General features: G+C 46.5%; 48 protein-coding genes and 1 tRNA gene (1 of these 49 running past the window's edge). 23 read left to right on the forward strand and 26 right to left on the reverse strand.

Annotated features, from left to right (window positions below):
• Nucleotides 1-180 precede the first annotated feature (180 nt).
• From umuD to umuC, 3 genes are read left to right on the forward strand one after another with little or no spacing between them, the layout of a single operon-like run.
• Nucleotides 181-630 carry a translesion error-prone DNA polymerase V autoproteolytic subunit gene (umuD, locus tag D104_RS30825; protein ID WP_000116661.1) on the forward strand — a complete coding sequence of 150 codons (450 nt, stop codon included), beginning with the start codon at nucleotides 181-183 and terminating at the stop codon, nucleotides 628-630.
• 7 nt (nucleotides 631-637) lie between these two features.
• Entirely contained in the window at nucleotides 638-886 is a 249-nt protein-coding gene (locus tag D104_RS37725) for a Y-family DNA polymerase (RefSeq protein WP_024024502.1), read from the forward strand.
• 11 nt (nucleotides 887-897) lie between these two features.
• A complete protein-coding gene (gene umuC / locus D104_RS30835; protein ID WP_031215031.1) occupies nucleotides 898-1,908 on the forward strand; it encodes a translesion error-prone DNA polymerase V subunit UmuC in 1,011 nt (336 codons plus the stop codon).
• A 10-nt stretch (nucleotides 1,909-1,918) separates the two neighbouring features.
• Here the strand turns inward: umuC and mobI are convergent, their stop codons facing one another.
• A complete protein-coding gene (mobI, locus tag D104_RS30840; protein ID WP_456043798.1) occupies nucleotides 1,919-2,344 on the reverse strand; it encodes a conjugative transfer protein MobI(A/C) in 426 nt (141 codons plus the stop codon).
• A gap of 482 nt (nucleotides 2,345-2,826) precedes the next feature.
• On the opposite strand from mobI, the gene D104_RS30845 reads away from it, so the two are divergent.
• From D104_RS30845 to D104_RS30855, 3 genes are read left to right on the forward strand one after another with little or no spacing between them, the layout of a single operon-like run.
• Nucleotides 2,827-3,801, forward strand: a complete 975-nt coding sequence (locus D104_RS30845) for a ParM/StbA family protein (protein ID WP_001963822.1) — start codon at nucleotides 2,827-2,829, stop codon at nucleotides 3,799-3,801.
• A gap of 2 nt (nucleotides 3,802-3,803) precedes the next feature.
• Nucleotides 3,804-4,073 carry a hypothetical protein gene (locus tag D104_RS30850; protein WP_024024505.1) on the forward strand — a complete coding sequence of 90 codons (270 nt, stop codon included), beginning with the start codon at nucleotides 3,804-3,806 and terminating at the stop codon, nucleotides 4,071-4,073.
• Nucleotide 4,074: 1 nt separating this feature from the next.
• Complete coding sequence (locus D104_RS30855; protein ID WP_024024506.1) at nucleotides 4,075-5,316, forward strand: tyrosine-type recombinase/integrase; 1,242 nt, start codon at nucleotides 4,075-4,077, stop codon at nucleotides 5,314-5,316.
• Between the two features lie 428 nt (nucleotides 5,317-5,744).
• Here D104_RS30855 and D104_RS30865 read toward each other — a convergent pair whose 3' ends face one another.
• Together D104_RS30865 and D104_RS30870 are read right to left on the reverse strand one after the other, a co-directional pair.
• Nucleotides 5,745-6,959 (reverse strand): type II toxin-antitoxin system HipA family toxin, encoded by a 1,215-nt coding sequence (locus D104_RS30865; protein WP_024024508.1) that lies wholly within the window; start codon nucleotides 6,957-6,959, stop codon nucleotides 5,745-5,747.
• Nucleotides 6,952-7,272 (reverse strand): helix-turn-helix domain-containing protein, encoded by a 321-nt coding sequence (locus tag D104_RS30870; protein WP_022609784.1) that lies wholly within the window; start codon nucleotides 7,270-7,272, stop codon nucleotides 6,952-6,954. Before D104_RS30870 ends, D104_RS30865 begins: the two co-directional genes overlap by 8 nt.
• A gap of 1,267 nt (nucleotides 7,273-8,539) precedes the next feature.
• Between D104_RS30870 and D104_RS30875 the strand changes: the two genes are divergently transcribed.
• The 9 genes from D104_RS30875 (at nucleotide 8,540) to phnE (D104_RS30915) (ending at nucleotide 19,418) form a co-directional block, all read left to right on the forward strand.
• Nucleotides 8,540-9,304: an ABC transporter ATP-binding protein gene (locus D104_RS30875; RefSeq protein ID WP_024024510.1), complete on the forward strand. Its 765-nt coding sequence runs from the start codon at nucleotides 8,540-8,542 to the stop codon at nucleotides 9,302-9,304.
• Between the two features lie 14 nt (nucleotides 9,305-9,318).
• Nucleotides 9,319-10,191: an iron-siderophore ABC transporter substrate-binding protein gene (locus tag D104_RS30880; protein ID WP_024024511.1), complete on the forward strand. Its 873-nt coding sequence runs from the start codon at nucleotides 9,319-9,321 to the stop codon at nucleotides 10,189-10,191.
• Nucleotides 10,191-12,167 (forward strand): Fe(3+)-hydroxamate ABC transporter permease FhuB, encoded by a 1,977-nt coding sequence (gene fhuB / locus D104_RS30885; protein ID WP_024024512.1) that lies wholly within the window; start codon nucleotides 10,191-10,193, stop codon nucleotides 12,165-12,167. The genes D104_RS30880 and fhuB overlap by 1 nt, the downstream gene beginning before the upstream one ends.
• Nucleotides 12,168-12,403: 236 nt before the next feature.
• A complete protein-coding gene (locus D104_RS30890; RefSeq protein ID WP_024024513.1) occupies nucleotides 12,404-14,296 on the forward strand; it encodes an ATP-binding protein in 1,893 nt (630 codons plus the stop codon).
• Nucleotides 14,297-15,664, forward strand: coding sequence for a sigma-54-dependent transcriptional regulator (locus D104_RS30895; RefSeq protein WP_024024514.1), 1,368 nt, complete (start codon nucleotides 14,297-14,299; stop codon nucleotides 15,662-15,664). It begins immediately after the preceding gene.
• A gap of 217 nt (nucleotides 15,665-15,881) precedes the next feature.
• The gene (gene phnD, locus D104_RS30900) at nucleotides 15,882-16,934 is read left to right on the forward strand and encodes a phosphate/phosphite/phosphonate ABC transporter substrate-binding protein (protein ID WP_024024515.1); all 1,053 of its coding nucleotides are present in this window, start codon (nucleotides 15,882-15,884) and stop codon (nucleotides 16,932-16,934) included.
• Nucleotides 16,935-17,031: 97 nt separating this feature from the next.
• On the forward strand, nucleotides 17,032-17,817 hold the full coding sequence (phnC, locus tag D104_RS30905) for a phosphonate ABC transporter ATP-binding protein (RefSeq protein ID WP_024024516.1): 786 nt from the start codon (nucleotides 17,032-17,034) through the stop codon (nucleotides 17,815-17,817).
• Nucleotides 17,805-18,599, forward strand: coding sequence for a phosphonate ABC transporter, permease protein PhnE (phnE, locus tag D104_RS30910; RefSeq protein WP_024024517.1), 795 nt, complete (start codon nucleotides 17,805-17,807; stop codon nucleotides 18,597-18,599). Before phnC ends, phnE (D104_RS30910) begins: the two co-directional genes overlap by 13 nt.
• 21 nt (nucleotides 18,600-18,620) lie before the next feature.
• Nucleotides 18,621-19,418, forward strand: a complete 798-nt coding sequence (phnE, locus tag D104_RS30915) for a phosphonate ABC transporter, permease protein PhnE (RefSeq protein WP_024024518.1) — start codon at nucleotides 18,621-18,623, stop codon at nucleotides 19,416-19,418.
• 93 nt (nucleotides 19,419-19,511) lie between these two features.
• On the opposite strand, the gene D104_RS30920 is transcribed toward phnE (D104_RS30915), so the two are convergent.
• Together D104_RS30920 and D104_RS30925 are read right to left on the reverse strand one after the other, a co-directional pair.
• Nucleotides 19,512-22,640, reverse strand: coding sequence for an efflux RND transporter permease subunit (locus D104_RS30920; protein ID WP_024024519.1), 3,129 nt, complete (start codon nucleotides 22,638-22,640; stop codon nucleotides 19,512-19,514).
• A gap of 3 nt (nucleotides 22,641-22,643) precedes the next feature.
• A complete protein-coding gene (locus tag D104_RS30925) occupies nucleotides 22,644-23,831 on the reverse strand; it encodes an efflux RND transporter periplasmic adaptor subunit (RefSeq protein WP_024024520.1) in 1,188 nt (395 codons plus the stop codon).
• A gap of 93 nt (nucleotides 23,832-23,924) precedes the next feature.
• Between D104_RS30925 and D104_RS30930 the strand changes: the two genes are divergently transcribed.
• Entirely contained in the window at nucleotides 23,925-24,497 is a 573-nt protein-coding gene (locus D104_RS30930) for a TetR/AcrR family transcriptional regulator (RefSeq protein ID WP_024024521.1), read from the forward strand.
• Nucleotides 24,498-24,517: 20 nt separating this feature from the next.
• Here D104_RS30930 and D104_RS30935 read toward each other — a convergent pair whose 3' ends face one another.
• The 3 genes from D104_RS30935 to D104_RS30945 all read right to left on the reverse strand — a co-directional run bounded on the left by D104_RS30935 (nucleotide 24,518) and on the right by D104_RS30945 (nucleotide 28,207).
• Nucleotides 24,518-25,402: a DMT family transporter gene (locus tag D104_RS30935; protein WP_024024522.1), complete on the reverse strand. Its 885-nt coding sequence runs from the start codon at nucleotides 25,400-25,402 to the stop codon at nucleotides 24,518-24,520.
• 108 nt (nucleotides 25,403-25,510) lie between these two features.
• The gene (locus D104_RS30940; protein WP_024024523.1) at nucleotides 25,511-26,824 is read right to left on the reverse strand and encodes a Na+/H+ antiporter NhaC family protein; all 1,314 of its coding nucleotides are present in this window, start codon (nucleotides 26,822-26,824) and stop codon (nucleotides 25,511-25,513) included.
• Between the two features lie 192 nt (nucleotides 26,825-27,016).
• Nucleotides 27,017-28,207 (reverse strand): FAD-dependent monooxygenase, encoded by a 1,191-nt coding sequence (locus D104_RS30945; RefSeq protein WP_024024524.1) that lies wholly within the window; start codon nucleotides 28,205-28,207, stop codon nucleotides 27,017-27,019.
• A 330-nt stretch (nucleotides 28,208-28,537) separates the two neighbouring features.
• Here D104_RS30945 and D104_RS30950 point away from each other — a divergent pair, with 330 nt between their 5' ends.
• The 6 genes from D104_RS30950 (at nucleotide 28,538) to D104_RS30975 (ending at nucleotide 39,374) form a co-directional block, all read left to right on the forward strand.
• Nucleotides 28,538-29,992 carry a circularly permuted type 2 ATP-grasp protein gene (locus tag D104_RS30950; protein ID WP_024024525.1) on the forward strand — a complete coding sequence of 485 codons (1,455 nt, stop codon included), beginning with the start codon at nucleotides 28,538-28,540 and terminating at the stop codon, nucleotides 29,990-29,992.
• Nucleotides 29,993-29,994: 2 nt separating this feature from the next.
• Nucleotides 29,995-30,939, forward strand: a complete 945-nt coding sequence (locus D104_RS30955) for an alpha-E domain-containing protein (protein WP_024024526.1) — start codon at nucleotides 29,995-29,997, stop codon at nucleotides 30,937-30,939.
• Nucleotides 30,936-34,295: a transglutaminase family protein gene (locus D104_RS30960; RefSeq protein ID WP_024024527.1), complete on the forward strand. Its 3,360-nt coding sequence runs from the start codon at nucleotides 30,936-30,938 to the stop codon at nucleotides 34,293-34,295. The genes D104_RS30955 and D104_RS30960 overlap by 4 nt, the downstream gene beginning before the upstream one ends.
• Nucleotides 34,296-34,324: 29 nt before the next feature.
• On the forward strand, nucleotides 34,325-36,904 hold the full coding sequence (locus D104_RS30965) for a circularly permuted type 2 ATP-grasp protein (protein WP_024024528.1): 2,580 nt from the start codon (nucleotides 34,325-34,327) through the stop codon (nucleotides 36,902-36,904).
• Complete coding sequence (locus D104_RS30970) at nucleotides 36,901-37,782, forward strand: transglutaminase family protein (protein WP_024024529.1); 882 nt, start codon at nucleotides 36,901-36,903, stop codon at nucleotides 37,780-37,782. The genes D104_RS30965 and D104_RS30970 overlap by 4 nt, the downstream gene beginning before the upstream one ends.
• Before the next feature lie 197 nt (nucleotides 37,783-37,979).
• A complete protein-coding gene (locus D104_RS30975; protein WP_024024530.1) occupies nucleotides 37,980-39,374 on the forward strand; it encodes a DEAD/DEAH box helicase in 1,395 nt (464 codons plus the stop codon).
• Between the two features lie 167 nt (nucleotides 39,375-39,541).
• Here D104_RS30975 and D104_RS30980 read toward each other — a convergent pair.
• Together D104_RS30980 and D104_RS37050 are read right to left on the reverse strand one after the other, a co-directional pair.
• Nucleotides 39,542-39,618, reverse strand: a tRNA-Ile gene (locus D104_RS30980).
• Between the two features lie 115 nt (nucleotides 39,619-39,733).
• Nucleotides 39,734-40,570 (reverse strand): helix-turn-helix transcriptional regulator, encoded by an 837-nt coding sequence (locus D104_RS37050; protein ID WP_160168778.1) that lies wholly within the window; start codon nucleotides 40,568-40,570, stop codon nucleotides 39,734-39,736.
• A gap of 125 nt (nucleotides 40,571-40,695) precedes the next feature.
• Here D104_RS37050 and D104_RS30990 point away from each other — a divergent pair, with 125 nt between their 5' ends.
• The gene (locus D104_RS30990) at nucleotides 40,696-41,226 is read left to right on the forward strand and encodes a peroxiredoxin-like family protein (protein ID WP_024024532.1); all 531 of its coding nucleotides are present in this window, start codon (nucleotides 40,696-40,698) and stop codon (nucleotides 41,224-41,226) included.
• 148 nt (nucleotides 41,227-41,374) lie between these two features.
• Here the strand turns inward: D104_RS30990 and D104_RS30995 are convergent, their stop codons facing one another.
• From D104_RS30995 to urtA, 16 genes are all read right to left on the reverse strand, one after another.
• Entirely contained in the window at nucleotides 41,375-41,788 is a 414-nt protein-coding gene (locus tag D104_RS30995; RefSeq protein WP_024024533.1) for a GNAT family N-acetyltransferase, read from the reverse strand.
• A gap of 437 nt (nucleotides 41,789-42,225) precedes the next feature.
• A complete protein-coding gene (locus D104_RS31000) occupies nucleotides 42,226-43,140 on the reverse strand; it encodes a response regulator transcription factor (protein ID WP_024024535.1) in 915 nt (304 codons plus the stop codon).
• Nucleotides 43,124-46,615, reverse strand: coding sequence for a hybrid sensor histidine kinase/response regulator (locus D104_RS31005; protein WP_024024536.1), 3,492 nt, complete (start codon nucleotides 46,613-46,615; stop codon nucleotides 43,124-43,126). The genes D104_RS31000 and D104_RS31005 overlap by 17 nt, the downstream gene beginning before the upstream one ends.
• 39 nt (nucleotides 46,616-46,654) lie before the next feature.
• Nucleotides 46,655-47,227, reverse strand: a complete 573-nt coding sequence (locus tag D104_RS31010; RefSeq protein ID WP_024024537.1) for a HupE/UreJ family protein — start codon at nucleotides 47,225-47,227, stop codon at nucleotides 46,655-46,657.
• Between the two features lie 20 nt (nucleotides 47,228-47,247).
• A complete protein-coding gene (ureG, locus tag D104_RS31015) occupies nucleotides 47,248-47,889 on the reverse strand; it encodes an urease accessory protein UreG (RefSeq protein ID WP_024024538.1) in 642 nt (213 codons plus the stop codon).
• A gap of 175 nt (nucleotides 47,890-48,064) precedes the next feature.
• The gene (locus D104_RS31020) at nucleotides 48,065-48,742 is read right to left on the reverse strand and encodes an urease accessory protein UreF (RefSeq protein ID WP_024024539.1); all 678 of its coding nucleotides are present in this window, start codon (nucleotides 48,740-48,742) and stop codon (nucleotides 48,065-48,067) included.
• Entirely contained in the window at nucleotides 48,723-49,196 is a 474-nt protein-coding gene (locus D104_RS31025) for an urease accessory protein UreE (protein WP_024024540.1), read from the reverse strand. The genes D104_RS31020 and D104_RS31025 overlap by 20 nt, the downstream gene beginning before the upstream one ends.
• Nucleotides 49,197-49,241: 45 nt before the next feature.
• The gene (gene ureC, locus D104_RS31030) at nucleotides 49,242-50,948 is read right to left on the reverse strand and encodes an urease subunit alpha (RefSeq protein WP_024024541.1); all 1,707 of its coding nucleotides are present in this window, start codon (nucleotides 50,946-50,948) and stop codon (nucleotides 49,242-49,244) included.
• Nucleotides 50,948-51,265 carry an urease subunit beta gene (locus D104_RS31035; protein ID WP_024024542.1) on the reverse strand — a complete coding sequence of 106 codons (318 nt, stop codon included), beginning with the start codon at nucleotides 51,263-51,265 and terminating at the stop codon, nucleotides 50,948-50,950. The genes ureC and D104_RS31035 overlap by 1 nt, the downstream gene beginning before the upstream one ends.
• A gap of 159 nt (nucleotides 51,266-51,424) precedes the next feature.
• Nucleotides 51,425-51,727, reverse strand: a complete 303-nt coding sequence (locus D104_RS31040; RefSeq protein WP_012068672.1) for an urease subunit gamma — start codon at nucleotides 51,725-51,727, stop codon at nucleotides 51,425-51,427.
• An 86-nt stretch (nucleotides 51,728-51,813) separates the two neighbouring features.
• Nucleotides 51,814-52,740, reverse strand: coding sequence for an urease accessory protein UreD (locus D104_RS31045; RefSeq protein ID WP_024024543.1), 927 nt, complete (start codon nucleotides 52,738-52,740; stop codon nucleotides 51,814-51,816).
• Nucleotides 52,741-52,814: 74 nt separating this feature from the next.
• Nucleotides 52,815-53,522, reverse strand: a complete 708-nt coding sequence (gene urtE, locus D104_RS31050; protein WP_024024544.1) for an urea ABC transporter ATP-binding subunit UrtE — start codon at nucleotides 53,520-53,522, stop codon at nucleotides 52,815-52,817.
• Nucleotides 53,519-54,385 carry an urea ABC transporter ATP-binding protein UrtD gene (gene urtD, locus D104_RS31055; RefSeq protein ID WP_024024545.1) on the reverse strand — a complete coding sequence of 289 codons (867 nt, stop codon included), beginning with the start codon at nucleotides 54,383-54,385 and terminating at the stop codon, nucleotides 53,519-53,521. Before urtD ends, urtE begins: the two co-directional genes overlap by 4 nt.
• Nucleotides 54,382-55,515, reverse strand: a complete 1,134-nt coding sequence (gene urtC, locus D104_RS31060; RefSeq protein ID WP_024024546.1) for an urea ABC transporter permease subunit UrtC — start codon at nucleotides 55,513-55,515, stop codon at nucleotides 54,382-54,384. The genes urtD and urtC overlap by 4 nt, the downstream gene beginning before the upstream one ends.
• The gene (gene urtB, locus D104_RS31065; RefSeq protein ID WP_031215048.1) at nucleotides 55,512-57,134 is read right to left on the reverse strand and encodes an urea ABC transporter permease subunit UrtB; all 1,623 of its coding nucleotides are present in this window, start codon (nucleotides 57,132-57,134) and stop codon (nucleotides 55,512-55,514) included. The genes urtC and urtB overlap by 4 nt, the downstream gene beginning before the upstream one ends.
• A gap of 168 nt (nucleotides 57,135-57,302) precedes the next feature.
• A protein-coding gene (gene urtA / locus D104_RS31070) for an urea ABC transporter substrate-binding protein (protein ID WP_024024548.1) crosses the window boundary here: on the reverse strand, nucleotides 57,303-57,671 show its final stretch. 915 nt of this gene lie beyond the right edge of the window; the window shows 369 of its 1,284 coding nt (coding positions 916-1,284); the start codon falls outside the window, past its right edge; the stop codon is at nucleotides 57,303-57,305.

Raw genomic sequence — 57,671 nt, forward strand, 5'->3', positions numbered from 1 at the left:
TTTAGAGGGGAAAATCCCTAGAACCCCATCAAGCTTTTCAACACAAAAGAGAAGTCACCCACGACACAACGTCTTACTCGAACAACTACAGTTTTACCTACAATTTTACTTGTAGAAATCAGCATAGCATTAGATACTGTATAAACAAACAGTATTGATTCTATTTTTTCGAGGTTCGTCATGAGTGTCTCGCTGATAGGCCGTAGCGGCGCACTTGCCTTCATCAAAGCCAAGCGCCTTCGTATTCCATTGTTCATGGAACGTGTTTCTGCTGGTTTTCCCTCACCAGCGCAGGATTATGTTGAGCAAACGCTCGACCTCAACGAGCTGTGCATCAAGCGACCGGCTGCAACGTTCTTTGTGCGTGTTGAAGGTGATTCAATGATTGATGCTGGGATTCACCCAGATGATATTTTGGTGGTTGATCGCTCTGTTCAAGCAGAACACGGTGACATTGTCATCGCTGGCATCCATGGTGAACTCACGGTAAAGGAGCTTCAACTAAGGCCGTGCGTCAAGCTGATCCCAAGAAACCAGGCGTATGAGCCCATTCATATTCCTGAAGGGGCAGAGTTAGAGATATTTGGTGTGGTCACCAATGTGGTGCGAAACATGCGCCGTAAGTCGTGACTATCCCATGCCTGTATTTGCCTTGGTGGACTGCAACAACTTTTACGCCAGTTGTGAGAAGCTGTTTCGTCCTGATTTAAAAGATACGCCGGTTGTGGTGCTGTCCAACAATGACGGCTGCGTGGTTGCACGCTCGCGTGAAGCTAAGTTACTCGGTATTAAAATGGGCGTACCCGTTTTTCAAATCAAAGCTGAAATGCAGCGCCATGGTATTTTGGCATTCTCGTCCAATTACGCGAACTGTACGCAGATTTGAGCAGTCGAGTGATGCGCACTTTGGAAGAGATGGCACCACGAGTAGAGGTTTACTCCATTGACGAAGCGTTTTTGGACTTAACCGGTATTGAGTCTGCCATATCCCTTGTCGAGTTCGGACAACAAGTGCGAGCGCGCATAGGCCACTGGATTGGGATCACCGTCTGTGTAGGCATTGCACCAACTAAAACACTCGCCAAGCTGGCGAACCATGCCGCCAAGAAATATCCCGCCACTCAGGGCGTTGTAGACCTGACCAATCCAGATCGGCAACGTCGATTGCTCGCATTAGTCCCGGTTGATGATGTTTGGGGCGTTGGTAGACGGCTTTCTAAGCGTTTAAATGCGTTGGGTATCACCACAGCCTTAGACCTAGCCAATGCCTCTCCTAGAGCCATCAGAGACCAGTTTTCAGTGGTTTTAGAGAGAACTGTCAGAGAGCTCAATGGTGAGTCGTGCATTGAACTTGAAGAGATCCCACCAACTAAGAAACAAATCGTCTGTAGCCGTTCATTTGGCGAAAAAGTAACGCAATTTGAATTGTTACGTGAGGCCGTATGTGAATACGCAACCCGCGCCACTGAGAAGCTTCGCAAAGAACAGCAGCAAGCCAAAGTGATGACCGTGTTCATACGTACCAGCCCCTTTAAGGACAACGAGCCGCAATACAGCAGCTCTGCATCAGGTGAGTTGCTGATCCCCAGTTGCGATACACGGGATTTTATCGAGCTGGCCAATCACTTACTCAAGCGGATTTGGAAGGATGGTTTTCGTTATGCCAAAGCGGGCGTCATGCTGTCTGACTTTTACGATCCTGGCATGTTTCAACCAGGACTATTCGATGACGTATCGACCCGCTCTAATAGCCAGCAGTTAATGTCTGTATTGGACACCATTAACCAAAGCGGTGCAGGAAAGGTTTTCTTTGCTGGACAAGGACTCAAGAAAGATTGGTCGATGAAGCGAGAGCATTTGTCTCCCGCCTATACGACACGCTGGGACCAGTTGCCACGAGTGAAGTAGCGCAGTTAACTCAATAGGCATTCACTCTGCGACGCAGCATGTTGAGCTTATCAACCTGGCGTCGAACATCACTGAAGAATTCTTCTTTCTCCATGGCCAGCGCTAACTCCCATTCTTTGGCTAGACCTTGGCAGTCCAAAAATGAGTATCTCAGCTTTGTCTTTGAAATACGCAGTCCCTTACTAAAGACTACGCGCTTGCCTCGTTGACCGTGAAAACTGTTGATGTACCACTCAATGCCAAAGCCATACTTAAAGTCTCTGATACGGACACCAAGCAGCCCCCAGTCTTTAAAGGGCTCATTCTCACGAACCTTGTAATGGGTAACCCAAAAGTCATCAACTTCAGCTCTTGCCAGCGCTTTTAGCCTGTCCGTTTCTTGCTGCAATAAATTTGATACTTCTGATTTCCATTGTTCATTGACGATTTCTACCAAACCAATTTCCCCATCCAATTAACCCCAAAAGCCAAAACCACTATCCGTTTGGCTTTTGGATCGAAACGCCAAACGTAAAACTGCGGTAACAATCACTGTTTGGCGTCTCGATATAAATCAACTCGCGCAACCCCATACCTGACAAGGGATACAGCCCGATTTCACTTAAAAACGCCTAAAAAGACGTATCGTCATGAAGATACAAACCGTTTGGCGAGTTCAGGCCAGAATGCAAACGACATTTGGCGTCTCGATTTTTTTGGCTCAGTTATCCGCCGCCAAACAGAGCCTATTCTCATACTTTTGCGAAAATGCAATAGGCAGATAGATGAAAGGATTTGTCACCTTTCTGCCCACCGCCAGTGCACCGAATCCTGATAATGACATTTGAGTGAACCGCCAGAGCACTTGGAATAGCCCAAGCGTGAACAGCGCGGTTGATTGAAAACCGTTAGAGCACTTTGAGTGCACAGGAGATAAGTATGTTTGTACTAGGCGTAGATATCGGTTACTCGAACCTGAAGCTGGCAATTGGCCAATCAGGCAGTGAACCGAAAACCATTATTCTGCCTGCGGGTGCCGGTCCTGCTGATCGTATGCCAGAGCGTATCGGTGGAGGCGATGATGAAACTTGTTTGTATGTGTCTGTCGATAATGAGCGTTGGGCGGCTGGTGTGCCTGCTGGACGCCTTCAAGGCTGGGAACGAGAGCTTCACCCGGAGTATCCCACCACAAAAACCTATAAGGCGCTTTTTCATGCCGCCTTGTTAATGGCTGAAACAGAATCCATCGATTTGGTTGTCACTGGATTACCGGTTTCCCAGTTTCATGAACCACAACGTAAGTCTGACCTTGTGCAGCGTTTAAAAGGTGTCCATCAAGTGACGCCTAAGCGCAGCATCACTGTTCATGACGTCAAAGTGCTGCCGCAGCCTGCCGGTGCCTATATGGATCTGGTTCAAACAGGTGGTGATTTGGGCTTGATTGAAGAAGGTCGCGTAGTCGTCATAGATCCGGGCTTCTTCTCTGTTGACTGGGTTGCCCTTGAGGCCGGAGAAATTCGCTACAGCTCATCAGGAACCAGTCTTCAGGCAATGTCCGTGCTACTGGAAACGATTGATAAGCTGATTTCAGAAGATCATGGTGCCAAAGTCGGAATGGATCGACTTGAAAAAGCCATGAGAACCGGCGACTTGCAGGTGCTGCTATTTGGAGAAAAAGTCGATATTTCACCTTATCTGAATGCTGCCATGAAAAAGGTAGCGCCTGTTGCTCTTACAGCCATGCGCCAATCCATGCGTGACGAAAGCATCAATGCGGACTTGGTATTGATCGCCGGAGGTGGAGCCATGGCTTATAAGGAAGCGGCCAAGGAGATTTTTTCACGAAGCAAGATCATCGTGCCGGAACAGTCTGTTTTGGCGAACGTCCGAGGCTTCTGGTTTTATGGGGCCTGATTATGAGAGTTGTCGTCAACATTCCCCCAGGGAGCCACCCTGAACTGCTCAAAGAATTAGAAAAGACGCCGCCACGGGAACGCGCTGAGCGTCTGCGGATGCTGGCCACCTTTGGGTTAATTCACATGAGCCAACCCAATCTATCCACGACATCTGTACCGGTGGATGGCCTTGCACCAGATGGTGAAGTTACTTCTATGAGTACAGCGCCAGAACCCAAAGCAGAAACACGTAAACAATCATTAAAATCAAAACTAGGGCTGGGCTTATAACATGGCGTTATCAGTTAGCTGGCTCGATGCCAGGTTAAATAAAGAAGCAAAAGAAACCGTAGTAAAAGCCGACCGAGATGGGCTAAGTGCTCGGGTGTCGCCCAAGGGCAAAATTGTTTTTCAGTTTCGTTATCGGTTCGATGGCAAGCAACAGCGGGTAGACATAGGTACTTACCCCCTTATGAAGCTTGCTGAAGCCAGGAATGAGCTGGATAGGTTAAGGGCAGTACTTGATCAAGGCCGAAACCCCAAGCTCTACCTACAGCAGGAACGGGCTAAGTATTCTGCTAATCAAAGCTTCGAATCGATTTTTCGAGACTGGATAGACTCTGCCGGTAAGCAAGGGCTAAAGGAGAAAACGTGGCACTACCAAAAACGCAGCAGTGAAATATATTTGCTGCCCCGACTTGGCAAGTACCCATTAACTGACATCAATGAATTGTCCTTGCGAAACTGTCTTCGTGAGGTTTCGGAGTCGTCCCCTTCAAACACAGAACGTCTGGTGTCTGTGCTGCACAAGTTTTATGACTGGCTGATTGATGAACAAATCTTGGAAATTAACGCTGCCGCTGGGATCACAGCAAAAAAGGTTGGCGGTAAAAAAGGAAAACGAACTCGGGTGCTAAATGACAACGAGATCAGGATACTTTGGCGCTATTTGCACGAGTCAAAAATCACTGAGAAGAATCGCATCTACATAAAGCTGCTTCTGCTATTGGGCGGTCGCAAGGGCGAACTCATTCAAGCTGAAAAGCGTCACTTTGATTTGCAATCAGCAATGTGGACAGTGCCTATAGAGATCCGCAAACAAGGTGAGAAAATTGGAGCGCCAATCATGCGGCCATTGATTAGGCCTGCTATTGAGCTGATTGAACTGGCGATGCAGATGAGTAAATCAACTTACCTGTTTCCCGCGAACGGACAAGATGATCTTGCCACAAATGGCTTTGATACCACTATTCCTAACAATGTGAAAATCTGGGCTCGCAGATCGCTTGGTATTGAGATGGAGCATTGGTCTATGCATGATCTTCGCAGAACGATGCGAACGCGAATGTCAGCCATCACCACGCAAGAAGTTGCCGAGTTGATGATTGGCCACAGCAAAAAAGGGTTGGATGCTATCTACAACCAATATCAGTACTTGGATGAAATGCGTCATGCTTACGACGTTTGGTATCAACAACTAGAAACCATCATCGAGCCGACAGGCTTTCCATTCAACTGGCGTTTCGGACAGTAAAATAAAAGAAAGAGGCTCAGTCCTCTTTCTTCTCATACTCCTCCAAGTCTTCAATGTGCCACAGCTTATTTCGCGTATTTCGGTTGATACGAGGTTGCGGCAAGCTGCCATCTTTAATTCTTCGCCAGAGCGTCGTATAGCTAATGTGGTAACGAGCCATAACTTCGTAAGATGTTAGAAAAGGGGTTACCTGGTGCGCTACTGCTGTCATCTGCATTCTCCTGAAAATCAATGTAAAGCTATCATCGCCTGATTCATCACTTGTTGATGGTCAGAAAGATGCATGATTTGTTCAGAAGATCAGCCTTATCATGGCACCGGTATCATTGTGCAGTTTACCAAATTTCCAGTTTACGGCGAAAAGCACCGTAAAATCGCGTAAAGTTAAACCCTCTTTAATCGATATGCACGCTCTAGCTACTAGGAATTCAGCGTAGCGGTATACTTCGTAAGTGCATTTCGATGGCTTCAATCACTGACTTAGTGAGGGGTAAATGCGCTTTTTCTTTCGCCCATACCTCATGGAAGCCTGCTACAGTTTGCTTTGCAGTATCTAACACCAATTTTTCTGGCAACATGGCTTTAGCCGCTAAGTGTGATAGCTCATCCAGCGTGAAATCGCTGAATTTCTTGCTACGGCTCACCTTCAGCGATGCACTATCATCGGGGATATAAGGAATGGTTGAAACAAAGTCATAAGCAGGTGCAATAGACGCAGTGCGCTTATCTTTGTAAATCACAGACCAATTCTTCAAATGCATATCGGCATTGCCAATTAGCGTGTTGAACACCAATCGGCGAGTAAATTCTGCAATGTCTTCGTCTTTACCTTCAATGCCGATAACCTGAGCAATATTGCGCATACTGGCTTTTTTGTACTTATCTTGAGGATAAACGCCAAACACTTGCGCAAAGTCCTCAATGTGCACATCTTGACCATCTGCACGGTCAAAACGCTTGATCACAAACGCACTGTCACCATATTTGCCAATGCCTGCTGGAATATTAGCAATCTGGTTAATGGGAAGTAGCTGAGTCTCTGGCACATCCATCCCCAGCAATCGAGCCAGTTCCATCATCGAATATTCATTTTCTGGCACAGCGTCAAATCGAGATGACGGCAACTTCACAATCCAAGAGCCACCTTGACCAGTTGCTGGAATGGTCAAGCCGCCGTTAGCCTGTTGTACGGCTGAAAACTTCAACTGCACACCCGCCAATGAGAAGCGCATCGGCGCTTCAATTTTCGTTTCATCGTCAATGCCTTGATGCACATTAGGCGGCAGCGCTTCACCATCCGCCGGTTCAACCGTGATCGCGCCAGCTAAATCCTGCCCTAGCACCCACAATAGAAAAAATTCCCGCGCTGGGTTCACACCGGCACGCTCTGCCAGGTAATTTCGCATGGTTTCTTCTGGTAAAAGGTTGGAGAAAAACGGGGTTAACTTAGTTTGGGTCGGTTTGAAGCTAGTCAGCAGGCCACCTAGCGAATCTTTAAAGCCAAGTCCTAACACAGGACGCGATTCGTCATGAATGTACGAATCCATAAAGGCAAAAAGCGTTCTGTCATTGCCCACGTTGGTGATTGTGGCAATGGGTTCACCGTACAGCAACACGTTGAGCGTAGAGACATGGTTAGTCATCGTCGTCTTCCTCTAACTGATACGCGGGCGACATTGACTCACCCTCATCGCTAATGCCGTTAATACCTTGGCCACTTCGAATGATCGACTTGATGGCAGGTACAGACTTTTTAGGCGCAACCAATAGCTCTAGGTCTAGTACACGGGCAAGTGCAATCAAACTGGATATTCTTAAATCAACACTGCCAGACTCGATTTTCGAAATATGGCTTTGAGGCACACCCGAACGAGCACTTAACTCTCTCTGGCTAAACCCCTTTCGTACCCGAGCTTCTCGAAGACTTTCTAGTATCTGCTCTGTTACATAGCTCATTTCGATACGCCTTAATGCATCACTTAAGAATAATTATATACAAAAACATATCACAGTAACTCAAATAACACAAATTCGATTAGCCATTACATATCAAAAGCCATTATCTGATACATAATTACATATAAGCAGAAGGAGATTTTTGTCATCGACAAAAGAGCGATACTCTCGCTGATAATCGCGAACTGACGCATCAAACTCCCTAAGTACTTTTGTCGCTCAGCCATTATACAGCAAGGGCTACAGAAGAACTCGCGTCAAATCGCCAGAAGATAAGTGCAACAAAGAGGAAGTTTGTACACAGTTACAGGAAATTTTGTACACACAAGTCGAAAAACAAGTGCAAAATGATGGTGTAAACAGCAACTAAATTTGAAGGTAAGTCTGATATCTCAATTAGAAATAACCGTATTGGTTCGCTTCAAGCATCTTCAAAAACAAACACTGAAGCAAAAATCACACCAACAATAAACTCCCTCATTAAATTTTGTAATTTGGTACAGATGAAAACATTTACCAAAAAAAGTGACTCTTTTTAACGGTAGTACTTTTTACGCCAAACCCAGTAACCACAAGGCCTACAGCCAGGTTTGTGTCATGGAATTTTCGCCAAAGGCCTCTAAAACGGAATTTGTACTCAAGTTTGTACACACTTTCCGAGGTTACGCTTGAACATCATTGAAAAGCAAAGAAACGAGAAAAAGACAAAAATCCTTTAAATTCAGTACGTTGAGATGTGATTGTGGTGTGCAATGAAAGGTGATTTTAAGCGTTGAAAGGCTGGGCGGCATCAGGGTGCGAAATGATCGCGAACGTTCTTCGCGTATTAACTTCGTTTAGAAAAGCGTGGTCTGCCATTAAAAAATTCTTTTAAGTTGTACGTGGGTTTATCGACCTTTCTACCAAAGCCTGCTCAGCATGGCGCTATCGAAAACCCCGTCATGTTAATCGTGATTGTATTGTGGCTATTTTCGCCGATCTAGACTTTATAAACAATCAATGCCTATGGAATAAATCACGATTTAAATTACCTGCTCCGTTGTGCCTCAATCACGCACAAAGAACAACATAGGAAATACCCTTATTTTCTGGCAGACAGAACATGTTAAGTAAAGCGAGAACATTGAGTTACAACATCAAGATAAGCTCCATACCTATATGCAAACAATTTGCATTAGCATTATAAATACTAATAAAATAACGTTTCAGCTTGATCTCGATTCACAAGATCAAGGCTTGTCTTAAGCCCCCAGATTTGGTCTACAACATGATAGAGTCTAAAAAACTGCAATTTAGTGTCGGCGATCGAGCACTACTAGCAGACTTCTCAATGACATTTGAACCAGGGAAAATTTACGCACTCGTCGGTCATAATGGTTCAGGAAAATCCACCCTTCTTAAACTCTTGGCTCAACAGCAAAAGCCAACCGGTGGTGAAATTTTCCTAGAAAACAAATCTATTTCTTCATGGTCGACTAAAAAATTCGCTCAACAAGTGGCGTATTTACCCCAGCAAACGCCTTCTACAGACAGCTTATCGGGAAAAGACTTAGTGAGCTTTGGTCGCTACCCATGGCACGGTTTACTTGGGCGTTTAAACAGCGACGACAAAAAACACATTGATGACGCTATGGTATTAACCGATACAACCGCTTATGCCGACCGGCTTGTTGACACCTTGTCAGGCGGGGAACGACAACGTTTGTGGCTCGCCATGCTCATCGCTCAAAAAACACAATACTTACTGCTGGATGAACCGCTTTCTGCATTGGATGTGGCTCACCAAATAGACATGCTCAATCTCATTAAAAAGCTCAGTCGAGAACTCAACCTTGGTGTCATCATTGTGATTCACGACATCAACATGGCCGCACGTTTTTGTGACCACATCGTGGCATTACACAGTGGCAAGATGATTGCTTCAGATTCAGCCGAAGCCATTTTCTCAGCCGAACAACTCAAAAAAATCTATGGCATCGACATGCACATTAGTCGACATCCCGCAGGCTACCCTGTCGCCATGCCTTACTAATGAGAAAAAATGTCATGACGACTCGATCCTTCTCGCTCTCCATCCTGTGTTTTGCTTATTTAGTAGCAAACATCGCAAGCGCAGCACAAGCCGCTCCCCTTAGAGTAATGTCTATTGACTGGACTCAAACCGAAACCTTGATTGCCCTTGGTGTCACGCCGATCGCCATGGCTCAAAAGTCCAGTTACAACGCATGGGTGAGAGCACCAGCCATTCCAAGCGCGACACAAGACGTAGGGTTGCGGTCACAACCTAATTTAGAAAGACTGTCCGAACTCAAACCAGACAAGATTTTTATTTCCCCCATGTTTAGCTCACTAACACCAAAGCTGTCTCGCATTGCGCCCGTGACTCAAATCACGCTTTATAAACAAGACAACATCACCTGGGATGGTTTGAAAATCTTCACTCGACGACTGGGCGAAGAAACAAACACTCAAGCAGAAGCAGAAACCGTTATTCATACGGCAGAACAAACACTAGCAAAGCTGGCTCAAAAGACCCCACAAAATGAGCCACCGTTATTAATGATGCAGTTTATGGACAGTCGTCACGTTCGTGTCTTTGGTACAAACAGCATGTATAAAATTGCAGCCAATAAACTCGGTTTAAAAAGCGCTTGGAACGGAGAAACAAATCCATGGGGCTATTCATTAGTAGGCATTGATCAATTAATGGGAATAAAAGGCCAAATCATCATTGTAAAACCCATACCTGCAGGCGTCGAAAGAAACTTACAGCAAGATCAATTCTGGCAATATTTGGTTAAAAGTTCTGGACAGCCAGCGTTAAAAGCAGCGCCTTCATGGAGTTTTGGCTCTATCCCTTCTACCGTTCGTTTCGCGGAAGAATTGAGCAACATTCTAAGCAATAAGGACAAACAATAATGCGCGTTTTTCCGATTGGTTTTATCGTCCTATTAACCGCTTCTGTCGCACTCCTAATGAGCTGGCAGCTGTCCATAAATGATAGTTTCACTCATAACGTTAATAGCTTATTTCAAGCTAACTGGCTCTCGAACAATTCCATAAAGCTGCACTTAACGTGGTGGCCGCGTATCTTTACCACCTTGGTTTGTGGTGCTGCTTTGGCTGTCGCCGGCGTACTAATGCAGCAAGTGTTAAGAAACCCACTCGCTTCCCCCACCACATTAGGGGTTGCGAGTGGCGCGAGTTTCAGCTTAATGCTCGCCACGCTTTATGCGCCGTGGCTACTTGATTTTTCGTACAGTTTAGTCGCGATGGCAGGCGGTATAATCACCATGGGGATTGTGTTTGCGCTTTCTTGGCGTCGCGCACTTTCCCCGACAATAGTGGTGATTTCGGGCTTAATTCTTAATCTCTACTTTGGCGCATTCAGTGCTGTTTTACTCATCATGAACCAAGAAAAACTCTCGGGTCTGATGATTTGGGGCGCAGGCTCTTTAGTGCAAACCGGTTGGGGGAATGTGTCATATCTCGCTCCGAGAGTCTTCACGCTCATTGTTGTGGCGTTTCTTTTTGTGAAACCTCTGACGCTTTTGCAGCTGTCTGAATCTGGCGCAAAAAGCCTTGGCGTTTCATTAGCGAAATTACGAATCATTTGTCTAGGTCTTGCGGTATTACTCACTTCATTCGTGGTTGCCACTGTGGGTATCATAGGCTTTATTGGTCTTGCTGCGCCGGCCATCACACGATTAATTGGCGTTCATCGGCTGCTGCCAAAATTTCTAGTGTCAATGTTCATTGGTGCGCTTTTGCTGACATTAACGGACTTGGTTGTACAACAACTGCCAGGCCTTATGTCGATGATGATTCCAACCGGAGCCGCAACCGCCGCGCTCGGCGCGCCATTAATGTTATGGCTGCTACCCAAGTTATCAATGCGCAGTCAAACACAGACAGAAACCGTATTAACTCGACACAGCGAACAAGGTCGATACCTCAGTAAATACACAATTTGGATTGCCCTTGGTACTCTTTTCTTTGGCTTATTCATCTTCTCAAGTGTATCGATTGGTAACCATGGCTGGAGCTGGATAATCACCAGCGGCGATTGGTCAGTATTAGAATGGCGATTTCCTCGTTTGATTGCCGCAATTTTAGCCGGCGCCATGCTGGCAACGGCGGGCACCATTATTCAACGTTTGAGCGGTAACCCAATGGCAAGCCCAGAAGTCATTGGTATCAGTTCTGGCACCGCGCTAGGCGTTATTGTTGCATTATTTTCAGGTCTAGGTTCGGGCCTAACAGGCATGTACATCGGTGGTTTTTTTGGCGCAATCGCCTCAGTAAGTTTAATCATACTACTGAATCGTAAGTCGGGGTTTCAACCGGAAAAAGTACTGTTAACAGGCGTTGCCATAACCGCGCTCATGGGCGCAGTGCAAACTATCGTTTTGGCAGGCGGAGACCCTCGAAGTTACCAATTACTCGCATGGTTGGCCGGAACAACCTATTACGTAACCAACGACGCCTTAATTCCGCTTACGATTATTACAGCCATCTCACTTTCCATCGGCTTTATTTGCCATCGTTGGTTAGACATATTACCGCTCGGCGAACCCAGCGCGCACTCTTTGGGGCTGAACGTACCTCGGTCACGCATGTTCTTATTGTTACTCGTGTCTGGATTAACTGTCAGTGCCACCTTGGTGGTTGGACCTCTCAGTTTTATTGGTTTAATGGCACCACACCTAGCACGCTTATTAGGGTTCAGTCGAGCGAAAGAGCATCTCATCGCCGCCGTTTTAGTGGGTAGCACACTCATGCTTTTCTCCGATTGGCTTGGCCGACAAATACTGTACCCTGAGGACATCCCAACCGGCATGGTTGCCTCTATCATTGGCGGCTTGTATCTAATGTGGGGGCTCAGAAGACTCTAACCCAAGCAAAAACAGCTCTTTAACGTCGTTCATATATCAAATAATGTACGACGTTAAAGAGAACCAAATGGCCTTTCAAATCCGTTTTCCTCTTATCTCTTCCTCAACGAATTAAAGCTTGTGATGGGACATTTTTGTCCTCAGTATAAGCACCGACCGAATAAAATCAGCGCGATAAAGTTGGCATCAATTTTTCATTACGCTATCTAATTATAAAAATAATAGGATACACATGAATGGGCACTCCCTCGTTTTTTGGGCTTCGAAACATAGGCATTGGCGGCAGGCTTTTTTTGGCGTTTGTGCTCATTTCATCCATCACCATTGTCGCCAGTGGGTTAGCGACCAACACCTACCTTCAATTGAGCGATCGCCTTCAATTACTCAAATATCAAGACATTCCAGGTTTAGATGCGGCTGCCCGTCTGAACGATAAAAGTCGGCTTATTGTAGCTACGGCCCCTCTTTTAGTGACCAGCGATTCCAAAACGTCCAGAGAAAAAGCCATGAAGGCGCTGAATGTCGCCATCCGTGAAATGGATGCTCTCATGCGTAATTTGCCAGATTACAATCGCTACTTTTTAGAGTTAATTACACAGATTAAAAACAGCCTCACGCTTTTAAATCAAAGTGTAGAGCGTCGAGAAGTTATCCGGCTCGAGCTTGCAAAACAGTCATTATTTATCTTTCCACTATTTCAGAGACTGATTACGCAAGTAGACAAAATAGACCACACCGAGAAATCAGAACACGTTATTCGTCGTCTTTACTATTTTTCTGGTTTAATTGAAAAAGTAAGCAATGACGCTTCATTTAATGAACTTGATTACACGTTTTTGCGCCTAGAAAGGTTGGGAGACGAACTCACTCAAGACTTAAATACACTCCCACAAATACCTCACTCGTTACGCCAGTCATTACTTGAACTGATCCTAATAAGCTCGCGCCAAGGCACGCTTTTTCAACTTAAAAACGAAGAGCTAGACTTGCTATACCAGCAAAGTTTTTTACTTGAAAACAGCCAGCAACACATTCAACAATTAGCGGCTCAAATTAACCAATACACAAACTACACCAACACCAGCATTCGTGCTTCGTTAGAAGGTGCGATTAAATCCATCAATAATAGTATTTTGAATATCTTACTGTTGTCCTTTATTAGCCTCAGTATTGCCTGTGCTATTTCTTGGTTCTACGTACGTCGTAATGTGTTACAACGGATCATCGAGCTGCAACAGAACATGCGTGCCATCGCAAGCTCTCAGCTGGACACACAAATTCGCATCGTTGGAAACGATGAAGTGTCTAGCATGGCCAGAGACTTACAGTATTTTCAGAAAACCGCCATTGAAGTGGAACGTACAAATCACATTCTTGCCGCCGAAATAGAAGAAAGAGTCGCCGCCGAAGCGCAATTAAAAGCCGCTCAAAATGAACTGGTTCAAGCCGGTAAACTGGCCGCGCTTGGTCAACTTGGTGTTGGCATTACCCATGAAATAAATCAGCCACTCACCGCCATCGCTAGCCACCTTCATACCGCAGGTCGGCACATGGAAAAAGGGCAAATAGACAACGCACAAAACAGCTTAAATAAAGTGAGGCAATTACTGACAAAAATAACTCGCATTACCAAACACCTAAAAGCATTCGCACGCGTCGCAGGAACAGAATTAACCCCGGTGAATTTGGACACCGTCATTCAAGACGCCATCGAATTAATGTCGAGCCAAATACAAGACCAAGGCTGCACGCTCAACTATCAAACCACCACATCACCGATCAGCGTTCTTGCTGAACCAATTCGCCTCGAACAAGTAATGGTAAACCTGATAAGCAATGCGGTGGATGCGTTATCAAGCGCCTCTGTTAAGCAACTTTCCATTACTGTTTATGAACTCAACGACAGCGTCATGATCGATGTGAAAGACAGTGGTATCGGAATAGAAGAAGACAAATTAGAGCAAATTTTTGATCCCTTCTTTACTCAAAAAGAAGTCGGCCAAGGGCTCGGTTTAGGTTTGTCCATTAGCTACAACATTGTTCAGGATTTCGGCGGCAACATTAGAGTCGCCTCGACACCTGAAGACGGCAGCCGTTTTACCTTAGAATTAAAAAAGGCAGAGAAATAAATGGGACAAAGAATAAAAATAATCGTCATAGATGACGACCAAACCATTATTGAAGCATTGACCGAAATGCTAGAGCTAGAAGGCTTTCTCGTAGAAAGTCACCAAAGGGCAGAGAAAGCCATTGCTTCGCTCCACAGACAAAGTGCAGCGGTCATCTTAAGCGACGTTCGCATGCCAAAAATGGATGGTTTAAACCTATTGGCACGCCTTCAAGAACTGGACAATGAACTGCCCGTTTTACTAATGAGTGGCCATGGCGACATTCCCATGGCAATAGAAGCGATGAAAGAAGGCGCGTATGATTTTCTAGAAAAACCACTGCAACCTGCACTGCTCATTAATCAACTACAACGCGCCACAGAAAAAAGACGATTAGTGCTAGAGAACCGCAACCTTAAACAAAACATTGCCGCACAAACTGGCCTAGAAGCCCTCATTATCGGTGAATCCGCAGCGATCAAAAACATTCGTCAACATATTTCATCGCTGGCCCAAGCCAACGTCGACACTATTATTTATGGTGAAACTGGCTGCGGGAAAGACGTTGTCGCCAGAGCGTTACATCAATTTAGCCTCCGAAATAATGGCCGATTCATTGCCATCAACTGTGGTGGTATCAGTGAGAGCCTGATCGAAAGCGAATTATTTGGCCATGAAGCAGGCTCGTTTACCGGCGCAAATAAACGTCATATTGGTAAAATAGAAGCGGCCAACGGCGGAACCCTTTTCTTAGATGAAATTGAAACCATGCCGTTGCCAGTGCAAATTAAATTTCTGCGTGTGCTGCAAGAAAGAACCATCGAACGCGTTGGTAGCACAACACCCATTCCAGTTGAGCTCACGGTTATCGCCGCCAGTAAGGACAACCTCGCCCTATTGGGTGAAGAAGGCAAATTTCGTAAAGACCTTTTTTATCGACTTAACGTCGCCAGCCTCACCATTCCGCCGTTAAGAGATCGCCCTGAAGACGTTCTGCCGCTCTTCCATCACTATGCAAGAAAAGCCTCAGTGCATTTTTCAAAGCCCTTACCAACCATCATACCCGCTTACTTGGATTACCTAATACAACATCCCTGGCCTGGTAATGTTCGAGAGCTCAAAAATGCAGCGGATCGATTTGTATTAGGCATCAGTGAAACCTCGCTCGCTTCCATCAAGCAAGAAGAGGATATCAACGGCAGCTACGAAGAACGTATGGAACAGTTTGAACGGCACATCATCGAAGAAGGACTCAGAGCGACCAACGGTCAATTAAATGAAGCCGCCGAATTATTAGACATGTCACGTAAGACGCTTTATCGAAAAATGAAAAAGCACCAATTAGACAAACAACAATTCAAACCTTTCGAGTGGGTGGGACAAGAATGACCCATTTAAGGTTTATGCGTGAGACTCATCCGTCCCAAACTGACAGTGACGAATGGCATAAAATTTATAAACAACTGTTTTATATGGCTTTTAAAGTGTTGGCATTCACTTTGCTCTACTCACCTTAATCCTACAATTTTGTTGGATTGACTCTTCTCCGACAACGGACCCTCCCGACCGGTGATAACAATAAAAATACATCATGAGGAAAATAATAATGCCTATTAAATTACTGACAGGTTTAGTGCTCTCTGGCTCATTGCTTTTAGGCGCTAGCAGTGCCGCACTAGCCGATGATTGTGCTTATCGTGGCGTTTTGGACGATAAATTCTGTGACGAAAACTACGATCTTGTCGCTGATATCCCAAAAGATTCGAATCAATGGCGCGACCCAAGTACGCTCGTATTTACGTACACCCCCGTTGAAGATCCTGCTGTTTATAAAGACGCGTTCAGCGACTTTCAAAAATACCTGAGTGAAAAAACAGGCAAGAAAGTCGTTTACTACACAGTTCACTCCAACGCAGCAGAAGTGGAAGCATTACGCTCTGGACGCTTACACATTGCTGGGTTCTCAACTGGCCCTACCGGTTACGCGGTCAATTTAGGTGGTTTGGTTCCAATCGCAGTAAAAGGAACGGAGGAATCTTTTCAAGGTTACAACTTAATCACAATCGTCCGAAGTGACAGCAGTATCCAGAAAATGACGGATTTAAAAGGCAAGGTTGTTGCTCATACTTCCGCGTCGTCAAACTCTGGTAACTTAGCACCTCGTGCTATCTTCCCTTCCCTTGGCCTAACGCCAGATAAAGATTACGAAGTAAAATATTCTGGTAAACATGACCAATCTGTCATGGGCGTTTTATCGGGCGATTACGAAGCCGCTCCAGTTGCTTCGGATGTTTTCAAACGTATGGTCGATGCCAAACGCATCAATAAAGACGATTTTCGAATTATTTATACGAGCCCGCGTTTCCCAACGTCCTCTTTTGGTTACGCTCATGATTTAAACCCTGAGCTAGTCGAAAAAATCAAAGAGGCTTTTTTCAGTTTCCGCTTCCCTGCTGAGATGCAAAAAACCTTTGGTGGTGCTGACCGCTTCTTCCCTGTTACCTACAAAGAAGATTGGCAAGTCATTCGCGACATTGCTCACGCATCAGGCACGGCTTATACCAAAGCAGGCCTGAAGCAACTAGCAGAAGCCGACGCGGCGAAAGCCGCAGCAAAACGTGAAAAAGCCGCCAAAGCTGCCGCCAGCAAAAACCAATAGTCGGCGCGTTTAGCCAAACCAATCACATTCAAATACATACTAACCAGCAACCTGAGCAATCAGGTTGCTTGGGTCTCTTTGCCTGTAGGAACACACCATGTCTGTCACTCATAACATAGCTGAGCATTCAAATTTTCTTGAAATTCGACACTTAAAAAAAGAATACACAGCGGGTAATCCCATTTTAAAAGGGATAGATATCAACATAACCGAACCCGGCATCGTCGCCATCATAGGCCCTTCTGGAACAGGGAAAAGTACGTTATTGCGCTGTATCAATCGCTTAATCGACCCAACAGATGGTCAAATATTGTTTGACGGCGCCGACCTATGTCTCGCCAAAGGTAGCCAACTTCGTAAGCTTCGCCGTCAAGTCGGGATGGTGTTCCAAGAATACAACCTCGTTGAGCGCTTAACCGTGATTGAAAATGTCCTAACAGGACGACTCGGCTACATGTCGGCCTGGAACGCATGGCGTCGCAATTTCAGCCAAGCAGACATTAATACGGCGTTTGAGTTATTAGACGCTGTCGGTTTAACCGAGCACGCCAAAAAGCGCGCAGACAGTTTATCTGGTGGCCAACGCCAACGTGTAGGCATTGCCAGAGCCGTTATGCAAAACCCTCGTATCCTTCTCGCTGATGAACCAACGTCTTCGCTTGACCCCAAAACTGCCGTCGAAATCATGGAGCTTCTTGAACGTTTTTCTGCCGAAAAAAACATTCCGGCCCTCGTTAACATTCATGATGTCAAATTGGCCAGCCGCTTTGCAAAACGCATGATCGGTATGAGTAATGGTGTGGTTGTGTACGATGGTCCGCCAGAAAATATTACGGACGACCACCTGAAACAAATTTATGGGGGTGAATCATGGCTGGTATAAAATCTGTTCAAAATAGAGAGAATCCATTCAAACATAACTGGTTTATCAGTGCGATTTGGCTGCTGGTCGTTTGCTATGTTCTCTATACTTTTAACGCTATGGATCTCAGCTGGGGACGTATTAACGAAGGATTTGGACACGCCAGTAATTTACTAGGCCGTATGATTCCACCTAATTTTAGTCGCTGGTCATTGCTTTTAAGTGGCTTGATAGAAAGTCTTGAAATTGCCGTAATTTCAAGTATTTGCGGTATTTTCATATCGCTATTTTTAGGCTTATTTGCTGCTCGCAACATGATGCCAAGTTGGGTAAGTACACCGGTGAGAGCCTTAATTGCACTTTGCCGTACTTTTCATCCGGTGATCATTGCCATCTTATTTGTTAAGAGTGTTGGGTTTGGTGCCTTAGCTGGAATTTTGACATTGATTGTTGCCTCCATTGGCTTTATTGCCAAGCTCTTTGCTGAAGCGATTGAAGAAATTTCACTCAAACAGGTCGAAGCAATTCGTGCAACCGGCGCAGGCTTTGCCAGCATTATTCTGTTTTCTGTTATGCCTCAAGTGTTTGCTCGTTTTATTGGTTTTTCGACCTATCAACTTGACTCTAATCTACGCAACTCGACCATGGTCGGCATTGTTGGAGCGGGTGGATTAGGCGGCACGCTTTTCTCCGCTTTTCAGCGTTTTGATTACGACTTTGTGGCGGCCATCTTGATCGTCATTATTGCTCTTATCATGTTTGGGGAATTTCTTTCCAACATTGTCCGTCGTATTTTTCGCTAGCCTGACCTAGGAGCCTACTTTATGAACACAATAGATCATCATTGGCAGCGCTTTACCTTGAGACAAAAGCTGTCTCGTTATGCTGTTTACTTGGTTCTCGTCTTGGCCTTTTTCCAATCAATACAATCGGTCGAGGTGATTCCTGAATTCTTATTAGATGCGCCAGAACAAATGGGCGATATGTTTTCTCGCATGTGGCCCATCGACTTCGCGTATTACCCCGTCGCCGTTCACGACGCCATGATTGAAACGCTGAATATCGCCACATTAGGCACCTTAATCACATTGATTTTTGCCATTCCGCTGGCACTAATGAACGCCAGCAACATCGTCAACTCGGCTTGGTGTCATTGGATATCAAGATTCTTTCTTGTTTCTTCGCGCTCAGTAAACTCCTTGGTTTGGGCGTTACTCTTTGTCTCTATTTTTGGCCCTGGCGTGATTGCTGGCGTTTTAGCCATTGCCTTTCGCTCAATTGGTTTTGTTGGAAAACTACTTGGTGAGGCGATCGAGGAAGTCAACATGGGCTCTATTGAAGCGTTAAAAGCCACTGGCGCGTCATGGATGTCGATTTTACTAAAAGGCTACTGGCCTCAAGTCTTACCGGCATTTTTCAGCATCGTCTTGTTCCGTTGGGACATTAATGTCCGTGAATCTGCCGTGCTGGGCTTAGTTGGTGCTGGCGGCATTGGCGTGGTCTTAGATGACTCGATGAATTTGTTCCAATGGGATCGCGTTGCTATGTCTCTGTTGGCTATTTTCATCATCGTCATTTTGGCTGAAATCGTGGTCGTGAACATTCGTAAACGCTTAATCTGATGACGGTTACCGTTAACGTCCAACGATAAAAAAAGAAGGAGCCGTAAAGGCTCCTTCTTTGTTTGATTATCAGGTAGCTAAATGCGTTTCAAATCATTCAACTGTTTTCGATTCCGACAATCCGTCAGGGCGTTTAGGGAACATTCTACGCACTATCACGAAGAATAACGGTACAAAGAAAACCGCCAATATTGTCGCGGTTAGTGTGCCGCCTACAATACCTGAACCAATAGAGATTCGGCTGTTTGCACCTGCACCAGAAGACAATGCCAATGGTAAAGTACCAACGATAAACGCCATAGACGTCATGATAATAGGACGAAGACGTAAACGCGCTGCTTGCGCCGCCGCATCCCATACATTGACACCTCGACGATACGCCGCCTCTGCAAACTCGACAATTAATATCGCATTCTTAGAAGACAAACCTATGGTTGTCAGCAAGGCCACCTGGAAGTACACATCGTTTTCTAATCCACGAATATGCGCTGCCGCTGCGGCACCGATAACCCCCAAAGGAATGACCAAGATAACAGACAAAGGCACTGTCCAACTTTCGTACAAAGCCGCAAGACATAAGAACACGACCAGCACAGAAATTGCGTATAGCGTTTGTGTTTGACCGCTCGACAAGCGTTCTTGGTAAGACAAGCCACTCCAAGACCCCATCACACCGCCAGACATAGAGTCCGTCACACGTTGCAATTCATCCATGGCCGCACCCGAACTCACGCCTGTTGCCCCTGAACCTTGGATTTCATAAGAAGCCAAACCATTAAAACGGCTCAAGCTTTTTGGTCCATATGTCCATTCACTTTTCGCAAAAGCAGAGAATGGCGTCATGGTGTTGTCATCACCTCGAACATACCAATGCTGCAGATCTTCAGGAGACGAACGGTATTGCGCCTCACCTTGCATGTAGACTGTTTTAACTCGACCACGGTCGATGAAGTCATTGACGTAACTTCCTGCCCAAGCACTGCTCAATGTCGCACTAATGTCTGACATTGAAAGACCCAATGCGGATGCTTTCTCTTGGTCAATATCAATATGCAATTGTGGCGCTTCAGAATCAGAACCGAGACGAACTCCCGTCAAAAGCGGGCTGGCATTGGCATTTTGCAATAATGCATCACGCATGGTTAGCAAAGTCGCACGATCGGTATTTCCGGATGCTTGAAGCTGAAACGTAAAGCCACTACTTTGACCCAAACCTTGAATAGAAGGAGGGATCAATGAAAAGATTCTCGCGTCGCGCAATCCCGCAAAGGCACCGTATGAACGGCCAACGATGGCGCTCGCACTGTTGGCAGGACCAACACGCTCACTCCAATCTTTTAGAGCGATGAACGCCATACCGGCATTCTGACCACTTCCCATAAAGTTGAAACCAGAAATAGTAAAGACAGCATCCACGTTGTCTTTCTCTGATTTCATGAAGTAGCTTTCTACTTCCCGCATTACCTTATCAGTTCGAGACATGCCCGCACCTTCAGGCAACGACACCATAACCATGACTCGGCCTTGGTCTTCTGTCGGCAAAAATCCAGACGGTAAAGACATCATCAAACCGCCTAAGCCCGCGACAATAAGGCCATAGCCAAGCATCCAACGAATTGGTCGCTTAATTAGCTTGCTCACACCGCCAAAGTACTTATCGGTAACACGGTCAAAATTACGATTGAACCAGCCGCCTAAGCCTTTTTTGTTGGTTTCATGATTCGCTTTTAACAAGGTCGCACACAATGCTGGCGTTAATGTTAAAGCAACAATGACGGACAAGGTCATAGACGCAACAATTGTGATGGAAAATTGACGATAAATAACACCAGTAGAACCACTGAAGAAAGCCATCGGTAAAAATACCGCCGACAAGACAACCGCGATGCCTATCAAGGCGCTAGTAATTTCTTTCATGGATTTGATGGTGGCCTCTTTTGGAGACAGCTTTTCTTCTTCCATCACTCGTTCAACGTTCTCTACCACCACGATGGCATCATCCACCAGCAAGCCAATAGAAAGCACAACACCAAACATGGTTAACGTGTTAATCGAGAAACCAAACAGTTCAAGCACACCAAACGTACCCAACAGCACGACAGGTACTGCAATCGCAGGAATTAACGTTGCACGCCAATTCTGCAAAAAGATAAACATGACGATGATAACTAAGATGATGGCTTCAACCAGAGTCTTAACCACTTCTTCAATGGAGATTTTAATGAAGCTTGTATTATCAACAGGGAAAGAAAGCTTGTAGCCATCCGGTAAACTACTGGACAACCCGTTCAAAACCCCTTTAACCGCTTCGGATGTTGATAGTGCATTCGCTCCCGGTGCAAGCATAACCGCCATGCCAGACGCTGGGTGGCCATTCAAACGCGCAATATAAGAATACGACTCACTGCCTAACTCAACGGTCGCAACATCACTCAAACGAACCGTTGCACCACTGTCGTCATACGCCAGAATAATGTCTTTGAACTGCTCTGCGGTTTGTAATTTAGACTGCGCCGTTACTGTAACGTTTAGCTCTTGCCCTTGTTCAATAGGATAAGCACCCAAACTGCCCGCTGCGACCTGAGTGTTTTGTGCGGTTACCGCTGCAGACACATCGGAAGGCATTAACTTATATGACTCTAGTTTTAAAGGGTCCAACCAGATACGCATGGCATATTCAGCACCAAATACCTGAATACTACCCACACCATCAACACGAGAAACGGGGTCCTGAACACTCGATACGAGAAAGTCCGATATGTCATTCGCCGAGTCAGTATCTGTTTCGTCGTAAATGGCAGCCACCATCAAGAAATCAGAGTTTGATTTTTTAACCGTGACGCCATTTTGCTGTACAGAGGTTGGCAAGTTTGATGTCACTTGCTGAATTTTATTCTGAATTTGAACCTGTGCAATATCCGCATCCGTACCTTGTTCAAAAGTAACATTGATGCTCGTACGACCACTGGAGCTGCTTGATGATGAAAAATACAACAAGCCGTCTAAACCAGTCAGTTGCTGCTCTAGTATTTGAGTAACACTGTTCTCAACGGTTTCTGCCGAAGCACCTGAATACGTAGCTGAAATATTGACAGTTGGCGGTGCAACATTAGGATATTGGGCAATGGGTAAGGTCGTGATTGAAGCCAAACCTGCCAACATAATTGCAATGGATATTACCCACGCAAAAACCGGTCGATTTATAAAAAATTGAGCTAACATAAATTAGTTTCCTTGCGTCGAAGTGGCATTGACTGCGACCATAGCGCCCGTTTTGCTGTCTCGCTCCATATCAACCGTAGACACTTCACTTCCCGCTCTCACTTTCAATGAACCTTCAACAATCACTCGATCACCAGCATTAACACCAGATAGAACCAACCATTGATTTTTAATCGTACGTTCAACCGTCAAAATACGGCTTTCAACCACGTTATTTTTATTCACAACCAATGCAATTGGGTTACCCTTCACATCTCGGGAGACTCCCTGCTGTGGCACTAAAAGCGCGGCGTTATGCGTCAATTCATGAATCATACCGCGCACAAACATACCGGGTAGTAAAAGATTATCTGGGTTTGGAAATTCTGCTCGAAGCGTCACACTGCCTGTAGACTCATCAACACTCACTTCCCGTGCTTTCAGCGATCCTTCATATTGATATTTGGAACCATCTTCAAGCACCAAAGACACGATATTAGAGCCTTTTTCAACGCCTTCTTGAGATAGGAAGTTACGTTGTTTAAGTTGGTCTAAACTCGTCTGAGCTAAATCCACGAAGATAGGATCCAATGAACGAATGGTTGTCATCACCGTAGCTTGACTACCGGTTACCAATGCACCCACGGTGACTTGGGAAATACCGATACGTCCACTAATTGGCGCTTTGATTTTGGTGTAGCTTAAATTGATTTTTGCTGTTTCAAGCGATGCCTCAGACCCTTTCTTATCCGCTTTCGCTTCCAAGAAGGCAACGTGAGCATCATCTAAGTCCTGTTGAGAAACATTATTTTGTTTGCGTAGTTGAGTATAACGTTCATCTTTCAGCTGCGCAGATTTGTAGCTGGCGTTAGACGATTCTAAATCCGCCAAGGCCTGGTTATAAGAAGACACATACGTGGAATCATCTAACTCGTAAAGTACGTCTCCTGCATTAACATCCTGACCTTCTTCGAAAAAGCGTTTTTTCACAATGCCGCCCACTCGTGGGCGAATCTCAGCGACCAAACTAGACGTTGTTCGACCAGGCAGTTCCGTCATTAGATCTGTTTTTTGAGGGTTAATTGTAACAACACCCACTTGAACTTTAGGAGCAGATGGCGCGGCAGCAGCAGACTTTGATGTCTCCTCCTGACAACCAGCGAGTACAAGTACAAGCAACAAACTTGAAGCATATTTAAATTTAGACAACATTGAGGAGACTTCCTTTCGAAACATTGAGAATGATCATTCATTACCACTATAATCTAAGCCATGTACCTTATATATGACAAAACGTGCAAATAAATGAGAACTATTAAACAACTTTACAATAGCGACCAACGAAAGCAATGCATTATTGATGCCACTGAGCAGCACGTGCTAACGAAAGGCTTTCACAAAGCCAGCATGAGCGAAATTGCAAAGTCAGCTGGACTCAGTGTAGGTCAAATCTACCGATACTTTTCTCATAAAGATGAAATTATTTGTGCGTTGGTTGAACAGTTTACCCAGCAACGATTACAGTTTATGCCGTCCTTTTTGGATAAAAATAATTGGCTGGACCGTCACTTTTCAGAAGATGACCAAGAAAACCATAACATTAGGGTAATGCACTCTGAAATTCAGGCCGAGGCCGCACGTAACCCGGTAATCGCTAAAATTTGCATTGAATCGCACCAGCGTCTGCAATGCCATGCTGTGAGCATCATGCAATCACGTTACCCAAAAATGGACAGGCAAGAAGCGGTTGCCCGCATTGAAATGCTCGTCACACTGACCGAAGGCCTATTGGCTCGCTGGGAGTATCAGCCAAGGCCATTTAGCAAAGAAATGCAGCAAATATATAATTTGACGCTCGACGCCATATTGCCGGACTAACAGGAAAACACTGGAAAGCACTATTTTCTGGCGTGGAAAATCCCTTTGATTTGTGACCAGCGACTCACCAACATGGCGATAAAAACCAACAGGCAACCAAACACCTGCCCAATTCCCATAGATTCACTGAACCACAAAACGGCAAAAATCGCGGTCCAAACAGGTTCTAAATTCATAATGACCGCAGCGTGACTCACTGGCGTTAAGCTCATACCGTAAGTCTGCAAAAGAAAGCGCAAACTTGTTGCGACAAGCGTACTGCCTAAAAACCACCCCGCAACACCCATGCTCACACTATGAGGCAATGTTTCAGTCGCCAACGAAAGGCCAAGCAATAACACGCCAGCCACACTCAGCTGAATGGCGGTTAATACCAGAACATGCATACGCATCGAAGAACGTGATAACAGATTTAATTGAAACGCAGATGTAACGGCTGCCCCCAGAAAAAACAGATGCGCGAACTCAAAGTTCAAACCGTTATTCAGTGCCAGAAAGCCGAGACCAACAATAGCAAAAGGCAGCGCCACCCAAATACTCGTTGGTGGTCGTTCTTTAAACAAAACCCGTGCAACAACGGGCACCAACACAACACCAAGGCTGGTAATAAATGCCCCAACGCCCAAGTTAGAACCTTGATCTAACCCTGTCACCCAAAAAACCATCGTGACGCCCATCACCACGCCAACCAAACTGGCTTGCTTTACGTCTTTCCAATCCAAACCACGAAAATATTTTTGTCCGGCCAGAAACAAAACAAAGCCCGCAATAATAAAACGTACGCCCATAAAAAAGAACGGAGGCAAACCAACCAATGCCTCTTTCGAAAAAATCCAACCAAACCCAGCCAAGATTGTCACAAATACCAAAATAAGCTCAGCTTTAAAATGCATTCCTTGTTTCACACAATGTCCCTATTAAGATGTGATAGAAATAAAAAAGGCCCACTAACCTAGAGAATATCCTCTAGGGTCGCAGGCCTTTTCCAATGAAGGTCTTGAACGTTTTTCAGACTATTTTGCGGCTTTAGGCCACGCGACAAAAATAGAAATCAAAGCCGCCACCGCCAACAACCAACTATATTGCACATAGCCAACAAGCTCTAATGGAGACACTTGCGCCAAAGACGACGCCAATAGTATTTGAGCACCATAAGGCAATACGCCCTGTACAACACAAGAAAAAATATCCAACAAACTCGCACTGCGTTTAGGGTCAACATTGTATCGCTCAGCAATGTTTTTAGCGACAGAACCATTGATGAGAATCGAAACCGTGTTGTTCGCAGTACATAGATTGGTTAACGCTACCGCCGCACTAATGCTCAACTCACCCGCTCGAGTGGACCCTGCTTTAGCACCCAATGCACGACTGATTTGCTCAATCGCGCCAACCAGCCAAGCCAAACCACCCTGAGATTTCATTAATGCCGCAAGGCCGCCAATCAACAAGGAAAGGATCAATATTTCCTGCATGCCAGTGTAACCTGCATAAATATCAGCGGACCAAGACGCCACAGAGTAATCCGCCTGCATCGTCAAACCAATCACACCCGCCAATACGATGCCGCTAAACAGCACCAACATGACATTAACGCCAGCCACAGCCAAACCTAATACGGCAACATAAGGCAGCACTCGGATCAGCTCATAGTCTTGAATATCGGCAATGTGCGCATCGCTGCTCTGGAAATACAACCAAACCAACGTCACCAATGCCGCAGGTAACGCAATTTTAAAGTTCATGCGGAATTTATCGCGCATGTCACAACCTTGAGTACGAGTCGCCGCAATCGTCGTGTCCGAAATAATGGACAAGTTATCGCCAAACATGGCGCCACCAATCACAGTGCCTACGGTCAGCAACAATGGTAAATCGGCCGCTTCTGACACACCAATTGCAATGGGTGCAATCGCAGCGATCGTTCCCATAGAAGTACCCATTGACGTCGCCACAAAAGCCGTAATCACAAACAAACCTGGCAACAACATAGAAGGAGGAACAATGCTTAAACCGAAGTTTACTGTTGCATCCACACCGCCCACGCTTTTGGCCACGCTGGCAAAAGCACCTGCCAGCAAATAAATCAAGATCATGGTAATAATTGTGTTATCACCAACACCTTGAATAAAGGTTTCAATACGCTGATTAAAATACCCTTTGCCTAATAAAATTGCCAAGGCAATGGCAGGCAAAATCGCGACAGGAGCGGATATTTGATAGAAGGCAAAATCCACGCCTTCAGACTGATACCAAAGGCCACTGCCCACAAAAAGAACGAGAAAAAGTAACAATGGCAACAATGCCAGAGGGGATTTAGAAGTCATGTCGTCTGAGGTTTCCAGATTGTTTTTTGGAGAAAAACGCGGCGCTTATGACGCAGCCTTTCAGTAAGAACGCGGGATAATAATGAAATTATTATGTGGATACTAATAATTTATCGACATGAAGATCATCCAATTTGATATAACAAATAAAAACTAAAAACAAAATCAAAAGAACAAAAAGAAATAAGAAAATTACTTCGTCGCATCGTATCCATAGACAGAGTCCAGCTTTGTCTGAATCACATGAGGAGCTAAACGAGACGCTGCCTGCAGCGCCTTTAATTTCATTTTGCCAAATACACCACCCTGCATATGATACAAACCGGCATTGGCCTTCGACATTTTTTGGATGTTTGTTGTACGAGGCTTTCGAACGTCCTCATACTTTATTAACGCGTCTGCAACCGTACCATTCGACAAACACTGCGCCAAAATATACGCGTCTTCAATCGCCATCGCTGCACCTTGCGCCATAAAAGGCAGCATGGGATGACAAGCATCGCCCAACAAAACAGCGCGACCTTTATGCCATATCGCAAGCGAATCACGACCATTTAACGCCCACAAAAAAGTGCTCTGCGCCGACGCTAATATGCCACTCACCTCAGGGTGCCAGCCACTAAACGCTTGTCTTAATGCGTCGATATCCCCTTCTTCTCGCCACGATTCAGAGCGCCAATCATTACGTTCTTCTACCGCGACAAAATTTACATACTCGCCACCACGTAAATAATAACTGACAAAATGGCGACCTGGGCCCGCCCACACACACGCATCTGGCTTAATTGTCATCTTCAAATCACTCACAGGCACAACGCCACGCCACGCCACTTGCCCCATAAAAGTAGGCGATTCAGGGCCAAGCATTTGCTCTCGGATCTTAGAGCGAATGCCATCGGCTCCGATTAACACATCCGACTCAAATGTGCGTCCATCTTCTAAACACACACTGACTTGATCTAACGCCGCATTCTCGACGTAATGCGTTACCGTGGCGTTCAATACCAATTCAACACCCTCCGCCAAACACGCTTCGACCAATACATGGTGTAAATCGGCTCGATGAACATGCCAATATGGTGCATCGTAGCGTGATATAGCCTGCTCGCCTAAAGGTACCTTGAGGTAATACTCTCCACTTTTAAAATCTCGTATGGTGGCATGTTCAGGCACAAACACAAACGGTCGCAATGCCGATTCTAAGCCAAGTTTTCTTAATACTTTTAAAGCATTAGGACTCATCTGCAAACCCGCCCCAACCTCGCCTAAATGAGACGCCTGCTCACACACAACAGCCTGAACACCTTGCTTGGCCAACGCCAGTGCGGCGCTTAATCCACCAATGCCTGCACCCGCAATCACAACACGATTCACCTGACTCACTTAAGCTTCCTTTTTAGACTATGCTTTACACAAAGTAACAACATTATAGTAACGAATTACAGCGCGAATAAAACCGATCTATGTCACTGGCAAAGGAATATAAATACCGTTTTATTTTGTAATTTACAGTGGCTCGATCCTTGCTTTATTCGCTCAGTAGTGCGAAAACACTACTCATAGATTTGTTAATCAGAGCAACGATATAGCGAAATCTACACCTTATAAAGTAAAGAAGTCTCCCCGATGTGGGGCGGGCGCACAAGAAAAGTACACTGGTGTGTGCAAGTTTACAGCGCCCTCCTCCAGCTTGATAAAGAGAACGAGGTAAACATGGAAAAATTAACAAGCCAATACCAGTCATCTGTTTTTTTTGATGAATTAATTGATGACAACGGCGCCCCAAGATCTCCCGCAAAACAGCTATTGGGATATTTAGACAGCCTTTCTGAAGACGAACTGGAAAAACGACGCCTCACCGCCGAAGCGACAATACAAGAAATGGGCATCAGCTTTACGGTCTACACCGAAGAAGGCAACATCGACAGAGCGTGGCCCTTCGACATTGTGCCTCGCACCATAGAAGCATCGGACTGGAAAGTAGCAGAGGCGGGATTAAAACAGCGTTTAAAAGCCCTTAACCTTTTTATTAATGACCTCTATCACGATCAAAACGTCATCAAAGACGGCATCATTCCAGAGCACATTATTAAAGACTCAAAAAACTTCAGGCCAGAGTGCGTCGGCGTTTCACCTGCTTATGGTGTTTGGGCTCACATTTGTGGAACGGATTTAGTACGCGATGAGCATGGCGACTTCTATGTGTTAGAAGATAATCTACGCGTGCCTTCTGGCGTATCTTACATGCTGGAAAACCGCGCGATTACCAAACGCGTGCTACCAGAATTATTTGAAAACGAATCCATACTGCCGGTCAACTCCTACACCTCTCAGTTATTTGACACCTTGGCTTCCTTGTCTCCTCGCGACATAGAGAACCCTGAAATTGTGGTCATGACACCAGGTATTTATAACTCTGCCTATTTCGAGCACGCTTTTTTGGCTCAGCAAATGGGGGCAGAATTGGTCGAAGGCAGTGATTTATTCGTCGATAACGACGACTGCGTTTACATGAAAACCATCAACGGTCCAGAGCGCGTTGATGTAATTTATCGTCGGATCGACGATTTATTCATAGACCCTGAAGTGTTTGATTCTGAATCTGTTCTTGGTGTTGCCGGATTAATGCGTGCATGGCGCAGCGGTAATGTTGCCTTGGCCAACGCACCAGGCGCTGGCGTCGCCGATGACAAAGTCGTCTACGCTTACGTTCCCGACATCATTCGCTATTACTTGAAAGAAGAACCCATTCTGAAAAACGTCGAAACCTTCTTATGCGATGATCCAGAACAACGCGCTTACGTGCTTGAAAACCTAGACAAACTCGTTGTGAAACCCGCGAACGAATCGGGTGGCTACGGCATGCTCGTTGGCCCGCATTCGACGAAAAAAGAACAAGCGATGTTTGCGGAACTCATTACCAAGAACCCACGCAACTACATTGCGCAACCAACGCTAAAATTATCCACCGCACCCACACTGATTTCAAAAGGTGTTTTAGAACCTCGTCACTTAGATCTACGTCCATTCATACTGCAAGCCAAAGACACCTATGTTACGACGGGCGGTCTAACTCGCGTTGCAATGAAAAAAGGCTCCTTGGTCGTTAATTCGTCACAAGGTGGTGGTAGTAAAGACACTTGGATCGTTGAAACAAAGGGGCAATAATTATGTTATCTAGAGTCGCAGAACGCTTATATTGGAGTGCTCGTTACTTAGAGCGCGTAGAAAACACCGCTCGCTTGGTCAGTGTTTACGATGATCTAATGTTCGATCTCCCAAAAGATATTGAAATATCTTGGTACAACCTCATCGAAATCATCAGCGGTGAAGAAACCTTTGAGCAACGCTATAAAGTCAAAGACGAACGCAATGTCGTAAAATTTTTACTGGCCGACGACACCAATTCGAACTCCATGCTGTCATCGTTAAAAATGGTCCGAGAAAACATTCGTACTACGCGCGACGTTGTGCCTAAAGAAACATGGGAACTGATTAACGAGTTGGATTTATACGCTCGACAAAACATCAAGCTAGGAATAAATCGCTCAGAACGCCACCTCTTTTTGAATACCATCATCGAAGGTTGTCAGAAAATCATCGGATTATTTGCCGGCACCATGAGTCGTGATTCTGGCTGGCATTTCCTAATCATGGGACGTTACTTAGAGCGCGCCGACATGGGAACACGAATCCTAGACGCCGCCGTTTCTCTCATGCTGCAATCTGAACCCGAAGAAAGAATTCAGCTTGGGCAAGTAACATGGTCGAAAGTTCTCAAATCTCAAAGTGCTTATTTGGATTATCGACGCACCGTCAGATCTTCTATCAACGGTGCAAAAGCCACCACTTTTTTGATGAACGATCCCTGTTTCCCTCGAAGCTTGGATTATTGTTTTGGGCAAATAGGAGAGTCAGCAACAAAGCTGCCTAGAGCCGGCGTCATCACAGCACAAGTGGATAAAATCCTTGAGTTTGATTACCCAATTACCAGTTCAGAAGATTTGGATGAAGACTTCCATAATTATCTCAACGAATTACAGATTGCCATTATTGAAATAAACCACCAGATCACCGAAAACTGGTTTCATTTTCGGCAAGGAGACGCTGCATGACCATTAGAGTCGCGATACAGCACAAGACCACTTATGAATTTGATCGCTTTGTCAACGTAGCTCCGCATGTATTAAGGCTCCAACCCGCGGCACACTCACGCACAAAAATTCATGCCTATTCACTCAAAGTCATGCCTGAAAAGCATTTCATCAATGTGCAACAAGACCCGTTTGGCAACTTTCAAACGCGCTTGGTTTTTCCTGAAAAAACCAGCCGATTAGAGTTTTTTGTCGAAGTCATTGCGGATATGACGGTGATTAACCCTTTCGACTTCTTTGTAGAAAGTTATGCGGAAGCGTTTCCATTCACCTACACAAAAGAACTTAAAAAAGAACTCGACCCTTATTTGAAGGTGACTGAATCTTGCCCTTTATTGGACGAATGGCTGTCATCTGTCGACCGTACAAGCACACCAACCAACGACTTTTTAGTGGCCATTAATAGTCGATTAGCCGCCGATATTGGCTACGGTATTCGCCTTGAACCGGGTGTACAAACCTGTGAAGAAACCCTGACATTGAAAAAGGGTTCTTGTCGCGATACATCTTGGTTATTGGTGCAAATCCTTCGTAGTCTTGGCTTAGCGGCCCGCTTCGCGTCTGGTTATTTAGTGCAACTGAAATCCGATGTGAAAGCGCTAGACGGCCCTTCTGGCCCCGAAGAAGACTTCACTGATTTACACGCTTGGTGTGAAGTGTATTTGCCGGGTGCCGGCTGGGTTGGTTTAGACCCAACGTCTGGATTATTCGCGGGTGAAGGCCACATTCCTTTGGCATGTACACCAGAGCCGGCTTCTGCCGCGCCAATCACTGGCTTCATTGATGAATGTGAATGTGATTTCAGCTACACCAACATCGTCACCCGTATTCATGAAGACCCACGTGTAACAAAACCCTATGCCGATGGTGAGTGGGATACTATCAAAGCGCTTGGCTTTGCTGTCGATAAAGAATTAGAAGAAGGCGATGTGCGTCTAACCATGGGCGGAGAGCCAACGTTTGTATCCATTGATGACATGGATTCGGAACAATGGAACACAGGCGCTTTAGGGGCCGAAAAACTCAAACTGGCCAAAGACCTACTCATTAAAATGAAACAGGAATTTGGCGCAAACGGTCTGCTTCATTACGGCCAAGGCAAATGGTATCCGGGCGAAGAAGTACCTCGCTGGGCGTTAGGTTGTTTCTGGCGAACCGACGGTGAAGCCCTTTGGAACGATCCAAAGTACCTCGCTCGCGTAGACCAAAATTACAAACACACCATAAAAGATGCTCAGGCGTTTGGTGAATTGCTGTGTGACAAACTGGCATTGGATAAGCAATATCTTCAAAGTACCTATGAAGACACCTTGTACTATATGTGGATGGAGCAATCCCTTCCTGCAGACGCGGATCCTACTAAAGCTGATTTAAAAGACGACTTGGAGCGCCGCCGTCTTGCAAAACTCTTAAGCCGAGGCATAAGCACCACAACCGGTTTTGTCTTGCCACTAGAATTCGATGGGCACAACAACCGCTGGAAAAGCTCTCTTTGGCCGATGCGCAGTGACGTAATTACCTTAATCCCAGGCGACAGCCCGATGGGTTACCGCTTGCCATTGAACTCCTTGCCCGCTCAAGCGGAAGAAGACCGCATTCCTGAACGTGACCCTTTTGATCCACGTCAACCTTTAGCGAACAAAAAAGACAATGCCGTATTAGACAGCGTTGCCAAGCAACATTTCGCTAAAAAACCAGAACCAACCACGTTAACACCCGAAAAAGTGCTAAAGGACGTGATTCGAACCACACTTTGTATCGAGCCACGTGACGGGCGTTTGCATGTTTTCATGCCGCCAATGACGCATCTTGAACATTTTGTTGGTGTACTAGAACATCTCGAAGCCGTTGCCAAAACCCTCGATTTACCCATCGTCATCGAAGGTTATGAGCCACCAAAAGACCCGCGTTTACAGAAGTTCCTGATCACGCCAGACCCAGGCGTTATCGAAGTGAACATTCACCCTGCCGCAAGCTGGGGAGAACTCGTTCACAACACGGAAACCTTGTATCACCAAGCGTATTTGTCTCGCCTTGGCGCAGAAAAGTTCATGCTGGATGGTCGTCATACGGGGACTGGTGGCGGTAATCACGTCACATTAGGCGGCCGTACACCCGCTGACAGTCCGTTGTTGCGCCGCCCTGAATTACTACAAAGTCTTGTGACGTTCTGGCAACATCACCCGGGCTTGTCTTACCTTTTCTCTGGCATGTTCATTGGCCCAACCAGCCAAGCACCTCGCCCAGACGAAGGCCGCGACGAAGCCTTATATGAGATGGAAATTGCGTTCCAAAACATGCCAGAAGGTCTCGTTGATGAACCTTGGTTAGCCGATCGTTTAATGCGTAACTTATTGGTCGATATTACCGGTAACACGCATCGCTCCGAATTCTGTATTGATAAACTGTATGCGGCAGGCAGTGCCAGTGGTCGTCAGGGTTTATTGGAATTCCGTGGATTTGAAATGCCACCACATCCGCATATGTCTCTTGTACAAATGCTGTTGTTACGCTGTTTGGTCGCGCGTTTCTGGAAAGAACCGTACAAAAAACCACTCGTCCGCTGGGGCACCAGTTTGCATGACAAGTTCATGATGCCGCACTTTGTTTGGCAGGACATTAAAGAAGTCGTCGAAGATCTACAACGTCACGGCTTCCCGTTCAAACTAGAATGGTTAGCGCCGTTTGAAGAGTTCCGTTTCCCTCATTATGGTCGTAAAAAAATCGACAATATGGAAATCGAGTTACGCTGGGCGATTGAGCCTTGGCATGTACTAGGCGAAGAGATCACCGGATCAGGCACCGCTCGTTATGTGGATTCGTCGGTAGAGCGTCTACAGGTCAAACTGTCCGGCTTAACCGACAGTCGATATGTGCTGTGCTGTAATGGGCGTCGAGTTCCGATCCGAGCAACGGATAGAAAAGGGGAATACGTTGGCGCTGTTCGTTACAAGGCGTGGGCGCCACCCTCCGCATTGCACCCAACACTGGGGACTGATGCGCCACTTGTGTTTGACTTGATTGACACATGGAATGGCATGTCTGTGGGCGGTTGTACTTATCATGTGTCTCACCCAGGTGGACGAACATATGACAACGTACCGGTGAACAGCAATGAGGCAGAAGCACGACGTGTGAACCGCTTCTGGGATTATGGTTTCACTCAAGGGCCGCTTTCTCAACCTCCAGCCTTTAGTGGATTACGTTCATTCTACTCTACGGATGGTGAGCCGCGCCCTATGTCGCCACCAACAGAAGAGCCGATGAATGAATATCCTCATACATTAGATCTAAGGAAGAAGTATAATGTTCTCTAATAATTAATTTTTTTAGGCTCAAGCACATTATGCAATTTCAATCAGGTACTTTTGTAACGTCGGTTATTGATGAAAAATCGGCGTTACCTTCCACCTACGATACACCTAGGAATGCTTATAATGAGGCCTTCACGGAAGATCGCCAACCGCGTCAACATTGGGAATCATTACTGCGCAGTATGGAGAATCTCACCGAAGAGGAAATGCTAGATCGGCAACGCCGTGCTCAGCGTATCCTTCGTGAAGATGGAGCCACTTACAACTTAACAAGCGACCCACTCACCCCGAGTGTTTGGTCGCTTGATCTTATTCCCAATATTATTCACACCGAAGAATGGCTTGCTATTGAGAAAGGCCTGGAGCAACGCTCACACCTTTTTGATCTCATTTTAAAAGATCTATACGGACCACAAGAATTGCTAAAAAATGGCATTATTCCGTCCGAGATCATTTTCAGTCATCCTGGCTTTTTACGTCAATGTCATGGGGTTACCGTCCCTGGAATGCATCAATTGTTGTTGCATGCAGTGGACCTTGTACGAGACCCATCAGGCCAATTCCAAGTCATTGGTGATCGGACTCAAGCACCTAATGGCGCCGGTTACGCACTTGAAAACCGTACCGTTATATCTCGAGTTATTCCAAATATTTTCCGCGACAATCAAGTACGACGTCTGGCCAGCTTTTTTCAGTCGTTCAAGAACATGTTATCCACATTGGCCAGCGAATGGACAGACACGCCTCGCATTGTCATGCTCAGCCAAGGTGCTTTAAGTAGCACCTATTTTGAACAAGCTTACCTTTCAAACTACATGGGGTTTCCCTTGGTTCAAGGCAGCGATTTAACCGTACGAAATGGTGCCGTATGGATGAAATCGTTAAATGGTTTGGCGCGAGTGGATGTGATTTTGCGTCGTGTGGACGACGCTTACTGCGATCAAGCTGAACTAAGAGCGGACTCCTTTCTTGGTGTACCAGGCTTATTAGAAGTGGTTCGTGCTGGCAACGTCGTGTTGGCAAACCCATTAGGCAGCGGCATTTTAGAAGCACCGGCATTGGTTAAGTTCTTACCCGCAATCAGTGAATTCTTAACCGGAGAAAAACTATCGCTTCCTTCCGTTAAAACTTGGTGGTGTGGTGACACAGACGACTTTAATTATGTGCTCAACAACATCAACAATTTAATCATTAAACCAGCGATCCGTCGTCAAGACACCCACAGTATTTACGGTCACACGCTGACAGAAACACAAAAAATCGAGATCATAGAGAAGGTCAAAAAACACCCACATCTTTATGTCGCTCAAAGCTATATTCCTGGTTCCTTGTCGCCTATTTGGCAAGACGGAAAAATACAATCAAAACCGGGCTTGTTCCGCGCGTTCACTGTGGCAAATCCAACCGGATACACCGTCATGCCGGGTGGATTATCTCGTACCAGCCAATCAGATACGGAAACCATCGTTTCCAACATTACCGATTCGAAAAGCAAAGACACGTGGATTTTAGCCGCTGAGCCAGAAGTCAAAGCATCACCGTCAATCGATCAGATACACTTACAAGATGAAGCCTTGCAAGCCAACTTGCCAAGCCGAGTTGTCGAAAACTTATTCTGGATGGGACGTTACGCTGAGCGTGCAGAGATCAGCATGCGTTTGTTGCGAACCATCTTTAAACAAATGAACGGCGTTGATCCGCTGCCAGAAGAAAGCCGACGCACGTTACTGGAAATGGCGTCCACTCAAACCGGTTGCTTACCCGGTTTTATGAAAGCCACTGACAAGTTGCTCGCCAACCCAGATAACGAGTTGGCCGCGATTATTGTCGATGGCAAACGTGCGGGGTCGATCAAATCCAACCTTCAAGCCATGCTTAGCTGTGGTGAACAAGTCAAAGAAATGCTGTCCGCGGACACACGCATTATCCTTAACGAGTTGCGAGATCATATTCATGACTTGGATAGAGCCTATGTAAATGGCCTTCCTTCCGCACCAGAAGAATCTCTCGACAGTTTGGTTACGTCTTTGTTGGCGTTATCTGGGTTGAATCATGAAAGCATGCTACGAGGGCTCGATTGGACGTTCCAAGAAATCGGACGTCGTACCGAGCGCGCCTTGCAAACCGCCACACTGCTTCGTTCCGCGCTGACCAAAGCCTTGCCTGCGGATCCACAACAACAAATTTTAGAATCGGTTTTACTCAGCGTTGAAGCGTTAATTTCTTTCCGTCGCCGTTATCGTAATCGCGCGCGCGTAGCTTATGGCTTGGACTTGCTCATGATCGATGGCAGCAATCCACGTTCATTGTTGTATCAAGTAGAGCAATTACGAAAATGCATAAGAGAACTACCACGCAACGAGGTAGCCACCGCTGGGTTAAGCCCAGAAAACAAAATCATCATCAAATCGCTAAATGATATACAGTTGGCCGACTTAGAACAGCTCGGCGAAGTCGACGCAGAAACACAATCTCGCCCAAAACTAGAGCAATTGATGAGTGAATTATTGGAGCAACTGGAACAGTTTACTGTTTTGATCAGCGACAAATATTTTGACCATACCGCTGGTCCTCAATCTGTGATGCAAACCATTGGGGAAACGACCCTATGAGATACCGCGTACGACATATTACAGAATACACCTACGGCGCGCCTGTCAGCTTGTGCTACAACATGGCGCACTTATTACCAAGAGACACAGGTAACCAATTCTGTTTGAACCAAAAAATACAAATTAACCCGCCGCCTGTGTATAAAACGGAAGGCGTGGATTATTTTGGCAATCAGACCTTTTACTTTTCCATTCAGGAAGCCCACAAAAAGCTCGTAATCGATGTCTCAACAGACTTCGACATCACGCCTTTGAACTTCCGTGAACAAGATATTAACAACGCCATCACCTGTGGTGAACTGCGTCGTTTATTGGCCACGCCCAATACGCCTGAACTTCGTATGGCAAAAGAGTATCTGTTGGATTCTCCACAAATAAACCGTTCTGCGGAATTAAAAGAATACGCCGAAAGCACCTTTTCTAACGAATCGTCTGTTTTGAAAGCAGCCTTGGCGTTTACGCACAAAATTTTCACAGAATTCAAATTCGACCCGAACACCACCACGGTGGCGACACCGCTTGAACAAGTACTCAAGCAACGCAGTGGTGTGTGTCAAGATTTTGCCCATTTAGCCATCGGCTGCTTACGCTCTGTCGGCATACCCGCTCGCTACATGAGTGGCTACTTAGAAACCCTGCCACCACCGGGGCAAGAAAAGTTAGTCGGTGCCGATGCATCGCATGCTTGGTTCGCGGTTTTTACACCCGAATTTGGTTGGGTAGAATTTGACCCGACAAACGACATAATGCCAAGTGAACAGCACATTGTTACTGCGTGGGGCAGGGATTATTCCGATGTCACACCCTTACAAGGTGTTATTTTTGAAGGCGGTGGATCACAACAACTCGCCGTATCTGTCGATGTAAGAAGAACCTAATAAGATGATATGAGACCTTTGTTCTAGGCTGTATTCAAATCAAAATGTCTCATCTATTGAGATTATGTGAGTACAATAATCGTACAAAGGGCTCAGTTCATAGCATGTAGAACGGATATAGGGTAAGCTTCGCAAAATTATTGCATTACCTGACCATTCAGCTTTGCACCCGCCTTTGATAAAACATGAGAACATCTATGAGTTTCAACAAACTTGGGCTTTCTGCCCCCATCCTAAAAGCCATTGAAGACCAAGGTTACACTGAGCCATCCGCTATTCAAGCTCAGGCTATACCTTCTATTCTCGACGGCAAAGATGTGATGGCCGCAGCCCAAACAGGGACAGGTAAAACAGCCGGTTTTACCCTGCCTTTACTCGAACTTTTAAGCCACGGTGAGAATGCGCAAAGCAATCAAGTCCGCGCATTAGTCTTAACCCCAACACGTGAATTGGCCGCTCAAGTCGCTGAAAGCGTGAAAAACTACGGTCAGCATTTATCGCTGAAATCCACCGTTGTTTTTGGTGGCGTAAAAATCAACCCACAAATGATGGCACTACGCCGCGGCGCGGACATTTTGATCGCGACACCGGGTCGTATGATGGATTTGTACAACCAAAAAGCCGTACGTTTCGATAAGCTGGAAATTCTTGTATTGGACGAAGCTGACCGCATGCTAGACATGGGCTTCATTCACGACATCAAGAAGATCCTCGCCATTCTTCCGAAGAAACGTCAGAACCTTTTGTTCTCTGCGACGTTTTCGCCTGAGATTCGCCAACTTGCAAAAGGCTTGGTAAATAATCCGGTTGAGATTTCTGTCACGCCACGTAACGCCACAGCGGTTTCCGTTGAGCAATGGTTACACCCAGTGGATAAGAAACGCAAAACAGAACTCTTGATCAAGCTGATTAAAGACGGTCGTTGGGACCAAGCGTTGGTTTTCTCCCGGACTAAACACGGTGCGAACAAGATCACCAAAACGCTAGAAGACGCCGGCATTCGAGCCAGTGCCATCCATGGTAATAAAAGCCAAGGCGCACGTACTCGCGCATTGTCTGACTTTAAAGATGGTCGCATTCGCATTTTGGTTGCAACAGACATTGCGGCACGTGGTTTGGACATCGAACAACTGCCTCATGTTGTAAACTTTGATCTACCGGATGTGGCAGAAGACTACGTTCACCGTATTGGCCGTACTGGTCGCGCTGGTGCAACGGGTAAAGCCATTTCTTTGGTAGCAGCAGACGAGCTAGACCAATTGCGCGCAATTGAACGCCTGACACAAAAATTAATTGAGCGCCGTTATGAAGACGACTTCATGCCTACGCACATGTTGCCGGACACAGCGCTGGACAATCGTCCAATTAAGCCTAACAAGCCGAAAAGACCGCGTGAACAACACAGCGGCGCGAGACAAGGTAACGGAGCTAAGCAAGGCGGCAACGCTAATAAGCAAGGCAACGCGCCTAAATCTGGCAACCGTCGTCCAGCGAAAGCACCACAAGCTGAAATGACACCAGGCCAAGGCCTACGCAGCAAGCCACTGGCTCCTGCTCGCCGTAACCGTAGACCAAGTGCGTCTCAAGACTAACGCTCTTAATCAAGAACATTAAGCCTAAGACGAAAAAACCACCTTCGGGTGGTTTTTTATTGCCTAAAATTCGTTGATAAAAAAGTAGAAAAAATGAGCTTAAAAAAAGGCAATAAAAAAGCCCCTAGAGGTTAGTTTTCACTAACTGTCTAGAGGCTTATTTTATATGGTGGGCCTGGAGTGACTTGAACACTCGACCTGCCGATTATGAGTCGGATGCTCTAACCAACTGAGCTACAGGCCCTAAAAGCGGAAAGAATTATATATGTATGAATGGTTATTGCCAAGAAATGGATGCGTTTTTCTTCATTACTGAATCCATTGCGTCATAATTGTGTGTTTTTCACTCAGCCAATGAATCACATTCCACGATTCATCGCACCCGGCGCAACACCGATCACTTTTTTAAAGGTTCGTCGAAACGCCGCTTCGCTCTGATAGCCCAGTTGTTCACTGAGAATGGCGAGATTTTTATCGCCATTTTTCAAACGTTGCGCCGCCAAACGCATTCGCCATGATGTTAAGTACGCCATAGGCGTCATGCCCATTGTGTCTTTGAATAAACCGCTAAACACGGATCGAGACATGCCCGCTTCTTCCGCCAAATTCGCTACTTGCCACGCTTGCTGAGGCCGCTCATGAATGGCAACAATCGCGCGCGCTAACCGAACATCGCTTAGTCCTGCTAATAAGCCAAGTTGGATCTTTTGGCCTTGTATAAACTGCCTGAGCATTTGCACTAAATACGCTTCTGCTAATCGCTCTACCACGACTTGAGAACCACAGCGCGGCTGTAAGTACTCGGTTAGTAACAAGGTATTTAAAGGCGCTAATTGAAGCGCAATGTCATCGCCGCGCTCGACTTTCACCCACTGCCATTCCAAGTCGAGCAAAGGGTTGAGGGCTTTCGTTCCAAAATCAAATTCACAGATCAGTAAATTTGCTTCGTTTTGGTTCTCATCCATTAAAAACACATCAAGGTCTTGTCCTGCGGCAAGCCACACGCCATCCCCTGTTTTCAAATCCGTTCGACTGTTTACTTGCGTGGATAAAGCCATGCGTCCGTCAATCAAATAAAGCCAATAGCTCGAATCCGCAGACAAAGACAACCCCTTATTCTTCTTAGAAAAAGACAGGTTCGAAACCGAAGCCGTCTTAGGACGAAAGGCACTCAATACCGATGAAAGACGATCCATTATGTTAAACCTCAAGCCAAAAATACGATCTGCAATATTTAAAATATTAACTATCACCAATCGTATCATTTATTTTCATAAAATGTCGTCATTCACAATGATCAACACAGTATGAGGAAAACATAATGGTGGCACTAAAACCGAGAGCAATAACCCCTGAATTAGTCATTAATACTCTAAAAGGCACTTGGTCTTTAGCAGAGCAAACACCGGCACATTTTACGATGGTGGTCGTTTATCGAGGCTTACATTGTCCTATCTGCAAAAACTACCTTAGAGAATTGAGCCGTTTGGCTGACGATTTTGCAGAAAAAGGGGTGAATATAATTGTATTGAGCTCTGATACTAAAGAAAGAGCACAACTAGCATCAACTGAATGGGACATTGAAAACCTAACCATGGGCTATGGTCTAACACCAGAACAGTCACAAGCATGGGGATTACATCGCAGCGCAGGCAAAGGCCTAACCAGTATTGGAATCGAAGAACCGACGGAATTTACCGAACCGGGCTTGTATCTTATTCGCCCAGATCACACCTTGTACTGGAGCAACATCAGCACCATGCCGTTTGCGCGTCCACACTTTAAGGAAGTACTTGGTGCGGTCGAATTTGCTGTCGCTAAGAACTACCCTGCTCGCGGTGAATTAATCTAATCGAGGTTAAGAAGACGAAATTCACAGGACCGTGAAGTTTCTCCAAATAGCAAAAAGCAGAAACGGGGATTCCGCTTCTGCTTTTTTATGGACATTCGCATAACCCAAGCAACTCAGTCATAGAGGGATCTGACCCCTTATTGAACGCCTATTTCAAATCATCAATGTCCGTTAATACCCACGCGCTATTATGTTGGGTAAAACCGACTTTGGGGTAATAGTCCACCGCTTGTGGCGCCGACAATAAAATCAAAGAGCATTTGGGTTTCAACGCTTCTTTTGTCATGCGTATTAATGTCTTACCAATACCGGAAGCTTGAATCGATTCATCCACGGCCAAATCAGATAAGTAACAGCAAAACGCAAAGTCCGTCACCGATCGAGCAACACCGATCAAACGCTCGCCTTGCCATGCCGTTATCAGCAAGTTCGCATTTGCTAACATCGCTTCTACCGTGTCAATTTGGTCAATTGGACGACGCGCACCTAAGGATGTTTTTGATAGCAAATCGCTAAACTGAGCGGCGGTAATCATTTGGTTAATTTTGTACTCTACTTCCATAGCCACGCCCCACGAAATAATAAAAAGACAGCATAGAGTATGTCTGGGAAGTAAGGCAAAAGAAAACAAGAAGAGAAAGTCAGGATAAAAAAAAGTGGTGCCTCAATGAAGAAACACCACCTAAGTAAAGGGAAGTACAAAAATGAATCTTTCGCGATTAAAAGAAACATTGGCGTCCTTAAAAAGGACGACTGTCTTGATCTACAAAATAGAAAAAGAACAGATTACTGACATATAAGAAGTCATTCTCAAACGTCTAAATGAAGACAAAACGCATTACGTTCTAAAGCGCTTCAAGATGGGGCTATATTAAAAAGAAACACGTCGTTAAACAACCAATCTGGTGCATCATGAACATTCTTGTCTCGTTCGATGAATTTCACGTAAATTGGTGACAATTCACACGAAAATGTCACCAACATTAACCTTTGAAAGAATTAATTTTCTGCAGCAAGCACTCGAAGTGCCACACCTGCGGCGGAAGTGCGGTTTTCCACCCCTAGTTTGGGGAAAATTTGTTCGAGATGCTTATTTACAGTGCGCGGACTCATATCTAAAATTTCCGCAATGTCTCGATTGGTTTTGCCATTGGCAATCCAGTGCAATACTTCTGATTCACGATCGGTTAATCCCAACTCCTGTTTCAGCAACGCAGGGCCCGCCGGTTTATCGCCGTCTTCGAGCTTCAACAGCACTTCTTTTTGCTCCGTTAAACCCATCATTTTCAGTGCCAAAGGGTAATCCAAACCACTAAGCTTCAAGACATTCCCAACGTCGGGTTGATGCGCTAACCAAAGACGTATTTGTAAAGCCAGCTCGGTACGTTGCCATTCGTTACTGGCTCGCGCTCGGGCGAGCAATGCATACGTTTGTGGTGTCGCCCACGCGATTTCACCTTCGTAGGTTGTCGTCATCAAATACTGCCCCATGCTGTCGAGAGCTGACTGAGCGTTGTTGCTCAAGCGTGCATTCGACAAATGTACACGCATACGGGCAATCAACTCATTGGGCTGAATTGGCTTGGTGAGATAATCCACACCACCCGCTTCTAAACCGCGCACAATGTCATCTGTGTCACTTAGGCCCGTCATGAAAATGACCGGAATCGACGCCAAGCTTTGGTCCGCTTTTAATTGTCGGCAGGTTTCAAAACCATCCATGTTCGGCATGATGGCATCGAGCAGAATAATGTCTGGCCGAATCCGCTTAGCGATCGTTAAGGCTTGCTTACCTTCAAGGGCGACAAGCACATCCATGTTGGCCGCTTCCAAGGTGTCATGAATCAGGCTCAACGCATCGGGCGAGTCGTCGACCACTAAAACAATGTCACTTTTATTACTTGGATTCATCATTAGACTTCTCACTTACATGGCTGATCGCACATGAATGCTTCTGTATATAAAGAGCAATCCCATCGAACTGAAAGCTAAGGTACAAACTTTCTAATTGCGCCATATGAAAGGGGTCGATCACCTCGGTTTTACCAAGCTGATCCAATACACCGCGCACGCCTTTTTTGTAGCCCATTTCAGCAAATGCCATCAACTCTCGCACACTTTCGTGATCGGGAATCATCGTGGGTTCAGAATGTTTACCTTGATCATCGCGGGGCGACGCCAGTGAAAGCGGCAACGGTTCAAGCTCATTCAACTCGGTTTCTTGATATTCCCAATCCAACACCAGCCAGTGCTTAATTGCGTCCAGCAACGCACTGTTATTCACTGGCTTCACCAAATACTGATCAAACGCCGCTTGCTCGTCTGGCTTGCGCTGGTTTTCTTGTGCGTCCGCCGACAGCATGATAATGGGCGTACTGTAACCACGATCGCGCAGTAATTTCGCCAGCGTCAAACCATCCATTCCGGGCATGGACACATCCAGAACGAACAAATCGGGAGAGCAAGATTCCAATTCGTCCAAACAAACTGTCGCGTCCGAGGCCTCCAACACATTAAAGCCAAGCGGCACCAAAATATCCGACAACAACCCCCGCACGACGGGGTCATCGTCCACCACCATCAAGGTGCGCTGATAGCCTCGGTAACTCACAATGCGTTTGTATTCATAGGCAGATGAATCGCCTTGACTCACCCAAGGCAACATAAGGCTAACGCGGAACTCACTGCCTTCGCCGACCACCGATCGAGCCTGTAAATCGCCACCCATAACCTCGGTCAGTAATTTCACAATCGTCAAACCCAAGCCTGTGCCGGGCAAGTTTCCTGTACTGATATCGCGCACACGTTCGAATGGATCAAAAATACGCTGCAAATGTTCTTCTTTAATCCCAAGCCCGGTGTCGCGAATGACAAACTCCGCCACTTGGTTACGATAGTTTACTTCGAACAAAACCGAGCCTTTTGGCGTGTACTTCACCGCATTTGACAGCAAATTGATCAATATTTGCCGTAAGCGTTTTTCGTCCGTCACTACATGCTGAGGCAACGGCGCCAAGATTTTTGCCTGCAATAGAATGCCTTTGTCCCGCGCTTGCATGGCGAACATGCTGTTTAGCTGATCAATCAATTTCGGCAAATCCACTGTGTTGCGATACAGATCAAAACGCCCCGCTTCGATCTTTGAAATGTCCAACAAGCCTTCAATCAAATCCGCCAGATACAAACCACTGCGATGAATAATGTCCAAGCCATTTTGATGACCAGAGGGCGTATTGGCCTTTTCAGACAGCAACTGAGCATAACCAATAATCGATTGCAGTGGCGTACGCAGTTCATGGCTAATACCGGTTAGATATCGACTTTTTGCTTCATTTGCACGCTCAGCCTGTTCTTTTGCGTTCTGTAATGCGCGGTCTGTTTCTTGGTGAGCATCGACTTCACGGATCAGTTTTCGAGTTTGTCGATTGGACTCTTTTTGCGCCACGACTCGGCTCTCGTGCGCCAGCAAAAACAACCAAGACAAAACGCCAGACACAATCAACAAGGTGAAAAACAACGCAAACATGGTGTCTTGCAACAAGACTTCTTCATTTATAGAGTTCGGCGCCATTTGACGATAAATCAGCATCATCAAAGCCGCATTGATAATATTGATGACTGTCAAGAGCGACAAAAATCGCCCAAAGCGTGACTTCAATGCTTTGACCAAACGCTTCGGCAAAAACAGCTTAAAGAAATAGTCACTCTGCTGAGCAATGCTCGCCTGCGGCTTACAACTGTCCAAACAACGCACATCCAAAGAGCAACACAAGGAACAAATTGGCTGCATGTACGCCGAGCAAAAACTCATGTCTTCTGTTTCGAATGCGTTTTCACAAATTCCACAGGTCAAGGTCACATAATGAGGATTACGCTGCTGCGCGAGCTCAATCATGGGCACCAGCTCTGGGCTTTGACGAGCAAGGTAATATTTGCCCTTGGTTATCCAAGCAATCAAAGGCACACAAATAAAACAGCTGCCGAGCGAAATAAAGTGACAAAGGCTTTTTGCCTCTTCACCAAACACGCCCAAATAACTCACCAACCCCAGCGTGGTCGCGATCAACATGGATCCAGTCCCGACGGGATTAATGTCGTACAAATGCGCCCGCTTGAATTCGACATAATTGGGACTCAAGCCAAGCGGTTTGTTGATCAATAAATCCGCCGACAAACTGCCCAACCAACTCACCGCGGCAATCGCAAACACGCCCAAAATCGCGCCAAGCGCTTGGTAAATTCCCAGCTCCATCAGCAATAATGCAATGGTCACGTTGAACACCAGCCACACCACACGACCCGGATGGGAATGGGTTAAGCGCGAGAAAAAATTCGACCACGCAATCGACCCTGCATAAGCGTTGGTTAAATTGATTTTCATCTGGCAAATAAACACAAACACAGCGGCCAAAATGAGCGCCGTTGTCGGCGAGGTGGTCAAAAAGAAAAAGATGCGCTGATACAAATACGTTGGGTCGGTGGCTTGTATTGCAGTCGCGCCATCGGAAATGGCCAAATAAGCCAAAAATGACCCTAACAGCATTTTAATCGCGCCAATAAACACCCAACCGGGACCCGCTAATATCAACCAAAACCACCAGCGTTTGCGGTTTTTCTTGGTCTTTTTCGGGAAAAAACGCAGATAATCGACTTGCTCGCCGATCTGCGCCATTAAAGCAAACAACACCGACGCGGCCGAACCAAATAAGATCCAATCAAAATACTGACTTTGCGGTAAATTCACCGGCGCATACTGCGTCCAGCCTTCAAAATTTTGATATTCCTGCGTCACCACCACGCCAATGGCCGCTACTTGCAATGACAGCCAAATCCATTGCGTGCCATTTTGAAAACGACTAATGGCACGAATGCCATGCGTGACAATGGGAATAACAAACAAAGCCGACAACGCATAGCCAATCTGCAAAGGAATACCCAACAAGACTTCCAGTGCCGAGGCTAAAATAGCCGCTTCAATCGCAAAAAAGATAAAAGTGAACATCGCGTAAATCAGCGAGGTAATGGTCGATCCAAGATAGCCAAAACCAGCACCACGAGTCAGTAAATCGATGTCCAAACCGTGCTTCGCCGAATAATACGCGATAGGAAACCCCGTCACAAAAAACAACGCCAGCACAGTGAGAATCGCCGCCACCGCATTGGTAAAACCATAGGCAAGCGTGATCACCGCGGCTAAGCCTTCCAGCGCCAAAAACGCCGTCGCACCAAGCGCCGTATGACCAATACGGTCGATGGTCATTCGATGGCCTTGTTTGGAAATGTGGTCACGCTTGGAGGTATAACGCAAAGCGTAATCTTCCATGGTTTGGTCGGCGACCCACTTGTTGTAGTGGCGTCGCACTTTAAAGATCTTTTGTGCCGCCGTCATAGAGTCTCGCGATTAGGCTGTTTTGGCGTAGCAGTCATGTTAAGCAACAACCAACAGCAATCCCATAACGGCAATCACCGAACCGCCGATTCGTGTCATCAATGGCGTCGCCAACAACCCCAAACCAACCCCCATTAGATGCAACGCCACCGTTGCCGCCGCAAAGCCAAGCGCATAGTGCAGGCCATCCGCGTTTAACGGCATTTCCATTCCGTGGGCAACACCGTGGAATAACGCAAAACTTGCGGCAATCACCACGCACGCCATGACAGGTAAACGCTTAGCAAATAAGACTAAGGCACCCAATACGATCACCGACAATACAATGCCTTGCTCTACAAAAGGCACACTAAAACCGGCTACGGCGAACGCACCACCAGCCAACATGGTCATAACAAACGCGGTAGGAATCGCCCACAAAGCTCGACCGCCCAAACTGGCTGCCCACAACCCAATCGCCAGCATCGCCAAAAGGTGATCAACGCCGCCGATAGGGTGATCAAAACCCGCCATAAAACTGGACGAGTGTTCGTGACTCGGGTGTGCAAGTGCCACACCAGACGCCAATAAAAACACCGAGCTAGACAATATTCTTACTATAGATAAACGCATATTTTCACCTCATCCTTTGATTAAACAACCGCTTTTGCAGCCGGTAATGGTTTCGTTTCCAACATGCCTTCCGACACAATAATCCGAATAATGTCATCCAAACCTTGTGCTTTTTTAAGGTTCGAAAAAATAAACGGACGATCGCCACGCATCATTTTTGCATCACGGTCCATTACTTCTAATGACGCGCCAACTAACGGCGCCAAATCGGTTTTGTTAATAATAAGCAAATCCGATTTCGTAATGCCCGGGCCACCTTTCCGAGGGATTTTATCCCCTGCCGACACGTCGATCACATAGATCGTGAAATCAGACAACTCTGGGCTAAACGTGGCGCTCAGGTTGTCTCCGCCGCTTTCTACGAACACTACGTCCAACTCACCGTGACGCGCTAATAACTGATCAATGGCCGCCAAATTCATCGACGCATCTTCACGAATCGCCGTATGTGGACAGCCGCCCGTTTCGACACCAACAATACGGTCGGCGTCTAACGCTTCGTGTTCCGTCAAAAATTTCGCGTCTTCTTGGGTGTAAATGTCATTGGTGACCACGGCGATGTTGTAATGATCTCGCAAGGCAGAACATAAAGAGCGTAAAAGCGCCGTTTTACCTGACCCGACCGGGCCGCCCACACCAATTCGCAATGTTTGTTTTTTCATACTGGGTTCCTTTTAAAAATAAATTAGAAAATTTATGGTTAGACCAATCACTTGTAGGTCGGCATTTATGCCGACAAAAACTCGCCACAACAAATTACGTCTTGTCGGGCTAAAGCCGCGACCTACAAAACCCAATGCCTCATTAGGGTTGATCAGGCTAAATTGACCACTTCACCTAAGACCGAAACAGCCGCGAATATTGTGTTTCATGCTGTGCGCTGGCAATGGCAATCGTTGGTAACCCCGCGCCGATACGATCTTCTTCAACCGTAAGTGACAATTCGATGGCTTGCTGAATGTCGCCCTGTAATTCGCCAAGCAATGCTTGCGCTTGTGTTTGCCCCAGCGGCACTAGCTTGGTCGCGGCGGCAATTTGGTTTTCAAGCCAAGACCAGGCAAAACCAAGCGCCGCAAGATCAAACTCCATCTGCCAATGATGCGCGGCAATCGCAAACAAGGTGACAAAACTGATGTCTTCCGAGCGTTCAAACGGTGCGTCTATTTCTAAACTGCGCATTAATCGAGATAACGCTTCGCCCATCGCGGTATCGTTCAGGCGCAATTCTTTGGTTTCCCGACAGGCCAACACCAAATCATTCAGTTCCAATAAACGCGCGGTGTTTTCTTGTTTCGCAGCGTCCATACACAAACGTAAAACGGGCAAATCGACCCGCGCGACCGACTGCTGAATTTGCAACCCAATCCAATCCGATACGTTGGCTTTATTTTTTACCCAACCTTGGTCGATGGCGTATTCCATGCCTTGAGAAAACGCATAACCTCCAACAGGCAAGCTCACGCTACTGAGCTGCAACAAGCGCAATAAGCTCGCCTCAGTGGTGACTATGGCCATGACTATTTCCTCCAGAACTATTTCCTCCAGAACTATAGGCTCCAGATTCTGGCACAAACACGGCGTCTTCATGGCTGACGATCAAGCCCAACATGTGCAGCATGTCCTCCAATACATGATCCGGTTTAATGCGTAACCAGCGCTCGCCAACTTGGATCTTGGTGTGGCGATTGCCTAAGTGATAACAAGCTTTGGAAAAGGCTTCCCAATCTTCACAGCTGGCGTGCGCCACGTCTTCCACCGCGCCATTCACTTGAACGATTTTGCCGCATTCGGACTTTAAGAATTCGCCAACCAAGAGCGGTTTTCCACGCTCAAGGAAAACACGAACGTCTTCGTTGTTGTCTCCGACCAATTTAAGGCGACCACGATCACGTTGTTCGTGCGTCAGCGTCACGGTGGTGTGGACTGGATCATGGCAATGGGTGCCTAATCGTTCGTAAATATCTAGCATCGTATGTTCCTAAAAAAGAGCTTAAAACTGTTTATAAAAAGAGTACTAAAACAATGTATAAAGCTGAGCCAAAGGCAATATTTCCGCGGGTTCACACGTTAACAATTCGCCATCGGCACGCACTTCATAGGTTTGCGGGTCAACGGTAATACTTGGCAGCCAGTCGTTGTGAATCATGTCGAGTTTGGAAATGTTGCGGGTGTTTTTACACGCCACCAAAGCCCGATCCAAACCAAGGGATTCTTTCAAGCCATTGTTCAGTGCCGCTTTGGAAACAAAGGTCACCGACGTGGCCGCCGCGGCTTTGCCAAAAGAACCAAACATCGGGCGATAATGCACGGGCTGCGGCGTTGGAATCGAGGCATTTGGGTCGCCCATTGGTGCGCTGGCGATCATGCCGCCCTTGATAATCATCGAAGGCTTAACACCAAAGAACGCGGGTTTCCACAAGACCAAATCGGCCAATTTACCCGGTTCAATCGAACCGACTTCATCACTAATGCCATGTGCAATCGCTGGATTAATGGTGTACTTGGCAATGTAGCGACGAGCACGGAAGTTATCCGCGCCCAATTCTTGATCTTCTGCCAACAAACCAAACTGCTGCTTCATTTTGTGAGCGGTTTGCCATGTACGAGTCACGACTTCGCCCACGCGCCCCATGGCTTGGGAGTCGGACGAGATCATACTGAACGCGCCACGATCGTGAAGAATGTCTTCCGCCGCGATGGTTTCTTTTCGAATCCGCGAATCCGCAAACGCCACGTCTTCCGGAATATTGCTGTCCAAATGGTGACACACCATCAGCATGTCCAAATGCTCGTCTACCGTGTTGCGCGTATAAGGTCGCGTCGGATTGGTCGATGATGGTAAAACGTTAGGATTCGAACAGGCTTGAATAATGTCTGGCGCATGACCGCCGCCCGCGCCTTCCGTGTGATAGGTGTGAATGACACGATCTTTAAAAGCCGCTAAGGTGCTATCAACAAAACCGGACTCATTTAACGTATCAGTGTGAATCGCCACTTGTACGTCGTATTTTTCCGCCACACTCAAACAGCAATCGATCGACGCGGGCGTGGTGCCCCAATCTTCATGCAGTTTTAAACCACAAGCGCCCGCTTCGAGCTGCTCTTCTAGCGCTTCTGGCAGACTGGCGTTGCCTTTGCCAAGAAAGCCTAAGTTCATCGGCATGCTGTCGGTGGCTTGCAACATTTTACCAAGATACCAAGGCCCCGGCGTACAAGTGGTCGCTTTGGTGCCCGTCGCTGGGCCAGTACCACCACCAATCATAGTGGTGACGCCAGAGGTTAAGGCTTCTTCTATTTGTTGCGGACAAATAAAGTGAATGTGCGCGTCAATGCCACCCGCGGTCAAAATAGAACCTTCGCCAGCGATCACTTCGGTTCCCGGCCCAACCACAATATCGACGTTATCTTGCACGTCTGGATTGCCCGCTTTGCCAACTTTAAAAATGCGGCCTTCTTTAATACCAACGTCGCCTTTCACGATGCCCCAATGATCCAGCACCAAGGCGTTGGTGATGACCAAGTCCACGGCAATATCATTGGTTACTTGGCTTTGCCCCATGCCGTCACGAATGACTTTACCACCGCCGAATTTCACTTCGTCGCCGTACACGGTGAAATCTTTTTCCACCTGAATCCAAATATCGGTATCGCCTAAACGCACGCGGTCGCCTGTGGTTGGGCCGAACATCTGAGCGTAACTTTGTCTATCCATCGTCGCCATTATTCAGCTCCTTCCAATGTGCCCATGACGTCACCACGGAAACCATAAATGGTTTTCGTGCCAGCGTATTCGACCAGTTCCACTTCGCGGCCTTGGCCAGGTTCAAAGCGAACCGCCGTGCCAGAGGCAATGTTCAAACGGAAGCCTTTGCTCACTTCGCGATTAAAAGACAAGGCGGGGTTCACTTCATAAAAATGGTAATGGGAGCCAATTTGCACAGGGCGATCACCCGTGTTTTCGACACGAACCTTCACCGTCTTTCGACCCACATTGAGTTCAATATCGCCGTCGGCAACCTGTATTTCACCTGGAATCATGATGTTTTCCTTTTAAAAAAAAGAACCTGACACATACGTTTAATGACGTTACGAGCGAAGCCAAGACGAGGCAAAAACAGACGAAAAAGCGGAGTTTATGGGTTATAAATGAGCATTTTGAGTCTGTTTTTAACAAAGTATTGACGAGCACAGTAGTCATTAATTTATAGGATTATGGACAGTGACTAACTTAGTACCATCTGGAAACGTCGCTTCCACCTGCACTTCGTGGATCAACTCCACCACACCGTCCATCACTTGTTCCGCGCTTAATAGGGTTTTGCCGTAAGCCATTAACTCGGCCACGGTTTTGCCATCGCGAGCGCCTTCGATAATTTCCATAGTGATAAACGCCATGGCTTCGGGGTAATTCAATTTAAGACCACGATTCAAACGGCGCTCAGCCAGCAAAGCGGCGGTAAACACAAGCAGCTTGTCTTTTTCTCTTGGAAGTAGTTCCATTTTTATGCCTCTTCATGTGACTTTCACATTATTTTTTTTGAACCAGAATGATGCGTTCGCACCTTTTTAGGTCGACCGCGCTTTTTTTAGGTCGACCAGATCCTTGGTTCGTTGCTTTCTTTTCCTAGTAACGCCGGACGAATGTCTTGCCAGCATTGAATAAATAACTGTTTCACTTGTTCCGAATCATCATGAAGACTTCGAACCATGATGAACTCGCCCACCAGACTGACGCCACTTAATGAACCATGCTGAGTACAACGCTGGCGCAGCTTGTCGATTAATTCGTCATGATTGTCTAAATTAGAAGGGTCTGGGGATTCAAACGGCCCAGCAATCATCAAACCATTGATTGGCTTGCCATCGAGTCCTGCTTTGGCCGAAAAAAGAGCTCGGCTGTTATCATCAATCACCAAGCGTTCACGAACTTTAAGACGACCGTTTTGACGTATCTGAAAGCCTTGCTCTGCGTGGCCTTCGCCAAAATCTTGATGGTTGGCCGGTAAGCCGAAACAGGTGATTTCCCAGCCAATAAACTTAGCGTTATCGGCAAGGTCGATACTGTTTTCAAGGCGAGTATGGGCGTTTGGGTAAAGGATGGTTTCCTGTGGTAACCATTCCATCAGGCTGTTTTCAGCGACGTTTAATTGCGTCACTTGGTGTTGCAGCGTTTTGTCTTCACGAGCGCGATACACTCGACCAGCACCCGGCATGGTGATTAAAACATGTGTGTTTTCTGCAAGATTTGCCGTAATCGTGAGCCGATCACCCGATACCAAGCCTCCCGGCGGATGCAATAAATACACATGCGCCGTGTCTCGACCTTCTGGATAAAACGGCTTTTGCACATACAAAGGCCCTTTGTGATCGCAGGTTTTCAGCACCGTACCGCGAGCGGTTTGGCAAAAACCCAAGGTAAGAAACGCATGCCATTGGGACGCTGGCGCTTCCACGGATGGCATGGGTTGTAGATGATGATTTTCTGCTAAAGCAAGATTATGTTTATTATTCATTAATGCCCTATAAGCGTTTTGCGCGTGGCGGCTAATCACCTTTCAATGCAAAAACTAGACCTGCGAGAACGGAACTAGACCGCCAAATACTGCTTAATCAAGGTATCGTTAAGATTTTCCATTTTATCCGCCGCCACAATGCGCCCCTTTTCCATCAGGCGAAACTCCTTACCGACACGACGTGCAAAACCCAATTTCTGCTCCACCAAAATCACAGTGAGACCTTCTTCTTTATTGAGTTTTAGAATGACGTCGCCGATTTGCTTAACAATATTGGGCTGAATACCTTCATTGGGTTCGTCCAAAATCAACACGCTGGGCTCCAAAACCAAGGCGCGACCAATCGCCAGCTGTTGTTGCTGTCCGCCGGACAAATCGCCACCACGACGATGCAGCATGTCATTTAATACGGGGAAGAGTTCGAAGATTTTGTCTGGGATCTCTTTTGGGCTGTCTTTCGTGCGCTTACCACGAACAGGCAAACCAATACGTAGATTTTCCTCGACCGTTAACATAGGGAAAATATCCCGCCCTTGGGGAACGTAACCAATGCCTGAATAAGCGCGCTTTTCTGCGCTTTGCTTATTTAAGGTTTCGCCTTCCATGGTAATCTCGCCGCTTTTGATTGGCAGCAAGCCCATGATGGCTTTGAGTAAAGTGGTTTTGCCCACGCCGTTACGACCCATGATGCAAGTAATCGAGCCAGCTTCTATTTCTAAATCCAACCCCCAAAGAATCTGCGTGCCGCCGTAGAGTTGATCGACCTTATTAATTGAAATCATGCTATTTCTTCTCCCGCCGCTTCTTCTCCAAGGTACACTTCAATTACGTCCTTATTGCTTTGAATCTGATCCATAGTGCCTTCGGCCAACACAGAGCCCTGATGCAAAACGGTCACCGTTCGCGCAATGCTGCGGACAAATTCCATGTCATGTTCGACCACAATTACCGTGCGCTCGCCTGCCAAAGACGTCAGTAATTCCGCCGTTCGTTCGGTTTCTTGTGCTGTCATGCCAGCTACGGGTTCATCGATTAATAAGAGCCGCGGATCGGCCGCCAACAACATGCCAATCTCCAGCCATTGCTTTTGACCATGGGACAAGGCACCCGCCAACATAAAGCGATGCTTGGCTAAGCCAATGGTTTTTAGCACGTCATCGATTCGGTCAATTTGCGTTGGCGTTAAACGCGAGAACAAGGTCGGCAATACACGCTTGTCGGTTTTCAACGACAGCTCCAAATTGTCGAACACGGTTTGTTCTTCAAATACCGTGGGCTTTTGGAATTTACGACCGATGCCAAGCTGTGCAATTTCGGCTTCGTCTTTGTTCAATAGGTTGTGATTTTGCCCGAAGTAAACCGTACCGGAATCGCACTGAGTTTTGCCGGTGATTACGTCCATCAAGGTGGTTTTTCCTGCGCCATTGGCGCCAATCAAACAACGCAATTCTCCGTCATTGATATACAGATTCAAATTATTCAGAGCTTTGAATCCGTCAAAGCTCAAGTTCAAATCTTCCACATACAAAATCATTTGATTGCCAACATTGACCTGCGCTTGCTCTGGCGCCAGAAACGGCCACACCTGATCGCGACGAAAAAATTCACGCGTGCTTTCTAATCCATTCAAAGCTAAAGCGCTCATGCTTGTGGCTCCTTATTCATAACAGTATTTCGCTTGGCCTTTAGCTGCCCATACAAACCCATCAAACCTTTTGGTAAATACAAGGTGACAAGCACGAACATCGCGCCCAAGGCGAATAACCAAGCGTCCGGCATAATCGCCGTGAAACGGGTTTTCGCGTAGTTCACCAACAAAGCGCCAATCACCGCACCAATTAAGGTGCCACGACCACCCACGGCGACCCAAATCACCATCTCGATGGAGTTGATCGGTGAAAATTCACCCGGATTAATAATGCCGACTTGCGGTACGTACAATGCACCAGCAATCCCTGCGATCACCGCCGAATAGACAAACAACCACACCTTGTAACGGTCGGTTCGATAGCCAATAAAACGCGAGCGAGATTCCGAGTCACGAATCGCCAACACCACCTTGCCGAGTCGAGAGGATAAGATTTTCTGACTGACTACAAAGATCACTGCCAGCAAAATCGCGGTGATCAAAAACAAAGCCACCCGCGTGCTGTCGGCTTGCAGATTAAAACCTAGAATTTCTTTAAAATCGGTTAAGCCATTGTTGCCGCCAAAACCCATTTCGTTGCGGAAAAACGCCAGCAACAAAGCGTAGGTTAAGGCTTGCGTCATAATAGAAAGGTAAACGCCTGTCACGCGAGAACGAAACGCCAACCAGCCAAACACAAAGGCCAACACCCCCGGCACCAGCACCGCCATTAACATGGCGAACCAGAATTGATCCATGCCGAGCCAAAACCACGGCAATTCTTTCCAATCCAAAAACACCATAAAATCAGGCAACAAAGGATTACCGTAAACGCCGCGGTCACCGATTTGACGCATTAAATACATGCCCATCGCGTAGCCACCCAAGGCGAAAAATGCCCCGTGGCCCAAACTCAAAATGCCGCAATAGCCCCAAATAATATCCACTGCCAACGCCAACATGGCGTAGCACAAATATTTACCCAGCAGCGTGATCGTGTAAGTGCTGACGTACAGCGCAGAGTCTGCAGGTAAAAACAAGTTCGCTGCAGACGCGAGAATTGTCACGCCCAATAAGATCACCACAAATGGCAGTGTGTGCTTGCCAGACGTGCGTCCTTCCGAAAAATACTTCATAAGACGTGTCATTCTGCCGCCCTCCCTTTTTGTGGAAAGAGTCCTTTAGGACGTTTTTGAATAAAGAGAATAATGAACACCAACACCAGAATCGCTGCGAGTACCGCGCCCGTGGTGGGTTCTAAGAATTTCGTCGCGATGCCCAGCGTAAACGCTGCCACCAATGTTCCCAGTAAGTTACCCACGCCGCCAAACACCACGACCATGAAAGAATCGATAATATAAGCCTGACCCAAGTTCGGCCCGACGTTGGTTAATTGGCTTAATGCCACACCAGCAATGCCGGCGATACCAGAGCCCAAACCAAAGGTCATCGCATCGACCCAGTTGGTTTTCACGCCCATGGCTTTGGCCATGTTGCGGTTTTGCGAGACCGCTCGAACGTTTAAACCAAGAGAGGTTTTTTTCAGAATAATCACCAAGGCGATAAACACCAGTAAAGCAAACGCCAAGATGTACAAACGGTTTAAAGTCAGTGACAACACGGGGTTAATTTCCCACGAACCACTCATCCAGCTCGGCGTCGATACTTGGCGGTTAAGCGGAGAAAAGATGGTTCGAACCAACTGCTGCAAGATCAGACTGATACCGAACGTCGCCAACAGCGTTTCCAATGGTCGACCGTGCAAATGACGAATAACCAAACGTTCAATCAAAACGCCCATCAAACCAGACACCAAAAACGCCGCCGGAATCGCCACCCAAATCGAATAATCTATGTAGTTCGGCATGATTAACTGCACAACATACGTCGTATAAGCGCCAAGCATGATCATCTCGCCATGGGCCATGTTGATCACGCCCATGACGCCAAAGGTAATCGCCAAACCAATCGACGCTAACAAGAGCACAGAACCCAAGCTCAACCCAAAGAACAACTGATCGACAAAGGCAAAGCGGTTGGCTCTTTGTGCAATAGTGTCTAAAGCAGCCTTTGATGCTTCTTGAATCGCTGGATTTTCGTCATTAGAGAGTGTGGTTAAGAGGTTTCGAACGTCGTTTTCTAAACTGTCTGCCAAGGTATCGATGGCCGCAATGCGATTCGAAACCGCCAATTGCGTTTGCGACGCGGTATTCATAGCCAACGCTAAGCCCATGGCTTGTTTAACTTTTTTGTTGGTTTCATGCGGATAAAGGCGTTCTAAAATATCGACCGTGTCGTCGTCTAATTTAGACAACAATTCGCGTACAGCGCTTTCGCGTACGCTGGAATTTTTAGACGTTAATTGAATGCGCGCAATGGCGTTGCGTAAGTAGCCACGCAATGTGTTGTTTACACGGATTTTTTTGACATCTCGCTTGGTCAGCGCAGGATGTGCTTGCCCTGTAAAAACGTCTTTATAAAGAGTTTCGCCGTTTGTATCGAACTGCCCAACGACCTGCTTGGTCGATTTAATATAATACAAATCGCCGTTTAATAAGGTGCGAAAAAGCGGCAATACCGTCTCGTCGGAGGCTTTTTCTATTTTGTCTAAAATAGGCACCATTTTACTGATTTTTGCATCGACCAAGTCGGCTAACAGAGGATCAAGAGACGTGGATTCCACTGCAAAACTGGGAAGAGAAAAGAGCCCAAAAAGACAGCAGCACAGTGCCATGCAATGTCTCAAGGTGATACGTCTCAAGGTCATACGTCTCAAGGTCATACTCCGTGTATCGATAGGTTTACTGCGATAAGGCTTGTTGAGCAAAGCGCTTAAAAGAATGGATTTAAAAGTAAGCAGGGTAAAAAAGGCTCTCTGGTCAGACCATTTTCCAGCCAGACAGAGAGCCAACGTTAACCCTGGGATGAGGTCAAATTAATAGTTTTGGCCTGAACAAGTTTTGGTTTTCGTGTTGTAGTTACCGCACTTGATTGGCGCCGTCCAATCTGAGATCAGATCTTTCGAACCTGGTAGGAAGTCAGACCAAGCGTCACCAGCAACCACGCCGTCGGTTTCCCAAACGACTTCAAACTGACCGTTGTCTTGAATCTCGCCAATCAGAACCGGTTTGCTCAAGTGATGGTTTTTGTTCATCACTGCAATGCCGCCCGTTAGGTTCGGTGTTTTCTGACCAATCATCGCTTGCTCAACCGCATCGACGTCCGTTGTGCCCGCTTGAGTCACCGCGTTTGCCCACATTTTGAAGCCGATATAAGTCGCTTCCATTGGGTCGTTCGTTACGCG

The sequence above is a fragment of the Marinomonas profundimaris genome (genome assembly GCF_000508165.1).
Classification (GTDB): domain Bacteria; phylum Pseudomonadota; class Gammaproteobacteria; order Pseudomonadales; family Marinomonadaceae; genus Marinomonas; species Marinomonas profundimaris.

Coding starts and splice junctions, on each gene's coding strand:
- umuD (WP_000116661.1), top strand. CDS start 181: ATGAGTGTCTCGCTGATAGGCCGTAGCGGCGCACTTGCCTTCATCAAA.
- D104_RS37725 (WP_024024502.1), top strand. CDS start 638: ATGCCTGTATTTGCCTTGGTGGACTGCAACAACTTTTACGCCAGTTGT.
- umuC (WP_031215031.1), top strand. CDS start 898: ATGCGCACTTTGGAAGAGATGGCACCACGAGTAGAGGTTTACTCCATT.
- D104_RS30845 (WP_001963822.1), top strand. CDS start 2,827: ATGTTTGTACTAGGCGTAGATATCGGTTACTCGAACCTGAAGCTGGCA.
- D104_RS30850 (WP_024024505.1), top strand. CDS start 3,804: ATGAGAGTTGTCGTCAACATTCCCCCAGGGAGCCACCCTGAACTGCTC.
- D104_RS30855 (WP_024024506.1), top strand. CDS start 4,075: ATGGCGTTATCAGTTAGCTGGCTCGATGCCAGGTTAAATAAAGAAGCA.
- D104_RS30865 (WP_024024508.1), bottom strand. CDS start 6,959: ATGACTAACCATGTCTCTACGCTCAACGTGTTGCTGTACGGTGAACCC.
- D104_RS30870 (WP_022609784.1), bottom strand. CDS start 7,272: ATGAGCTATGTAACAGAGCAGATACTAGAAAGTCTTCGAGAAGCTCGG.
- D104_RS30875 (WP_024024510.1), top strand. CDS start 8,540: ATGATAGAGTCTAAAAAACTGCAATTTAGTGTCGGCGATCGAGCACTA.
- D104_RS30880 (WP_024024511.1), top strand. CDS start 9,319: ATGACGACTCGATCCTTCTCGCTCTCCATCCTGTGTTTTGCTTATTTA.
- fhuB (WP_024024512.1), top strand. CDS start 10,191: ATGCGCGTTTTTCCGATTGGTTTTATCGTCCTATTAACCGCTTCTGTC.
- D104_RS30890 (WP_024024513.1), top strand. CDS start 12,404: ATGGGCACTCCCTCGTTTTTTGGGCTTCGAAACATAGGCATTGGCGGC.
- D104_RS30895 (WP_024024514.1), top strand. CDS start 14,297: ATGGGACAAAGAATAAAAATAATCGTCATAGATGACGACCAAACCATT.
- phnD (WP_024024515.1), top strand. CDS start 15,882: ATGCCTATTAAATTACTGACAGGTTTAGTGCTCTCTGGCTCATTGCTT.
- phnC (WP_024024516.1), top strand. CDS start 17,032: ATGTCTGTCACTCATAACATAGCTGAGCATTCAAATTTTCTTGAAATT.
- phnE (WP_024024517.1), top strand. CDS start 17,805: ATGGCTGGTATAAAATCTGTTCAAAATAGAGAGAATCCATTCAAACAT.
- phnE (WP_024024518.1), top strand. CDS start 18,621: ATGAACACAATAGATCATCATTGGCAGCGCTTTACCTTGAGACAAAAG.
- D104_RS30920 (WP_024024519.1), bottom strand. CDS start 22,640: ATGTTAGCTCAATTTTTTATAAATCGACCGGTTTTTGCGTGGGTAATA.
- D104_RS30925 (WP_024024520.1), bottom strand. CDS start 23,831: ATGTTGTCTAAATTTAAATATGCTTCAAGTTTGTTGCTTGTACTTGTA.
- D104_RS30930 (WP_024024521.1), top strand. CDS start 23,925: ATGAGAACTATTAAACAACTTTACAATAGCGACCAACGAAAGCAATGC.
- D104_RS30940 (WP_024024523.1), bottom strand. CDS start 26,824: ATGACTTCTAAATCCCCTCTGGCATTGTTGCCATTGTTACTTTTTCTC.
- D104_RS30950 (WP_024024525.1), top strand. CDS start 28,538: ATGGAAAAATTAACAAGCCAATACCAGTCATCTGTTTTTTTTGATGAA.
- D104_RS30955 (WP_024024526.1), top strand. CDS start 29,995: ATGTTATCTAGAGTCGCAGAACGCTTATATTGGAGTGCTCGTTACTTA.
- D104_RS30960 (WP_024024527.1), top strand. CDS start 30,936: ATGACCATTAGAGTCGCGATACAGCACAAGACCACTTATGAATTTGAT.
- D104_RS30965 (WP_024024528.1), top strand. CDS start 34,325: ATGCAATTTCAATCAGGTACTTTTGTAACGTCGGTTATTGATGAAAAA.
- D104_RS30970 (WP_024024529.1), top strand. CDS start 36,901: ATGAGATACCGCGTACGACATATTACAGAATACACCTACGGCGCGCCT.
- D104_RS30975 (WP_024024530.1), top strand. CDS start 37,980: ATGAGTTTCAACAAACTTGGGCTTTCTGCCCCCATCCTAAAAGCCATT.
- D104_RS37050 (WP_160168778.1), bottom strand. CDS start 40,570: ATGGATCGTCTTTCATCGGTATTGAGTGCCTTTCGTCCTAAGACGGCT.
- D104_RS30990 (WP_024024532.1), top strand. CDS start 40,696: ATGGTGGCACTAAAACCGAGAGCAATAACCCCTGAATTAGTCATTAAT.
- D104_RS30995 (WP_024024533.1), bottom strand. CDS start 41,788: ATGGAAGTAGAGTACAAAATTAACCAAATGATTACCGCCGCTCAGTTT.
- D104_RS31000 (WP_024024535.1), bottom strand. CDS start 43,140: ATGATGAATCCAAGTAATAAAAGTGACATTGTTTTAGTGGTCGACGAC.
- D104_RS31005 (WP_024024536.1), bottom strand. CDS start 46,615: ATGACGGCGGCACAAAAGATCTTTAAAGTGCGACGCCACTACAACAAG.
- D104_RS31010 (WP_024024537.1), bottom strand. CDS start 47,227: ATGCGTTTATCTATAGTAAGAATATTGTCTAGCTCGGTGTTTTTATTG.
- ureG (WP_024024538.1), bottom strand. CDS start 47,889: ATGAAAAAACAAACATTGCGAATTGGTGTGGGCGGCCCGGTCGGGTCA.
- D104_RS31020 (WP_024024539.1), bottom strand. CDS start 48,742: ATGGCCATAGTCACCACTGAGGCGAGCTTATTGCGCTTGTTGCAGCTC.
- D104_RS31025 (WP_024024540.1), bottom strand. CDS start 49,196: ATGCTAGATATTTACGAACGATTAGGCACCCATTGCCATGATCCAGTC.
- ureC (WP_024024541.1), bottom strand. CDS start 50,948: ATGGCGACGATGGATAGACAAAGTTACGCTCAGATGTTCGGCCCAACC.
- D104_RS31035 (WP_024024542.1), bottom strand. CDS start 51,265: ATGATTCCAGGTGAAATACAGGTTGCCGACGGCGATATTGAACTCAAT.
- D104_RS31040 (WP_012068672.1), bottom strand. CDS start 51,727: ATGGAACTACTTCCAAGAGAAAAAGACAAGCTGCTTGTGTTTACCGCC.
- D104_RS31045 (WP_024024543.1), bottom strand. CDS start 52,740: ATGAATAATAAACATAATCTTGCTTTAGCAGAAAATCATCATCTACAA.
- urtE (WP_024024544.1), bottom strand. CDS start 53,522: ATGATTTCAATTAATAAGGTCGATCAACTCTACGGCGGCACGCAGATT.
- urtD (WP_024024545.1), bottom strand. CDS start 54,385: ATGAGCGCTTTAGCTTTGAATGGATTAGAAAGCACGCGTGAATTTTTT.
- urtC (WP_024024546.1), bottom strand. CDS start 55,515: ATGACACGTCTTATGAAGTATTTTTCGGAAGGACGCACGTCTGGCAAG.
- urtB (WP_031215048.1), bottom strand. CDS start 57,134: ATGACCTTGAGACGTATCACCTTGAGACATTGCATGGCACTGTGCTGC.